Source organism: Microcoleus sp. F4-D5, from assembly GCF_036704885.1.
GTDB lineage: Bacteria > Cyanobacteriota > Cyanobacteriia > Cyanobacteriales > Microcoleaceae > Microcoleus.
In genome coordinates, this window is the sequence record NZ_JAUBSX010000046.1 from 1 (window position 1) to 55,709 (window position 55,709).

At 46.0% G+C, this 55,709-nt stretch carries 45 protein-coding genes and 1 pseudogene; 23 read left to right on the forward strand and 23 right to left on the reverse strand.

Annotated elements, in window-relative coordinates; all coding sequences use genetic code 11:
• Positions 1-201: 201 nt before the first annotated feature.
• From QUA80_RS20395 to QUA80_RS20415, 5 genes are all read left to right on the forward strand, one after another.
• Positions 202-1,197, forward strand: a complete 996-nt coding sequence (locus tag QUA80_RS20395) for an AEC family transporter (RefSeq protein ID WP_333426916.1) — start codon at positions 202-204, stop codon at positions 1,195-1,197.
• 368 nt (positions 1,198-1,565) lie between these two features.
• Entirely contained in the window at positions 1,566-1,940 is a 375-nt protein-coding gene (locus QUA80_RS20400) for a DUF433 domain-containing protein (protein ID WP_333426917.1), read from the forward strand.
• On the forward strand, positions 1,937-2,332 hold the full coding sequence (locus QUA80_RS20405; protein WP_333426918.1) for an ACP S-malonyltransferase: 396 nt from the start codon (positions 1,937-1,939) through the stop codon (positions 2,330-2,332). The genes QUA80_RS20400 and QUA80_RS20405 overlap by 4 nt, the downstream gene beginning before the upstream one ends.
• Before the next feature lie 75 nt (positions 2,333-2,407).
• Positions 2,408-3,301 (forward strand): hypothetical protein, encoded by an 894-nt coding sequence (locus QUA80_RS20410; protein WP_333426919.1) that lies wholly within the window; start codon positions 2,408-2,410, stop codon positions 3,299-3,301.
• 71 nt (positions 3,302-3,372) lie between these two features.
• Positions 3,373-4,530: a pentapeptide repeat-containing protein gene (locus tag QUA80_RS20415; RefSeq protein WP_333426920.1), complete on the forward strand. Its 1,158-nt coding sequence runs from the start codon at positions 3,373-3,375 to the stop codon at positions 4,528-4,530.
• A 179-nt stretch (positions 4,531-4,709) separates the two neighbouring features.
• Here the strand turns inward: QUA80_RS20415 and QUA80_RS20420 are convergent, their stop codons facing one another.
• On the reverse strand, positions 4,710-5,288 hold the full coding sequence (locus QUA80_RS20420; protein ID WP_333426921.1) for a Uma2 family endonuclease: 579 nt from the start codon (positions 5,286-5,288) through the stop codon (positions 4,710-4,712).
• Between the two features lie 120 nt (positions 5,289-5,408).
• On the opposite strand from QUA80_RS20420, the gene QUA80_RS20425 reads away from it, so the two are divergent.
• Both QUA80_RS20425 and QUA80_RS20430 read left to right on the forward strand, forming a co-directional pair.
• Positions 5,409-6,248 (forward strand): Uma2 family endonuclease, encoded by an 840-nt coding sequence (locus QUA80_RS20425; protein ID WP_333426922.1) that lies wholly within the window; start codon positions 5,409-5,411, stop codon positions 6,246-6,248.
• A gap of 76 nt (positions 6,249-6,324) precedes the next feature.
• On the forward strand, positions 6,325-6,738 hold the full coding sequence (locus tag QUA80_RS20430) for a nuclear transport factor 2 family protein (RefSeq protein WP_190657739.1): 414 nt from the start codon (positions 6,325-6,327) through the stop codon (positions 6,736-6,738).
• Between the two features lie 352 nt (positions 6,739-7,090).
• Here QUA80_RS20430 and QUA80_RS20435 read toward each other — a convergent pair whose 3' ends face one another.
• The 3 genes from QUA80_RS20435 to QUA80_RS20445 all read right to left on the reverse strand — a co-directional run bounded on the left by QUA80_RS20435 (position 7,091) and on the right by QUA80_RS20445 (position 9,290).
• A complete protein-coding gene (locus tag QUA80_RS20435; protein WP_333156802.1) occupies positions 7,091-7,759 on the reverse strand; it encodes a 2OG-Fe dioxygenase family protein in 669 nt (222 codons plus the stop codon).
• Positions 7,760-7,947: 188 nt separating this feature from the next.
• A complete protein-coding gene (locus tag QUA80_RS20440) occupies positions 7,948-8,712 on the reverse strand; it encodes an aldolase/citrate lyase family protein (protein WP_333426923.1) in 765 nt (254 codons plus the stop codon).
• An 89-nt stretch (positions 8,713-8,801) separates the two neighbouring features.
• Complete coding sequence (locus QUA80_RS20445) at positions 8,802-9,290, reverse strand: hypothetical protein (RefSeq protein ID WP_333426924.1); 489 nt, start codon at positions 9,288-9,290, stop codon at positions 8,802-8,804.
• Between the two features lie 185 nt (positions 9,291-9,475).
• Between QUA80_RS20445 and QUA80_RS20450 the strand changes: the two genes are divergently transcribed.
• Complete coding sequence (locus QUA80_RS20450; RefSeq protein ID WP_333426925.1) at positions 9,476-11,653, forward strand: FAD-dependent oxidoreductase; 2,178 nt, start codon at positions 9,476-9,478, stop codon at positions 11,651-11,653.
• Between the two features lie 403 nt (positions 11,654-12,056).
• On the opposite strand, the gene QUA80_RS20455 is transcribed toward QUA80_RS20450, so the two are convergent.
• On the reverse strand, positions 12,057-14,954 hold the full coding sequence (locus tag QUA80_RS20455; RefSeq protein ID WP_333426926.1) for a CBS domain-containing protein: 2,898 nt from the start codon (positions 14,952-14,954) through the stop codon (positions 12,057-12,059).
• 316 nt (positions 14,955-15,270) lie between these two features.
• Between QUA80_RS20455 and psbZ the strand changes: the two genes are divergently transcribed.
• The 8 genes from psbZ (at position 15,271) to QUA80_RS20495 (ending at position 25,856) form a co-directional block, all read left to right on the forward strand.
• A complete protein-coding gene (gene psbZ / locus QUA80_RS20460; protein ID WP_333426927.1) occupies positions 15,271-15,462 on the forward strand; it encodes a photosystem II reaction center protein PsbZ in 192 nt (63 codons plus the stop codon).
• 220 nt (positions 15,463-15,682) lie between these two features.
• Entirely contained in the window at positions 15,683-16,270 is a 588-nt protein-coding gene (ribH, locus tag QUA80_RS20465) for a 6,7-dimethyl-8-ribityllumazine synthase (protein WP_333426928.1), read from the forward strand.
• 832 nt (positions 16,271-17,102) lie between these two features.
• Complete coding sequence (locus QUA80_RS20470) at positions 17,103-18,341, forward strand: sedoheptulose 7-phosphate cyclase (RefSeq protein ID WP_333426929.1); 1,239 nt, start codon at positions 17,103-17,105, stop codon at positions 18,339-18,341.
• A complete protein-coding gene (locus QUA80_RS20475) occupies positions 18,338-19,147 on the forward strand; it encodes a class I SAM-dependent methyltransferase (RefSeq protein ID WP_333426930.1) in 810 nt (269 codons plus the stop codon). Before QUA80_RS20470 ends, QUA80_RS20475 begins: the two co-directional genes overlap by 4 nt.
• Before the next feature lie 293 nt (positions 19,148-19,440).
• Positions 19,441-20,835, forward strand: coding sequence for an ATP-grasp domain-containing protein (locus tag QUA80_RS20480; RefSeq protein WP_333426931.1), 1,395 nt, complete (start codon positions 19,441-19,443; stop codon positions 20,833-20,835).
• A 2-nt stretch (positions 20,836-20,837) separates the two neighbouring features.
• On the forward strand, positions 20,838-21,923 hold the full coding sequence (locus tag QUA80_RS20485; protein WP_333426932.1) for a D-alanine--D-alanine ligase: 1,086 nt from the start codon (positions 20,838-20,840) through the stop codon (positions 21,921-21,923).
• A gap of 116 nt (positions 21,924-22,039) precedes the next feature.
• Positions 22,040-23,362: a 30S ribosomal protein S12 methylthiotransferase RimO gene (gene rimO / locus QUA80_RS20490; protein WP_333426933.1), complete on the forward strand. Its 1,323-nt coding sequence runs from the start codon at positions 22,040-22,042 to the stop codon at positions 23,360-23,362.
• 1,021 nt (positions 23,363-24,383) lie between these two features.
• Positions 24,384-25,856 carry a DEAD/DEAH box helicase gene (locus tag QUA80_RS20495; RefSeq protein WP_333426934.1) on the forward strand — a complete coding sequence of 491 codons (1,473 nt, stop codon included), beginning with the start codon at positions 24,384-24,386 and terminating at the stop codon, positions 25,854-25,856.
• A 968-nt stretch (positions 25,857-26,824) separates the two neighbouring features.
• On the opposite strand, the gene QUA80_RS20500 is transcribed toward QUA80_RS20495, so the two are convergent.
• Positions 26,825-27,385: a hypothetical protein gene (locus QUA80_RS20500; protein ID WP_333426935.1), complete on the reverse strand. Its 561-nt coding sequence runs from the start codon at positions 27,383-27,385 to the stop codon at positions 26,825-26,827.
• A 393-nt stretch (positions 27,386-27,778) separates the two neighbouring features.
• On the opposite strand from QUA80_RS20500, the gene QUA80_RS20505 reads away from it, so the two are divergent.
• The 3 genes from QUA80_RS20505 (at position 27,779) to QUA80_RS20515 (ending at position 31,263) form a co-directional block, all read left to right on the forward strand.
• Positions 27,779-28,978 (forward strand): Coenzyme F420 hydrogenase/dehydrogenase, beta subunit C-terminal domain, encoded by a 1,200-nt coding sequence (locus tag QUA80_RS20505; RefSeq protein ID WP_333426936.1) that lies wholly within the window; start codon positions 27,779-27,781, stop codon positions 28,976-28,978.
• Positions 28,979-29,266: 288 nt separating this feature from the next.
• Entirely contained in the window at positions 29,267-30,409 is a 1,143-nt protein-coding gene (locus QUA80_RS20510) for a leucine-rich repeat protein (RefSeq protein ID WP_333426937.1), read from the forward strand.
• A gap of 35 nt (positions 30,410-30,444) precedes the next feature.
• Positions 30,445-31,263: a leucine-rich repeat domain-containing protein gene (locus QUA80_RS20515; RefSeq protein WP_333426938.1), complete on the forward strand. Its 819-nt coding sequence runs from the start codon at positions 30,445-30,447 to the stop codon at positions 31,261-31,263.
• A 119-nt stretch (positions 31,264-31,382) separates the two neighbouring features.
• On the opposite strand, the gene QUA80_RS20520 is transcribed toward QUA80_RS20515, so the two are convergent.
• The 3 genes from QUA80_RS20520 to QUA80_RS20530 form a co-directional block, all read right to left on the reverse strand.
• Positions 31,383-31,754 (reverse strand): DUF2237 domain-containing protein, encoded by a 372-nt coding sequence (locus tag QUA80_RS20520; RefSeq protein WP_333266034.1) that lies wholly within the window; start codon positions 31,752-31,754, stop codon positions 31,383-31,385.
• Between the two features lie 61 nt (positions 31,755-31,815).
• Positions 31,816-32,214, reverse strand: coding sequence for a GNAT family N-acetyltransferase (locus tag QUA80_RS20525; RefSeq protein ID WP_333426939.1), 399 nt, complete (start codon positions 32,212-32,214; stop codon positions 31,816-31,818).
• Between the two features lie 183 nt (positions 32,215-32,397).
• Positions 32,398-33,480, reverse strand: coding sequence for an ATP-dependent 6-phosphofructokinase (locus QUA80_RS20530; RefSeq protein WP_333426940.1), 1,083 nt, complete (start codon positions 33,478-33,480; stop codon positions 32,398-32,400).
• A 378-nt stretch (positions 33,481-33,858) separates the two neighbouring features.
• Between QUA80_RS20530 and QUA80_RS20535 the strand changes: the two genes are divergently transcribed.
• Positions 33,859-34,482, forward strand: a complete 624-nt coding sequence (locus QUA80_RS20535; RefSeq protein WP_445302272.1) for a Vat family streptogramin A O-acetyltransferase — start codon at positions 33,859-33,861, stop codon at positions 34,480-34,482.
• Positions 34,483-34,716: 234 nt separating this feature from the next.
• Here the strand turns inward: QUA80_RS20535 and QUA80_RS20540 are convergent, their stop codons facing one another.
• Entirely contained in the window at positions 34,717-35,949 is a 1,233-nt protein-coding gene (locus QUA80_RS20540; RefSeq protein WP_333426942.1) for a methionine gamma-lyase family protein, read from the reverse strand.
• Positions 35,950-36,029: 80 nt separating this feature from the next.
• Here QUA80_RS20540 and QUA80_RS20545 point away from each other — a divergent pair, with 80 nt between their 5' ends.
• Both QUA80_RS20545 and QUA80_RS20550 read left to right on the forward strand, forming a co-directional pair.
• On the forward strand, positions 36,030-36,842 hold the full coding sequence (locus QUA80_RS20545) for an acyl-CoA desaturase (RefSeq protein ID WP_015177398.1): 813 nt from the start codon (positions 36,030-36,032) through the stop codon (positions 36,840-36,842).
• Between the two features lie 491 nt (positions 36,843-37,333).
• Complete coding sequence (locus QUA80_RS20550; protein WP_333426943.1) at positions 37,334-38,149, forward strand: fatty acid desaturase; 816 nt, start codon at positions 37,334-37,336, stop codon at positions 38,147-38,149.
• 121 nt (positions 38,150-38,270) lie between these two features.
• Here the strand turns inward: QUA80_RS20550 and QUA80_RS20555 are convergent, their stop codons facing one another.
• From QUA80_RS20555 to QUA80_RS20605, 11 genes and pseudogenes are all read right to left on the reverse strand, one after another.
• Positions 38,271-39,116 carry an ABC transporter permease gene (locus QUA80_RS20555; protein ID WP_333426944.1) on the reverse strand — a complete coding sequence of 282 codons (846 nt, stop codon included), beginning with the start codon at positions 39,114-39,116 and terminating at the stop codon, positions 38,271-38,273.
• Positions 39,117-39,229: 113 nt separating this feature from the next.
• The gene (locus QUA80_RS20560) at positions 39,230-40,141 is read right to left on the reverse strand and encodes an ABC transporter permease (RefSeq protein ID WP_333426945.1); all 912 of its coding nucleotides are present in this window, start codon (positions 40,139-40,141) and stop codon (positions 39,230-39,232) included.
• A 154-nt stretch (positions 40,142-40,295) separates the two neighbouring features.
• On the reverse strand, positions 40,296-41,426 hold the full coding sequence (locus QUA80_RS20565; protein ID WP_333426946.1) for a spermidine/putrescine ABC transporter substrate-binding protein: 1,131 nt from the start codon (positions 41,424-41,426) through the stop codon (positions 40,296-40,298).
• A gap of 91 nt (positions 41,427-41,517) precedes the next feature.
• Complete coding sequence (locus QUA80_RS20570) at positions 41,518-42,651, reverse strand: spermidine/putrescine ABC transporter substrate-binding protein (protein ID WP_333426947.1); 1,134 nt, start codon at positions 42,649-42,651, stop codon at positions 41,518-41,520.
• A gap of 186 nt (positions 42,652-42,837) precedes the next feature.
• Positions 42,838-43,968: an ABC transporter ATP-binding protein gene (locus QUA80_RS20575; RefSeq protein WP_333426948.1), complete on the reverse strand. Its 1,131-nt coding sequence runs from the start codon at positions 43,966-43,968 to the stop codon at positions 42,838-42,840.
• Between the two features lie 257 nt (positions 43,969-44,225).
• The gene (locus tag QUA80_RS20580) at positions 44,226-44,864 is read right to left on the reverse strand and encodes a DUF4340 domain-containing protein (RefSeq protein WP_333426949.1); all 639 of its coding nucleotides are present in this window, start codon (positions 44,862-44,864) and stop codon (positions 44,226-44,228) included.
• A 150-nt stretch (positions 44,865-45,014) separates the two neighbouring features.
• Complete coding sequence (locus QUA80_RS20585; protein ID WP_333426950.1) at positions 45,015-47,087, reverse strand: Gldg family protein; 2,073 nt, start codon at positions 47,085-47,087, stop codon at positions 45,015-45,017.
• A gap of 44 nt (positions 47,088-47,131) precedes the next feature.
• The gene (locus tag QUA80_RS20590) at positions 47,132-48,034 is read right to left on the reverse strand and encodes an Rpn family recombination-promoting nuclease/putative transposase (RefSeq protein ID WP_333426951.1); all 903 of its coding nucleotides are present in this window, start codon (positions 48,032-48,034) and stop codon (positions 47,132-47,134) included.
• A 165-nt stretch (positions 48,035-48,199) separates the two neighbouring features.
• Positions 48,200-48,991, reverse strand: coding sequence for an ABC transporter permease (locus QUA80_RS20595; protein ID WP_333426952.1), 792 nt, complete (start codon positions 48,989-48,991; stop codon positions 48,200-48,202).
• Positions 48,992-51,185: 2,194 nt separating this feature from the next.
• Positions 51,186-52,262: pseudogene (locus QUA80_RS20600) on the reverse strand (ABC transporter ATP-binding protein); the annotation flags it as partial.
• Between the two features lie 373 nt (positions 52,263-52,635).
• On the reverse strand, positions 52,636-52,845 hold the full coding sequence (locus QUA80_RS20605; protein WP_333426953.1) for a hypothetical protein: 210 nt from the start codon (positions 52,843-52,845) through the stop codon (positions 52,636-52,638).
• A gap of 173 nt (positions 52,846-53,018) precedes the next feature.
• On the opposite strand from QUA80_RS20605, the gene QUA80_RS20610 reads away from it, so the two are divergent.
• Positions 53,019-53,216: a helix-turn-helix transcriptional regulator gene (locus QUA80_RS20610; RefSeq protein ID WP_332970604.1), complete on the forward strand. Its 198-nt coding sequence runs from the start codon at positions 53,019-53,021 to the stop codon at positions 53,214-53,216.
• 167 nt (positions 53,217-53,383) lie between these two features.
• On the opposite strand, the gene QUA80_RS20615 is transcribed toward QUA80_RS20610, so the two are convergent.
• Entirely contained in the window at positions 53,384-55,027 is a 1,644-nt protein-coding gene (locus tag QUA80_RS20615) for a trypsin-like peptidase domain-containing protein (protein ID WP_333426954.1), read from the reverse strand.
• 155 nt (positions 55,028-55,182) lie between these two features.
• Positions 55,183-55,389 carry a hypothetical protein gene (locus QUA80_RS20620; protein WP_333426955.1) on the reverse strand — a complete coding sequence of 69 codons (207 nt, stop codon included), beginning with the start codon at positions 55,387-55,389 and terminating at the stop codon, positions 55,183-55,185.
• Positions 55,390-55,709: the final 320 nt, after the last annotated feature.

The following is a 55,709-nucleotide window of genomic DNA, read 5'->3' on the forward strand; positions in this document are numbered from 1 at the left end:
CCTTCAAATGGACTTATTCGGGCAAAGCATTGAAGAAATAATCAATGGTAGGTTAACTCCCGCCTACGTCTACTAGGACGAAAAAGCGTGCAAGTGCGATCCTCTTCGAGAGCTCCGCTAACGACAATTCGCATTTCTTAAACTGATTTTAGTATTACTATTAATAGATAGAGGCATTTCAAATTGTCTAGTTAAATTTTTATGATTGAAACCTTATTTCACGCTTATACGCCTCTAGTTATCTGGACGGGCTTGGGACTGCTGCTGTTTCGGTACATCCCAGTTGATTTTCCCAAGCTGCTGAGCCACTTTCTTTTCTGGATTGGGATACCGCTGCAAATTCTAGTTTTAGCCCGTCAGAGCGATTTTTCTGGTGCTGTGGGATTCACGCCGGCGATCGCCATATTCGTGTTATTTCTGAGTATGAGTTGTGCTTGGCTGACTTGGTTATTATTGCGTAGGCTGAGTGCGGCCCACATCAAAAAGCCCTATTTTCAGGGCAAAAATTCTCTAGTGAATTTATTTCTATTAAATTTTAATTCCCTGAAGCGATCGAGCGAAGGGAGTTTTATCCTAGCTGCGATGTTAGGGAATACGGGCTTTGTTGGATTAGCAATCACCCTGTCTATCATCAGCACCGATAACAATAACTGGGCTGTCTTGTACAGCGTCACTAACAATGTTATTGGAACTTATTTTTTCGGTGTATTTATTGCTAGCTATTTCGGGAACTCCGAGCAAAAAAATCACAGGTGGACTCTGATCCGGGACGTGCTGACAGTTCCCGCCCTGTGGGCATTTTTAATTGGTTTTTCTACTAGAAACATCCCCCTACCCGAGACAGTGGAATCGGGATTGCAGACTGGTGTTTGGGTGGTAATTGTCAGTGCTTTGCTGCTGGTTGGCATCCGGCTGAGGTCTATTAAGAAATGGGAAAGTTTTGAACTGGCTTTAATCCCGTCGCTGTTAAAAGTGGTAATTGTGCCGGTGCTCATCGGATTGGGTGCTAGTTATTTCGGATTGAGCGGCGATCCGAGGTTCGTGTTGGTCTTGATGTCGGGAACGCCCACAGCTCTTTTCGTGCTGATTTTAGCAGAAGTCTACGAGCTCGATCGCGATTTGTTAGCTAGCAGCATCGCCATCAGTTCTGTCGGGTTGCTGTTGATGCTTCCGCTGTGGTTAGCTGGGTTTAGTTGAAGTTGGACGATAGCGTGGGCCGCGTGGGAGTTAGAAACCGGGTTTCTTCTCAAAATCTCGGTAAGGATGCGTAAATTATCGCAGAAACCCGGTTTCTTGGATTTTGGGGCGCGTGGGAGTCAGAAACCGGGTTTCTTTTCAAAATCTCGGTAAAGATGCGTAAATTATCGCAGAAACCTGGTTTCTTGGAGTCTGTGGGGAGTCAGAAACCGGGTGAGTCGCCGCCCTTAAATCCTCAATGAAAATCGACAACCGATGAGCGACGCACCTTACTCTCAGGGTGAGCGTAAACAACCAAAAACCAATGATTGTTGCAAGAGTTTTGATAATTATTCTAATATAGAAATCATTTCTAGGAGGTTATAGGCATGACAAGCATATCCGACGAACAAACAGCTATCATCCGTACAGAAAGAGGACTGTCGATCGCAGGTACGCGCATCACTATCTACGACATCATGGACTATGTGACTGCTCAATATCCGCCTAAGTTTATCAGGGGATTGTTTGACCTTACAGAAGCACAAATTAATGCAGCTTTAGCTTATATTGAGGCAAATCGCGCTGATGTTGAAGCCGAGTATCAAATGGTGCTTAAGGAAGCTGAAGAATTGCGGCTTTACTACGAAGAAAAAAATCGCGATCTGATTGCCAGAATTGCCGCCCAACCACCAAAACCTGGTGAAGAAGCTATTCGAGCAAAACTTCAAGCAGCCAAAGCCAAGTTTAAGTCTCAGCCATGAATTTTTTAGTCGATCATAATTTAAAAGGACACGCCATACTTCTTTCAGGTAGTATTTTAAATAGCGGCTGGCTAGATTGGGTGCCCATTCGATTTATCACCTTTGACGAAATGAGCCTGCAGATCGATAGTGACGATCGAGTAGTTTGGCGCTTGGCTCAATCAAACCAGATGATTTTATTGACCGCCAATCGGAGTATGAAGGGCGATAACTCTCTAGAACAAGTGATGCGCGAGGAAATTACTTCTACATCACTCCCCGTGATTACTATTGGCGATGCCGATCGCTTGTTGAATGACTCTGAATATCGGCAGCGTTGTGCGGTTCGTCTGGTTGAAATTGTGCTTGATATTAATACTTATATGGGTGTAAGTCGGCTTTTCATCCCATGATGTGCTGTCGAGATTGTGGAAGAAGTGCGATCGCAATTTGATTGTCAATAAATATAACGTTTAAAAAGTGATACCATGTTAAAAGAATTAAAAACCATTACTCTTGCAACTCTGCTGGTATTAGGAACAGCTAAACTGGGTTCTACTGCACCTCTACCAAGTCCTAATAATCAAGGGGATTATATAGGAAGAACTTATCATACTTATTGGGAAGTAGTAGACCCAGACCCAAAGGGGTTAAATTGTCGTATGAGTTCTTCTTTTGAAGAATTTATGCGTATTGACAACAGCACTCCATTTGATGTTTTTAATTGGTCTGTAGTTGGTGTTTTAAAACAGGGACAGAGTTTTGAAAGCTTTCCTGGAAATGCTGGTGTTACTTTCCGGGATACCAGGGGTTTACCTTGGCTTTTTGTAGGAAAAAACTACACTGCTGGTGCGGCGCAAGGTTGTTTTATTCGCGCTAATAGTCAATTTGTCAAACCAATACAGATGTCACCGACTCGCGTACAACCTCAAGCGAGTCAACCGCTCACAAGTTCCACGGCACTACCGATGAAGCTTGGTTTTGACGAAGGATTTGGATCGATTGTAGTACCAGAAAGCGATACCACAGCATCGGCGTATGGAGGACGCTTAAGGCGATATGACGTTCACATTGCCAAAATGTTTGAAGTCACGCACTTTATGTGTCAGCAGGGAAATTTAACACCCGGTATTACTTGGAATTACGAGGCTGGGGGTGGCACGATTAATATGGGAAGTTTTGTAATAACCTGCCGACTTGCTAATCAAATAGCTAGTGCCTATGGTTTAGGTAAATCAGAACCTACGAATATTACTTTTTCGGCTGGTGAAATCGGTCGCCCCGATGTCAGCAGTTTCAACATTCCTATCCTAAATATTACAGGTGATAAAGTACCACGCTGGGTGAGTTTTGTGCAGGGATTTCAGCCAGTGAGGAGGTAGGGCGATCGCAGATAATAGGCTTTACTGTCACTTAGAGCAATGTACCTTAATAAAATAGTTGAGAGGAGTTTATGAATATAGATGAAAACGAACTGAAACAACTTTATGCAGAAGGCAGAAGAGATTTTCATGGTTGTGACTTAAGCGATGCTGATTTGACAGATATCGATCTGAGCTTTGCTAATCTAAGTGGTGCAAATTTGAGCAATGCAAACTTAAACTATAGCAATCTAAGCTATACTAATTTAATCAGCGCTCAATTAAGAGGGGCATCTCTTATAGAGGCTAATCTGAAATGGTCAGATATTATTTATGCAGACTTGAGAGATACAAATCTTGAAGGAGCAGACCTAGATTGGGCTAATCTTAGAGGCGCTAACCTTACCAATGCTGACCTAAAAAAAGTAAAAAATATCGAAAGGGCTGATAAAACCAATGCTATAGGATTAGAAAAGCCCGAAAAAACTATTTGTGAAATAGAACCAAAGAATATAAATCAGCTAAATCTTTTCTTTCCCGAAGACATAGTTATATCCGATTACAGAAAACCAAAAATTGAACCAAAGTATCAAAAGAGTTTTAATAAAAAAAATCCACCAGCTTTATTGCCAGAGATTTCAATACATACTAGAACACAGGGAATTCTAGCAGAGATAGGACACAAATTAGGCCATAAAGTATGGATTGCTGCAAACGATCACTCAAAGGACTATATATTCGGAGAGCATAAATTGCGGGACAATACTTGCGAGAACTTTAGGCTCGTCAAACTTAAAGAGTTAACAATGCAAGAATTCCCTGTTGGTGGATTAGACAAAAAGGTTGAAAAAATTAGTAAATTAATTGATCAAATATGGCTAGATACTCAGTTTAAAATAGTAGCATTATTTGAAATTGAATGCACTACTGCTATCCACTCTGGGCTATTGCGTATGGGTGATTTTGTGGCTAATGTAAAATTAAATCCCCTAACATTTATCGATCCCAATTTTCCCATTTATATCGTAATTCCTAAAAAACGAAAGATGCATTTACAAACCCAATTATCTCGACCCATATTTCAATATCTTGAATTGCACAAAAGTTGTGAAGGTATTAATATAGAAGATATAGAGAGGTGTTGGGAAAATATTATCAAGCATAAAATAAAGATCCAGCAAGAAAGAAAGCCGAATATTATTGAGCTTATAGCTTTGAGCAATTTGATCGAGTCTAAAAAAAGTTTTTAAATTTTATGTGATTGGTCAATCAAACAAAGCGTGGAGTGGTTGATATTGCGGTAATCCCTCTAATATTTAAGCATCTGTGCAAATTAAATCTTCTATAACCTATGGGTAATTTCACCCGATCGCAAAGCAATTAAACCACAGAATTACTCTTTTCTATCACAGAATTACTCTTTTCTATTCTACATCGATCGCATAAAAGCATTCACCGCATCATATTGATCCGCCATCCGCGAATAAAACTCGATCGATCGCAAATCCAACTCCGGCAAAAGTTCGCTCTTACTCACCAACTCATATCCCGTTGGACGCAAGCAATAAACCGAAATTACCCCATCCTCCCAAAACCAAACCTCCTGCACTCCCACACGACGATAGATTTCCAGCGTATCAATTCCACCACTCGTCACTGTTACCTCGATCGCCAAATCTGGAACCGACTTGCGCGTACCCAAACAATAAGACTCATCTGGTTCTTTCCGTGCACCCAACTCCTTCATCCCGATAGTTGTACTACCACGGGCGTAGAAACGAATGTCTTTCGTCCGCATATAAATCTCTAAAAGCTGATCTAAAGTGTTTCTAGATTCTTCATGTTCCTCAGAAAAAGGAGCCATAATTTCTAAACACCCATCCAAATAAGTTAAATGCGCCCCAGTTTCCGCCAAATCTGCATCCAACTTTTCTAGAGTCTCCCATGTCACGTTTGACAGGAAAGCCGCAGCTTTACCCAATCCTGCTTTAGAAATTGCGACAACCATCTGACTTACCTTTTACGATCGCTTTTCCATATTAGCGAATATTAGCTAAAGTTTTAAATCAGCTCGATATAATAAAATTTCGCACATTGTACAATGAACAATAACTGCACGGAAAAGACGATGACTGAGATAATAACTGCTACTGGTCTGCCTCCTGCATTCCCCGACCACACGCAATTGCCAGACGAAGACGGTACATTTGTGAAAAATTTCCAGGAGCATCCTCAGAGCATCATTCTGACAGATTCGATCGGGCCGGTTGTAGAGCGGCTGCATCCAGACGGACAATATGCGATCGGGCAAGATTGCGGCATTTACTGGCGAGAAACTGACCCGCCAGAGAAAGGTGCCGAAGCACCGGATTGGTTTTACGTGCCGAACGTACCGGCAACACTTGACGGTTTTCGCCGTTCTTATGTACTTTGGCGGGAACACATGGCTCCGTTCATTGCTTTAGAATTTGCTAGCGGTAATGGAGAGGAAGAGCGCGATCGTACTCCGCTTTCTGTGGCGCCTGACGGTACAACAACTAAACCCGGTAAGTTTTGGGTGTACGAGAGAATTATCCGCATTCCTTACTACGGCATTTATGAAATGAGAACTGGCAATTTAGAAGTTTATCACCTAATAGATTTTGTGTATCGAAGGATGGAGCCAAACGAACGCGGTCACTATCCCATTCCTGTACTAGATGTAGAATTGGGACTGTGGCAGGGAAGCTATCAAAATCAAGAACTTCTTTGGCTGCGGTGGTGGGATTCGCAGGGGAATTTGCTGTTAACTGGCTCCGAACAAGTTGAAATTGAGCGAGCCCTGGTCGAACAAGAACGAGAAAGAGCCGAACAAGAACGGGAAAGAGCCGAACAAGAACGGGAAAGAGCCGAACAAGCAGAGCGAAAAGTCACCCAGTTAGCGGAGCGACTGCGAGCAATGGGAATCGATCCCGATCCTGAGGATTGATATCAAAGTCCCAAAACTCTCTCTGTAGCGCGAGCATCCCGCACCTGATCTTTTATAATCACAAAAAACAAAGCTGATGGAAACTAAACCACCTCTACCGCCCTTTACGTTAGAAACGGCTAAAGCAAAAGTTCAAGCTGCTGAAGATGCCTGGAATACCCGCGATCCAGAACGAGTAGCCTTAGCTTATACGGAAGATTCTCAGTGGCGAAACCGTGCCGAATTCTTCAGCGGACGGGAAGAAATCAAGGCTTTTTTAAGACGAAAATGGGCAAAGGAATTAGATTACCGTTTAAAGAAAGAACTGTGGAGTTTTACAGACAATCGGATTTCTGTTCGCTTCGAGTATGAGTGGCACGATGATTCTGGCTACTGGTATCGCGCCTATGGTAACGAACAGTGGGAATTTGCAGAAAATGGGTTAATGCGAAGACGTGAAGCCAGCATTAATGATGTTCCCATTCAAGAATCTGAACGGAAGTTTCGATAGGATTTATCTGTGAGTTGCTAGAGGCATAAACCGGGTTTTTTAGGAAAATATGCAGGTTTGTAGTCAGGAATTTAGTCATGATTGATATCATGTCCGGTCGATTACCCCTAATACGGTAGGGGGCGGGTTCGCGAAAAAAAAATATCTGCCAACAATCTCCAATCTCAAAAACCCGCCCTTTTTATCGCGGTCACTCAATCGGATATGATATGACTAAACGCCAGAAAGACGAATAAAGTCCTGACTACGAACGAAAGGTTTGTAGTCAGGACTTTAGTCATGATTGAATAAACGCCAGAGAGAGGACTAAAATCCTGACTGCGAACGAAAGACGCCCAATGCCCAACTCTACTCAATCGCAAAGCAAACTCGGAGAAGTCAGCACAAAGACATCCCTGGTTCCCACCCCTTCAGATTCCGGTTTAATCGGCGTAGTAAAGTGGAAAAACTCGTGGTCGTTAACTAACAGCAATTCTCCCGGATGCAGAATTTTATTAAAAACAGGCTTCTCTTTTTTAGCCAAGTACAAATGCGTTTCCCCGCCGACAATATTAGTTCTGTCAACTGAGAAAATCCCGATAAAGTCTGTACCGTCTTGGTGAATTCCTTCCGGTGCGGGGTTGCCGAAATTGTTTGGCGAACAAGTTGTCCTGATTTGATGGATGCCGATTTCAGCTTCCGGGTGAATTTTGCAGGAATCGAAAAAAGCAAAAATCATCTGTTTGAAATTATCGAGGGCGATTAGCCGATCGTCCAATTCGGCAAATTCCCGCCTGATATCGCCCACTAGCGGATTGTATGTTTTGCTTTGATACAAATAGCCGTGAGGTAACTTAACTAACTCATTTCCGTTGACTGCAAACCGCGATAATCTTCTCGAACGATACTTACCTTTCACATACGGATCGACAGGCATATCGTCAAAAAATTCCTTGAAACCTTCTAGCTTAATCGAGTTTACTTTTTTGAAAGTAAACATGAACGCATAATCCAAATGAATGGATTCTAATACGGTTTTCATAGATTTTACTCCCTGAAGCCTTGCTCCCCTCCTTAATTTTGCCTTAAGGAGGTTTATGCTTCTACTCTAGCGCAGGTTTTTTGTATGTGTCGTAAAAGACATTACAAAAATTGCAAAGATATCGTAAAGACGACAAGATGAAGTGGGGGGCTTGTTCTTCTTTTAATCCAAAATCCAAAATCTAAAATCTAAAATCGATTGACTGCTTTCACCAACGACTGACAGGCCCGCAGGAAAACGGCAACATCGACCCCAAGCGCGACGTACTGAACGCCAGCATCAATCCACTGCTGGGCGATTTCGGGGTTTTCGGCAAAAGTACCCGCTGCTTTGCCTGCTTTGCGGATGGTTTGCACTGCCTCCTGCATCATGTCGATGACTCGGGGATCGCGGACTTGGCCGGGAATGCCGATCGACTGTGACAGATCGTAAGGCCCCAGAAAAATCACGTCCACCTCTGGCACAGTCACAATTTCTGCCAGGTTGTCGATACCGCCTTTGCCTTCGACATGAATCACAACTAAGGATTCTTCGTTGAGTTTGTCGGTGATATTTGTACCTGCGGCGGTGTAAAGTCCGGCCCGCGTAGCAAAGGAAAGGCCCCGCGTGCCCAGAGGACTGTATTTAGCACTTTTGACAGCGGTTTCAGCATCAATTTTGCTTTCAATTTGAGGTACTTGAACGCCTGCACTGCCGATGTCGAGAGCTCGTTGAATTTGCGGCCCGTCGTTTTTGCGGACGCGAACAATCGGTGCAATTCCAGTACAGTCGGCGGCGCGACACAAATCTTCAGCAGCAAGCGGGTGCAGGGGGCCGTGTTCCATGTCGATGACGGCAAAATCAAATCCAGCGTGACCGCAGATTTCCATGAATGCGGGATAAGCGCAGTTCATAAATAAACCGAGGACTGTTTCGCCTTGTTTAATTTTTTGTTTGAGTTGGTTTTGACGCATGGGTAATCCCGGAAACTTGATTTTTTTACCGCCGATGAAGCCAGATTTTTTTTAACAATACAGCTAAAATATTGTCGTGATGAATTACTTTATGTTAACAAAATAGACAAAAACTTTATAGCTGCTTTTGCTTCTATCTTAAATGGAATCAAGCACAAAAGCCAGCCAAAAATAAACATTCCTAAAATTGGCAAAAATATGGCTCCCACGGATGGTTCGACTAACCAAGCAAATAAAGCAAACATTCCAATACTGCCCGTTGTCCACAGCCAAAGAATCATAAATCCTAGAACTATTTTATGTAAACTCATCCGAATTTTTATATAACAACCGAACTTTTGAGGGTGTATATCTCCTTCTATAATGGGAATAAATGAATTGCGACCGATGATGATGCGATTGATTTTGAATTTTTTGCCAGAAATTGTTCCTTCATAGGGTTTGACAGGTGGTGGGCTAAAGGGTAGAATTACTCTAAAAAGTTTTGGAGTAGTGACAACTTCGTCCAACCTGCGTAAAACTTCCGAAAAAGTTAAACTGGTGGTAATTGTTAAACTCTCAAAAGGAATCAATGACATAAAAAAATTGACAATTTTGAGCATAAGGTAGATCCGGCTGTTCAATAGTTGTTACTGGTATTAATGCCTCTTATCTAAAAAAGTTTTCCCTGACAACACCGCGAAATACCAGTATACTGCAAAATAAACATTTAGATGAGATGAGTGTTTTTCGCGCTATGTCAAAATTAATTCCACAATCTCCGATGAAACTTCGACAGTATCTATTTTTGCTCAAAGGTCGATCGATCCTTAGTCTCACTTTGGGCATAATTTCCGCGATAGGGAGCATTTCGCCAGTATTTGCCGAACCTCCCCGCAATCCAGACACAGCAGAAACTTGCGACATTCTAGTAGCAGGCGGCGGGCTCGCAGGCGCTGCTACCGCTTACGAAGGTTTGCTGGCGGGGCGCACAGTTTGCCTGACTGAAATTACTGACTGGGTAGGCGGTCAAATTTCCTCCCAGGGAACTTCCGCACTCGATGAAAGAGAGACTCAGCGATCGCTCTTATTTTACCCCCGCGGCTACCTAGAATTGCGGCGGCGGATCGAGCAACATTACGGCCGGCTAAATCCCGGAGGCTGTTGGGTTAGCTATTCGTGTTTCATGCCCTACGACGGTCACAAAATTCTATTTAACATCTTGCAGGATGCCGCTAGAAAAGGCAAAGGCACGCTGAAATGGTTTCCCAATACAGTTATTAAAGAACTAGCAATTACTCCTGCTGAGGTGGGGAATGCAGTTGGAGGTCAACAAATTAAAAGTGCGATCGCCATTCAACACAAACCGGCCGCCAACACGCCACCACTCAACACCGAAACTCTTTCTCAAACTATCGAAGATGCCTATCGCTACGAAAATTCTCCGCGTTTTAATAAAACTATTATTCGGTTTATTCCTAAATCTCAGACCCCCCCTAACCCCCCCTTGGCAAGGGGGGGGAATTCCACCAGTTCCCCTTTACAAGGGGGGAATTCTACCAGTTCCCCTTTACAAGGGGGGAATTCTACCAGTTCCCCCCCTTCTGGCAGTAGGGGGGGTGCTGATTGGTACGTTGTAGATGCCACTGAAACAGGAGAATTGATCGGACTTGCGGATGTTCCCTACCGCCTCGGAATTGACCCGCGTTCCCCTCTGGAACCTTCCTCCCCCAGCCCCACCGGCGACGCTTACTGCACTCAAGGTTTTACCTACACCTTTGCGATGCAGGCAACGAAGGAACCACAGCAGCATCAACTACCTTCTTTTTATCAACAATACGCTCCTTACTACAGCTACGAATTGCCGAGATTGGCCAGCTTTCCTTTAGTTTTCAGCTACCGCCAAATCAGGAGTATGAGACCCGATCGAAAGCGACCTTCAGACCCGAAGCAATTCCCCATTTATCCCGGGGATATTTCGATGCAAAACTGGACGTGGGGCAATGACTATCGTCCCGGTTCTGCCCGGGATAATTTAATTTATTCTCGCGCGCAGTTGGAAGCAGCCGGTCAACTGCAACCGGGGGGATGGATGGGCGGTTTGCGAACCGAAACTTTGCGAAAGGGAGAGGAAAATGCCAAAGGATTTTTCTACTGGCTGGTAACAGGAACTACTGACTCGCAGCTAGGAGAGGGAGTCAAAAAGCCTAATCCCAACAATCGTTTTTTGAGCGGGTTAGATTCGCCGATGGGGACGGTACACGGACTATCTAAATATCCTTATATGCGGGAGGGCAGGCGCATTATTGGGCGGCCGAGTTTCAATCAGCCTCAAGGTTTTACGGTGTGGGAAGTTGATATGTCTCGCACTGACTTTGCGGCGGATTTTTACCGCCAGAATTTGTCGGAGGAAGAGTATCGCAATTTGTGGTTGGCTGTGGGTGGTTTGAACGCGCCGGCTTTGGCCGTGGGAAGTCAATCTGTTGAGGATACAAAATCGCGATCGCGCGCTACGATTTATCCTGATTCTGTGGGTATCGGTCATTATGCGATCGACTTTCACCCCTGCATGACTAACAGTCCGCCGGAAGCACCGGGAAATACCGAACGCGAAGGTACTCGCAAAGCTCAAGGGCAAGCTTATCCGTTCCAAATTCCGCTGCGGGCAATGATTCCTCAGAAAATTGACAATATGTTAGTGGCAGGTAAAAGTATTGCTGTTAGCCACACAGCGGCCGCTGCTTATAGAGTGCATTCTTTTGAATGGTCTGCCGGTGCTGCGGCGGGAGTTACGGCTGCTTTTTCCCTAGAAAAGGGGATTATACCTTATGAATTAGTGGACGAATTGCCATCTCGCGAGCCAAACTTGGAAGTGTTGCAGTTGCGGTTGCAGCAAAATAAGAATCCGATCGCATTTCCGGGTACTTCTATTTTCAATAGTTCCTGGCAAAATTGGAAATAATCGCAGTTCGTAATCTCAATAGCCACAAGACCAAAAATCAGATCAATTCCGGTTACACCGGAATGATTTTTGGTTGTTGACTCGGGGTCTAGAAACTGAATAGTTGAGTATTAACTGTTGACTCGATTTTATGATTCCGATGCACCCGGAAACGATATCGTGGGGCGATGGAGGTAAAAAAGCCCAAATCCATATCGCACAGGCCTTACGCTTACAGCAACAGACCCCAAATTGGTTCTATCTGAGATGTTGCACCATTGTCAATAAGCCTTTTATGAACCGGCATCCTGCCCGTGAAGCGAGAAAATCTACTCTTCGCGGAACGGGAATGAAAGCCTGTGAAGCGAGAATGGTGCAAGATGCTACTTCTATAGAAAAAATAACGCGCTGATAACGCACATTACTAAGTTTGAGGATAACGTTCTGCCAAGAAAGAGATAGCAGCAGCCCGATCGCCCAAATCGCCATCCAATTTCGCCGCCAACAAATCATCCAACATTCGTTTAAACCCAGGCCCGGGCTTATAGCCCAAAACCTTCAAATCGTTGCCATTTAAAGGAGGCTCAACATTCGCCCACCTGGTGAGATATTCCCAAATTTGGCGGCGTGCACTTCGCGGACTTTGCAGGGCGATCGCAATTAACACCGGCAATTCATAATTCTTCAACAGCAGCACCAATTGACTCGGCAACTTGCACTTAGGCAAATTCTCTACTAACTGGTTCTTTCCGGCTTCCAAAGCTTCCAGCCGCTTAATGCTGTCAGCAGGTAACTGAAGATTTGCAGCCACCTTGCCGCGATATTCCGGTGCTAAATAAGCGATCAAAACTTCCAGCCGCATCTGCCAATCGGGAATATTGATCATGGGGAATGGGGAATGGGGAATGGGGAATGGGGAATTGTCTCTTCCCTCTTCCTTCTTCCCTCTTCCTTCTTCCCTCTTCCTTCTTCCTTCTTCCTTCTTCCCTCTTCCCTCTTCCTTCTTCCCTCTTCCTTCTTCCTTCTTCCTTCTTACTCCATTCAAACACCGATCGAGCAAACGCAGTTGCCGCCACAACTGGCGATCCAACTCCAAACTAGGATGAATGCAGCGCAAAGCCTGCAAATCTCCCAGCATTTGCAAAGCAACTTTCCAGTAAGGAGCTTGCAAAATGTATTTTAATTCGCTTTTGAGCCGAGTTTCCAAAGCCGGAGCTCGGCCGTTTTCCCCCTGAATTCGGTAATAAATCCCGCTGGCCAAAGCGTGGCGGATGTATCCTTCCGTCTGCGGCTCAATTTCAAACCCCAACCGCACCGCAAACCGCACAGCGCGATAAATTCGCGTCGGATCTTCGATAAAACTATTGGCGTGCAAAACTCGAATTTGCTTCGATTCCAAGTCCAGCAAACCGCAAAAAAAATCTAACAATTCGCCACTGCGAGGAACACCCAACCGCACAGCCAGCGCATTAATTGTAAAATCCCTGCGGTACAAATCTTGGCGAATCGAACTCGCTTCAACTTCAGGATTTGCAGCCGGATAAGGATAAAATTCAGTACGAGCCGTAGCGATATCCACCCACAGCGAGCCGAAAGCAGAGTCTTTGTGCCACAAAAGCGCTGCGGTTTGAAATTGACCGTGAACGTCCAAACGCGATTCTGGGTAAAGTTTTTGCAGCGAGGAAGCTAACTCGACACCTGCACCGGAATCGTCGGAACCGGACTTTCCATCCACAACCAAATCGATATCTGTTAGCGCCACTGTATCATCGGTCGCTAAGAGTAAATCCCGGACTGCTCCACCCACAAGATAAAGTTGCCAGCCGCGCTGTTGGGCAATATTGGCCGCGATCGACAATAATTGCCACAATTCGGCACTGATGCGCGATCGCAACAAATGCTCAACCGATTCGGGCATGACACAATAAGACAATTCTGCATTGCTTCCCCTGTCTCGCGCTTTTTGCTGGTGCAATTCCCGCAACACGTCAGTGCGGGTAACAATTCCCACCAGTTGACCGTTTTCCAATACTGGCAAGCGCCCGATATCGTATGTCACCATTAAAGATTCAATTTCCGGCAGCAAGGTATCTGGGGCGATCGTTTTTAGCTGCCAAGTCATGTAACCCTTCACCGGGGCGTGACTGAAACCGTGGTGCAGGGCAATGTCAATGTCCCGGCGCGAGATAATGCCGGCGAGCCGATCGCCCGCATCGACCACACAAAGCCCCGAATGTCCGTAACGTAGGAGGATACGGTGAGCTTCCCCCACCGATGTTTCCGGGCGAATACTCCGCACTGGAGACGACATTAATTCGCGCGCTGTCGGAGGGTGGGGAATTTGAGCTTTGAGTTCGTCAGCTAACTGATTTAAAGTCAGCAGGGGGTCAACATCGCGGGTGGCGATGGAAGCGGCGCGGGCGTGACCTCCGCCGCCGAAGGGTTTGAACAATTCGCTGAGGTTTGTTCCTTCGATGCGCGATCGACCGATAATAGTTAATCGATTGGAAACTGGCGATTCGGGAGCGATGTTGCGGTTGTTTTCGTTTTCGCCAAATTTATAAACATTACCTAACAGCAGAGCATCGGTTTCAGTTAAATCGAGCAAGCGAGAAGCCAGCGAAGACAGTCCGGGAACGTAGGATTCCGTAGATAGCAGCACCCAAGCTACGCTGTAACCGTGCAAAGTTTCCGATCGCAAATTATTCAGCGCTTCTGGGAGCAAATCTTGCAATTGAGGAGACAAACCGGGTTCTACATATTCAGCGATGACCCCCAAACTCGCTCCCTGTTCCATCAACCAGGCCAAAGCTATTGCATCTCGCGCAGTTGCGCCCTCAAAGGTGAGGGAACCTGTATCGACGTGGATGCCGAGGGCCATGACTGTTGCTTCCGAAGGCAGAAGGCGAGATGGTGTGTCGCTGTTTTCTGCTTGATTTTTGAGTTTTTCGACAATTAATGTAGTGGTGGCTCCGACTGCTTCGATTTGGGTAACAGTAGCGGGGATGTCTGAATGCGCCTCTAGGTGGTGGTCGAAAACAGCAATTTCGCTCAGGTGCGGCAAATCCAGCCACTCGGCGGCTTTTCCCAACCGATCGCGCCCGGAGGCATCAACTATAGTAATCGATCGAATTTGTTGCGGATTGACCGATCGGCGTTCAATCAGCGGGTACTCGTCGCGGTGTAGCGCCAAAAAATCCCGCACCGTCGGGTGACACCCGCCAGTAAGTACGATCCTGCTACCGGGGCGCAGCACGCAAAGTCCCACCGCCGCCCCCAAGGCGTCAAAATCTGCTGTTGTGTGGCACAAAACTAAGTCCATAGTCGAACATCCCGCATCTCTAACTCAAACAGTAGCAATTTCTCGCCCTCTGAAACCGGATGTGTCGATCGGGCTTTAACTTAACCTTTCCAGTTTTCTGTGCTGTAACGAACAATGATAAAATTGATAAAAATCTTAAGAGCCGCTGACGCCTGTTCGCGCAACGCCCGAATTTGCCTGGGTTCTTTCGTATCAATCAACCGACAATTTCTCGATCGACGATCGGGAAACTGTCAAAAACTAGAATTTGGAAGATTTTTTTCGGTTCTGGGAAACTATTTCCGATCAACGCACGGTTATATCGAAAGGAGAAAAGATGTTATCAATTCTGTTTCAACTGGTTTTACTGGGTCTGGTACTGCTGTCTTTTGTGATGGTCGTTGGCGTGCCAGTAGCTTATGCCTCTCCCCAAAACTGGAATCAGTCTAAATCCCTAATTTATGCCGGGTCTGGTCTCTGGTTTTTGCTGGTTATTGCAGTGGGTGTATTGAACTTTTTAGTCGTTTAATTTCACCCAACCATATCGAATAAAGAAGGTAAAAGATAGAAGGATGAAGGCATTCACCAGCGATTGAAAGGCATTCGGCAGAAGCTAGGAATTTTCCAGACCGCGCGACCCTGTATGTTTTTGCACTTGAGATTCAGATGAGATGCTGCTACTTTCTGGCTTTTGCCTTCTCAAAAACAAAAATCAAAAATCTAAAACCTAAAATCTAAACTAAAACACTATGACTGTTTACGAGGGAACTTTTACTCAAACAGAATCTTTACGATTTGCTATTGTCATCGGTCGTTTTAACGATTTGATTGTAAACAAACTTTTGGAGGGATGTCAAGATTGTTTGAAACGCCACGGCGTTGATATTAATCCTCATGGTTCTCAGGTGGACTTTTTTTGGGTTCCCGGAAGTTTTGAGATTCCTTTGGTGGCCAGGCAAGCTGCTCTTTCTCGTCGCTACGATGCGGTAATTTGTCTGGGTGCGGTAATTCGGGGCCAAACTCCTCATTTCGATTTTGTGGCTGGTGAGGTTGCTAAGGGAATTGCTGCTGCTGCTTTTCAGACAGGGGTGCCGGTGATTTTTGGGGTGGTGACGACTGACACGATGCAGCAAGCTTTGGAAAGGGCTGGAATTAAAAGCAATTTGGGCTGGAATTATGCTATGAGTGCTTTGGAAATGGGCACTTTGATGCGCCAAGTTAAGGGTTTGGGCGTAAACTCTTACGGTCAATTAGTTAGTGGGTCTCCTGGTCAAGTGCTGTCGGGCGAAGCAAATCTGGCTATAGCCCCGGATCTATCGTCAGATCAAATACTGTAATTTCTACAAAGCATATTTTGCCAACAATGGCCCATTGGTAACAAGTTAAGCTAAGAAAGCATTTGTCATATCTATTCCGGTTACACTCCTGATGATGGTCCGTTGGGAGTGGGGGAAGGTGGAATTTGCGCGACGTTGACTCGATCGTGCTCATGCAACCGGAAACGATATCAATCAGCAATTATGCTCAACATTTATTCGGATTTTGGGCCCAAAACTGAGATTTGGGCGATCGTGCGATCGTGCCGAGGGTCATATTTATACTTACTCCCTCTCAAGTCGTGAATTTTCCACTCCTAAAAAAGCTGTTTTTTTGAGTAATATTACTGATTGACAAATGCCATTAAGTTTTAACTTGTCACCAATGACAATCGCGACAATTCCAAATTCAGATTTTGACAAGTGGCAGCATTTGATTCACTTGCTGTTCTGGAACACGCATATCTCCTCAAAGACAGATTTCCTCCAAAAATTTTGAATAATAATGTGGAAGTGCTAGATTATCTTCTATTCCCCAAGAGGTATTATGGAGCTTTGGTGTTGAATAAGGTTGAATAAATATCAGAAATCCGTTATGTTAACTTAAGTGTAAGTATTGAGCTTCTCTAAACTCGCTCCTTGCAAGGATTTCAGTATAAATGCTGTACGATAAGTACTTAACCGCTTCTTAATAAACAGCTCTGAAAACAGCTTTCTAGATTGATTGTTGAGATTATATCGAATGACAATTTTGTCAAACAAATGCCTAGAAAGCTTTTCTGGAAAAGGATTCAGCGTTTTTGCTGTGGCATGAATACTTACATTTACTTATCAACGAAAGTGCAAAAATTTTATGGGTGACATTCAAGCAACATTTACAGCTACCGATCGAGCTTTTCAGATTGAGGGGTACGAAAAAATAGATTTCAGCCTGCTATACGTCGATGGTGCTTTCAAGCGGGAGAATCCTGAGATTGCGGATAGTTACCGCCAATTCGGTCGCTGTTTAATGGTTGTAGATGAAACAGTCTACGGTCTGTACGGTACACAGATGCAAGATTATTTCAATCATCACGAGATAGATTTAACAGTCTTTCCAGTTAATATCAAGGAACCTGATAAGACGTTAAAAACGTTTGAAAGCATCATAGATGCCTTCGTTGATTTCGGACTCGTGCGGAAGGAGCCTGTTTTGGTAGTCGGTGGTGGATTGACGACAGACGTAGCTGGTTTTGCCTGTTCATCCTATCGCCGTCGGACTAACTACATTCGCGTACCGACAACCTTAATTGGGCTGATTGATGCCAGTGTGGCGATCAAAGTAGCTGTGAACCACGGTAAGCTGAAAAACCGCCTCGGCGCCTACCACGCTTCGCAGAAAGTAATTTTAGATTTCTCGTTTCTGAAAACTCTGCCGATCGACCAAATACGAAACGGCATGGCAGAGTTAATTAAAATCGCCGTGGTAGGCAACAAAGAAATCTTCGAGTTGTTAGAAAACTACGGCGAAGCATTGCTGCACAGCCATTTTGGCTATTTAAACGGCACATCTGAACTGCGCGAAGTGGCCCATCGGTTAACCTACAACGCGATTCAGTCAATGCTGGCCCTAGAAGTACCAAACCTCCACGAGCTAGATTTGAATCGGGTGATTGCCTACGGTCACACCTGGAGTCCGACGCTGGAACTAACGCCGGAAATTCCGATGTTCCACGGCCACAGTGTCGCCATCGATATGGCTTTTTCGGCGACTATTGCCCAACTGCGGGGCTACATTTCGATCGCCGACCGCGATCGGATCTTAGGATTAATGAGCCGCCTCGGACTAGCAATTGATAGCCCTTATCTGACATCAGAACTGCTCTGGAAAGCCACCACATCGATCAGTCGTACCCGCGACGGCCTTCAGCGTGCTGCGGCTCCATGCCCCATTGGCGACTGCTTTTTCATGAACGATTTGACTCGAACTGAGTTGGATGAAGCCCTAGCGGTGCATCGAGAAATCTGTCAGGGCTATCCGCGTCACGGTGATGGCGAGGATATGTATGTGGTATTGCAGAAAGTTGCAACTCTTTCCAAATCGGGGGTATGACCGTGAGACCCGTTACCCCAGTCGGGATTTTAGCGGCTAAACTCGAAAGTCTCGTCTCGCAAGTAGAAAAAATCGACAATCTCGATCGAGCTTTCAAGGCCCAATTACAACAAGCCTACGAACTAGCCAACGGTCTCGATCCCTACCTGAATCTTTGTACCACACCCGAATCTCCCGCCTTAGCCGCGTTAGTGAAGCGCACTCAATCAGAAGATTGGAGTAAGCGATTCTCTGACGGCGAGACAGTGCGCCAATTGGAACAGGAGATGCTTTCGGGCCATGTGGAAGGCCAAATGCTGAAATTTCTCGTCCATCTCACCAAAGCACAGCGCGTACTGGAAATCGGGATGTTTACCGGGTACTCAGCACTAGCAATGGCGGAAGCACTGCCGGTGGATGGAGTGGTGGTAGCCTGCGAAGTAGACGCTTACGTCGCTGAATTTGCCCAGAAGTGTTTTGACGAATCGACTGCCGGTCACAAAATCTCAGTGAAGGTGGCACCGGCTCTAGAAACCATGAAACAATTGGCCCAACACGGGGAAGTCTTCGATTTGGTGTTTATCGATGCCGATAAAGCTGGATACACAGATTATCTCGATTTACTCCTAACTACGGGGTTGTTGGCTCCCAATGGCTTGATCTGCGCCGACAATACTTTGATGCAGGGACAGCCATATGTGTCGGGTACTGCTACTGAGAACGGAGTGGCGATCGCCAAATTCAACCAGGCTCTAGTTGACGATCCGCGCGTAGAGCAAGTGTTAGTGCCGCTCAGAGATGGATTGACCTTAATTCGGCGCGTTTAGAGCGTGTTCTCTTGCCCCGGAGATTCCCTTAATCAGGCGGGCTAGGAACGGTCAAAGTCCTAATGCGGATTTAGCCGGATCGGAATCTGTGCAACCGGAATCTATCTAATTCATCTGCGTTCATCTGTGTTTATCTGCCTGTATCTGCGGTTTAAAAAAGATAATTTCAGCAAGCGCAGATGACAGTGGATGGACGCGGATTTACGCAGATGAATATCGGAGAAATGTGAATATTTCTGATGCTCACAGATTTGATATTACCTTTAATTATAGTGTTTACTTACTAAAAAATTATGCTCGAAACAGTTTCTGTGGCAGCGATGCCATCTGAACAGGAAAAAAACACTGGGAACAGGCGCTTCCCGACTGCATTCAAAACCATAGCAACCTTAATTTTGCTGCTGTTAGTAATGCCCCTGAATCTCGCATTAACTGCGATCGCCCTACTGAGATCCATCATCATCAAACCGTTTCAGTCTCGATCAACTGCAGCGACTCCCCAAACGATTTTGATTAGCGGCGGCAAGATGACCAAAGCATTGCAGCTAGCCCGATCGTTCCATAAAGCCGGTCATCGGGTAATTTTGGTTGAAACCGAGAAATACTGGCTGACAGGTCATCGTTACTCTTGGGCAGTCGATCGCTTTTACACAGTACCAAACCCGCAGACAGAGGAATACCCCCAAGCACTCTTAAAAATTGTCCGACAAGAGGGAGTTAATGTTTACGTTCCCGTCTGCAGTCCAGTCGCGAGTTACTACGATGCCGAAGTCAAAAGGGTACTTTCTCCCCACTGTACGGTAATGCACGTAGATGTCGAAACTCTGCAACGTTTGGATGATAAATATGAGTTTGCAACAGCCGCCCAAGCATTGGGGCTGCCAGTTCCGAAGTCTTACCGCATTACTAATCCCCAGCAAGTAATCGATTTTGATTTTAGTGATGCACAGCGCAAATACATTATCAAAAGTATTCCCTACGATTCTGTCCGCAGGTTAGATCTCACTAAGTTACCCTGCAAAACCCCAGCCGAAACAGCCGCCTTTGTCAACTCATTACCAATTTCTGAGAGTAAACCTTGGATTATGCAAGAGTATATTCCGGGGCAAGAATACTGCACTCACAGTACCGTCCGTAACGGTCATCTTCAGTTGCACTGTTGCTGCAAATCGTCGGCGTTTCAGGTTAATTACGAGAATGTCGATCGCCCGGATATCGAAAATTGGATTCGTCAGTTTGCCAAGAGTCTCAATCTGACTGGACAAGTTTCCTTTGATTTCATTCAGGCGGCGGATGATGGAGAGATTTACGCGATCGAATGCAACCCCCGCACCCATTCAGCCATCACGATGTTTTACAACCATCCAGATGTGGCAAAAGCTTATTTGGAACCCGACCCTTTACCGCAGACTGTGCAGCCTTTGGCATCCAGTCGCCCGACTTACTGGATTTACCATGAAATTTGGCGGTTGGTGACTCATTTGTCGTCGCCAAAGCTCGTTTCTGAGCGGTTAAAAATTATCGCCCAAGGCAAAGATGCTATTTTCGATTGGGACGATCCGCTGCCGTTTTTGATGGTGCATCATTGGCAAATTCCCTTGTTGTTATGGGGTAATTTGCAGAAGCCGAAAGAGTGGATTCGGATTGATTTTAATATTGGCAAGCTTGTGGAAATAGGGGGAGATTGAGTATGTCAGTATTGCGGGTTTTGCATTTAGTCGGCTCGGCAGTTAGCGATTTTTTCTGTAATTTATCGCGCCTTTATGCAGAAGATTGTCTGAAAAATACGGCTAATTCAGCACTCTATGAATTTCATATTGCCTATATTTCTCCCGATCGCCAATGGCGTTTTCCTACATCTCTAGATCCGAGTGCGATCGCGGCGGCTAATCCCATGTCTCTAGCGGGCGCTGTGCAGGTGCTGACACAGCTAAAGATTGACGTAATGGTACCGCAGATGTTTTGCATCCCCGGCATGACTCAATACCGCAGCTTGTTCGATATGCTGAGTATTCCTTATGTGGGTAATCCGGCAGAGTTGATGGCGCTGGTGGCTGATAAGGCGAAGACTAAGGCAGTAGTAGCGGCCGCTGGGGTAAGTGTACCGTTGGGAGAAGTTGTCCGCGCGGGCGATCGACTTTCGATTGATTTGCCGGTGGTGCTCAAGCCACTAAATGGTGATAATTCCATTGGAGTGACTTTGGTTAAAAATGCTGCTGACTATGATGCGGCTTTGCAGACAGCATTGACTCATTCAGAGGAAGTGCTGGTAGAAAAATTCATTGAATTGGGTAGAGAAGTTCGCTGTGGGATTATTGTCCAAGCTGGCGAGCTCGTCTGCTTGCCGCTGGAAGAGTATGCTGTGCATCCTGATACGAAGCCGATTCGGAGTTATGCCGATAAGCTGAAACAAAATGACGGTGGCAACTTGAGTTTGACTTCTAAGGATAGTACCAAGTCGTGGATAGTTGACACCAGCGATCCGATTACTCAGAGAGTTTGGGCCCAGGCCAGAAAATGCCACATCGCTTTGGGCTGTCGCCACTACAGTTTATTTGATTTTCGCATCGACCCGGACGGACAACCTTGGTTCTTAGAAGCGGGGCTGTACTGTTCTTTTGCCGAAAAAAGCGTGCTTTCTACTATGGTCAAAGCATCGGGAATTTCTCTGGATACTTTTTTTGAGAGTATGCTGCAAAATTCCTTACAAGGTCGATCGGGTACAGCGACAAGCAATATAAATTCGGGTGGCACGGCAATGATGGTTGAGCGTTGACAGTCTAAAGTGATGAATTTGGAATTGGTGCAACTAAGAAGGATTATTTGCAATTTTTAAAATTGTGTGATATCATAAAACGTTCTTAGAAATAGCGCAACACTAACTATTACTGCATGGCAACGAAGCCAACGATCGCATTTACTCACCTCGGCTGCGAAAAAAATCGCATCGATACCGAACACATGATCGGCTTGCTGGCTCAAGCGGGCTATCAAGTCGATTCTAATGAAGAATTAGCCGATTATGTTGTAGTCAATACTTGCAGTTTTATCCAAGCTGCGCGAGAAGAGTCGGTCCGCACCTTGGTAGAATTGGCAGAAGCTAATAAAAAAGTAGTAATCACCGGCTGCATGGCACAGCATTTTCAGCAGGAATTGCTGGACGAATTGCCCGAAGCTGTCGCAATTGTCGGCACAGGCGACTATCACAAAATAGTCGATGTTATGCAGCAGGTGGAAAAGGGCGATCGAGTTTCCCTCGTCTCTTCAGAACCTACTTACATCGCTGACGAAACTACTCCCCGCTACCGCACGACATCGGAAGGTGTGGCTTATCTGCGAATAGCAGAAGGCTGCGACTACCGCTGTGCATTTTGCATTATCCCGCACTTGCGCGGAAATCAACGATCGCGGACGATCGAATCTATTGTCGCCGAAGCTAAGCAATTAGCCTCCGAAGGGGTCAAGGAAATTATCTTAATTTCTCAAATTACCACCAACTACGGCAAAGATATTTATGGCGAACCGAAACTAGCCGAACTGCTTCGGGCTTTGGGTGAAGTAGATGTACCTTGGATTCGGATGCACTACGCCTATCCTACAGGTTTGACTCCGCAAGTTGTCGCAGCCATCCGCGAAACGCCCAACGTTTTGCCGTATTTGGATTTACCCCTGCAACACTCGCACCCGGAAATTTTGCGGGCGATGAATCGACCTTTTCAAGCCGGGATCAATGATGCTATAGTCGATCGGCTCAAAGCAGCAATTCCCGGTGCCGTAATGCGGACAACTTTTATTGTCGGCTTCCCCGGCGAAACCGACGAACACGCAGCACACTTGCTGGAATTTGTCAAGCGCCACGAATTCGATCACGTAGGAGTTTTCGTGTTTTCGCCAGAAGAAGGAACCCCAGCCTTCAGCTTGCCCCAGCAAATACCTGCAGAAATAATGGAAATGCGGCGCAATTCGGTAATGGCAGCACAACAACCTATATCATTGAAGAAGAATCAAGAGTCTGTCGGTCAGGTAGTTGATGTCCTGATAGAACAAGAACAACCAGAGACAGGCGAGTTGATTGGTAGATCCGCTCGGTTTTCCCCAGAAGTAGATGGACTCGTCTATGTCACAGGAGAAGCGCGACTGGGATCGATCGTATCTGTGAAAATTACTGGTGCAGATGTCTACGACCTCTACGGTCAAGTCGATTTGAGATTTTAGATTGACTGCACAGACTCATCTGGGAACTCGATCTTTTGTCTAAAATTGTGGGATCGACCCTCATGAGTTGACGTGGCACTGTATCCGGTGCTGGGCGGGGTCAAGTGTAAGTGTTACTGGAACTGTCGCGATCGGCGGTGTGGCGAACCAAAACCGGACACCAGCCAAAAATGATTAGCGGATTGTGCAGCGAAAGTAACGGTTTGTACAATATTGTGCAAAGATATGTACAAAAGGGGTTTTAAACTTTTTTAGCCCTTCTCTGGCAATCGACGCTCCCCCTCGGGGTGCGGTTATCTCTACAGAACGATCGGAAAATTTTAACGAATTTAATGTTTTGTTTCTGAATGTAAAGAGTTATGATGATAACAAGCCAGAAATAAGCGGGGATAATTTGAGATTGCTTCGCCGTCCGACCTACACCACAACGGTATCCCGAAAGAGTGTTGAGATGGATAGGCGGTAACGGTAGCCCAAAAAGGAATACAAGCCTCCGGCTTAAGTCGTGGAGAGATAAGAATTTTAGAGGAAAGTTAAAGCTCTCTGATTCATCAGTGGAGTCAATCTAAAATCTAAAATCTAAAATCTAAAATCGACTGACGGTCGCCCCATCCCCTGCTCAATCCCGCAGGCGACGGATTGCGGGATAGCGCCTGAACCAAACAACCTGTTACTACTATCAGTAGTGAAGTGGGGCTGGTCATGATCCTCACTATAAAATGCCTGAGAGGGAAAGCTTGCAAGTACCTCAAAGGAAGTCCAATGTCCTGTTTTAAGAATGTTGGAAGCCTATAACCCGACCCCTGGCGGTTGGTATCGGCGATGTCACAAAATCAAAGACGGCTGTCGAATTGGTAAATTTAGTCACCATCGACGGAGCTGCCCTATACTCGATTGCTATTTAAGAAGGTGCGCGCAGGCGCAGCACCATAAAGAACTCTTATGAGTTCCTGCCGCCGAGCAGAAATCCGCATCCGAGTTGGGCAACTTAGAAGGCTAAGACTCGTTATTAGGAGCATTAATGAATTTATTGTTTGAAGGCTTAGGTCTTTCGGAAGAACTCGTTCTCCATCTGGAAACACTAGGCTTTACAGAACCTACTCCCATCCAAGTACAAGCAATTCCGCACCTGTTAGCAGGTCGCGACGTTGTGGGTCAAGCCCAAACAGGGACAGGCAAAACGGCAGCATTCTCGTTGCCCATCTTGGAGCGGATTGAATTAGATGTAACTGCGGTGCAAGCACTGGTGCTGACGCCGACTCGCGAATTGGCGATGCAAGTAACAGAAGCCATCCGCGATTTGAGCGGCATTAGCAACGACGGCCCGGTAAAAGTGGGTCGCTCTCTGCAAGTTCTGACCGTGTACGGGGGTCAATCGATCGATCGTCAAATGCAGCGTTTGAAGCGCGGCGTTCACGTCGTTGTCGGTACACCCGGACGCATATTGGATATGCTCAGCCGCGGCAGCCTGAAACTAGACAAGGTAAAGTGGCTGGTTTTGGATGAAGCTGACGAAATGCTGAGCATGGGCTTTATCCAAGATGTGGAAAAAATCTTGGATGCTGCACCAAAAGAACGTCAAACGGCATTTTTCTCGGCGACGATGGAACCTTCCATTAGGAAATTGGTGGCGCGGCATTTGCGCAACCCAGTCAACGTCACCGTAGAACAGCCAAAAGCAACGCCGAAGCGCATCAGCCAAGGCGTGTACATGGTTCCCCGCGGCTGGTCGAAGGCAAGAGCTCTACAGCCAATTTTAGAAATGGAAGACCCGGAATCTGCACTGATTTTTGTGCGGACTCGGCAGTCGGCTGCAGAACTCACCAGCCAACTGCAAGCAGCAGGTCACAGCGTTGACGAGTATCACGGTAATTTGAATCAGGCACAGCGGGAACGCTTGCTGTCGCGGTTCCGCCAATGTCAGGTGCGCTGGGTAGTGGCGACTGATATTGCCGCGCGGGGTTTGGACGTGGATCACTTGACTCACGTTATTAACTACGATTTGCCCGACAGTGTGGAAAGCTACGTTCACCGGATTGGACGCACGGGCCGGGCTGGTCGGGAAGGAACGGCGATTACGCTGATTCAACCAGTTGATCGCCGCAAACTGCGCTTGATTGAACGCCACGTGCGATCGAGTTTGACGGTGCGAAACATTCCGACACGGGCGCAAATTGAAGCACGTCAGTTGGAAAAGATGCAAGGTAAAGTTCGCGAAGCTTTAGCTGGCGAACGGATGGCATCTTTCTTGCCTCTAGTATCTCAGTTATCCGAGGAGTACGACTCCCACGCGATCGCCGCTGCTGCTTTGCAAATGGCTTTCGACCAAAGCCGTCCTGCTTGGATGGGCGCGGATTACGCTCAACAAGAAGATCCCCCGATTGGTGGAGAAAACATCGTCAAGCCAATCTTGATCAAGAAACGGGCTAAGACTCCTGCGCCGACTACTTCTGTGGCATCTAGCGTTTCTTCTCCCGTTCCTCAGAACAGCTAATTGCTAGGGTGCGCAGTGCGCACCTTATTTTGTAACTTGTAGGGTGCGCACTGCGCACCTTGTTTTTTAATTTGTTTCGTATTAGCATTTACCTGATGCTGAATACTGATAAAGTGGCACTGAACGTGCAGGTTTTATTTTTGTTTTGAGTAACTTATCAATTTTTCTAACTGTCTTTAGTTTGAAAAGCATATCGCCACAGAATGTACAAACCTATGCGGGAACTTTATCAATTACAACGATTTTACCTCGGTATCTAACAGTATGAATGATTTCCCGAGCCTCAGAACTACCTGGATATCCTTGAATACTGCATTTCATTCTAATTGCTCCTTAATTGTGAGAGTTATCCATTGGGGCTGTTTTGGCACATAAACAGCGATCGTAATAATCAGTAGGGTTGGACAGCAGTACAGACAATATGCAAGGGACGAATATCTTGAGAAAACCCCCGAAGCAACAGCAAGCTACCCGCTGATGCTGAGAATAGTTTTCTAACAGTTGACTTCTAAATAATGCTTGAATTACTTAATATAATACTTTAATGTTTTCCTCAAGCACCTCTTGCTGTGCGTAGAAAGTTAAGCGAAGGTTATCCGCAGTGGATTGAGAGCGTATTCGCTCCTTTACTGCCTCTAAATTAGTCGGATAGAACTTGAGATATGGCATGATTCTGAGTCAGGCTTTTATGGGCGGGCTAGAAGAGTTCACCGCACAATAAAATTCATCTGTTGTGGAACAGGCCAGAAATCGTGTTAAGCGAGAATGGTGCAATATCTCAAATTAAACTCACTTACGAAATACACAGATTGCAAGCACTATAATTCTACTATTTTATAATTGGCGATCGCACATTATGAAAAAGCCCTCCAGTAAACTCACCGAAGAGCTAAAAAAACTCATAAATAAGGACTAAAATATTTAGTACAAACTTGTGAACGGGAACTTTTGTACTATTGTCTAATATTTCAGTTTAGCTGCGTGCCGACAATAATCTTTTGCACGCGATCGCCCTTAATTTCCAAAATCAAATTAGAAGCCTTTTGGTCATTGCTGTAAGTCAACCGAGTCACTCCACCCTGAACAGATTGCGACCCATAACCGTAAGTTTTAACAACTTTTTGGCTGTTATCTCCTACCTTCACACCATCAATTGTCACGAACTTGGGCTTGGTAGCAGAAATCAAATAAACTTTTCCCTCCCATGCAGCTACCGTCAATCCTGAGTATGTTAGCGTGCGAATCTTGCCGCCGATGGCTTCCCCAGCAGGTTTAGTTTCGTCGCGCTGCGGTTTTCCCAACTTGCGTTTTGCCTCTTCTACAGGCATCCCCAACCGAACCCCGCCAATCCCTAGGCGGGAATAGTCGATCGCCGCCGGCTTTTGTGTCGCGTTGAACATTCTTTCTAGAACCGCAACAGTTTGATTCATACCCACAACGGGGCGAACTAAAGCAGCAAATCCTAAGCTAGAAATTGCGAGATTGATCGCGATCCCAGCGAGGGCTGTTGTCACAAATATTTTTACCATTTTTTTATAGCTTTATTTGGCAATGTATTCGCGCGATCGCCCGCCAGATCCGGATTGATACTGATAGGACTTACACAAACACTCCTGAACGCACGGCGATCCTCTGAAACCGGATTTTTTTACCAAAACTACACAAAGAAACCCGGTTTATAGCATAAATCTTAGGTTTAACAGTGAGGTATTCAGCAAAAAACGGGGTTAATAGCGCAACCTAGGTAAGTCCTGACTAATATTTTTTAAGCTTTGAAAACCGCCACTTTCGCGCGAACCGAATTTGCTCCCGACAAGCTTGCGTCCGGCTGCAAGGGCTGAGAGAAAGAATAAAGGAGGTAACAACGGAAATTGCTGTGATATCCTAACAAAAGCCATATCTGCATAAAATAAGTAATTTAGATGACCGCAACAGATTCTGCTAAGCACCAAAAATCCAAAGCCCTCAAACCGGGTAGCCGCCGCCCTGCTAAAGAACTTTGCAGCGAGTGCGGTTTGTGCGATACATATTACATCCATTATGTCAAGGAATCTTGTGCTTTCTTAACACAGCATATCGCAGAATTAGAAGCAGAGATTCACGGGCGATCGCGCAATCTCGACAATCCCGACGATTGGTATTTCGGAGTCAGTCAAAACATGATGGCCGCTCGGAAAAAAGAGCCGATCGAGGGCGCTCAGTGGACGGGAATCGTCAGCACAATTGCCATTGAAATGCTCGAAAAAGGAATTGTAGAAGGCGTTGTCTGCGTCCAAAATACCAAAGAAGACCGCTTTCAACCGATGCCGATTATTGCTAGAAATCGCGCCGAAATTCTCGCTGCAAAAGTTAACAAACCAACTCTCTCTCCCAACCTTTCAGTATTAGAGCAAATCGAAAAATCGGGGATGAAGCGGCTGTTAGTAATTGGCGTCGGCTGTCAAATTCAAGCCTTGCGAACAGTCGAGAAAAAGCTCGGTTTAGAAAAGCTCTACGTTTTGGGAACTCCCTGTGTGGATAATGTCAGCCGCGCGGGCTTGCAAAAATTCCTAGATACGACTAGCCGCTCTCCTGAAACAGTCGTGCATTACGAATTTATGCAAGATTTTAACATTCACTTCAAACACGAAGACGGTTCGATCGAAAAAGTGCCGTTTTTTGGATTGAATACTAAGGAATTGAAAGATGTTTTTGCTCCTTCTTGTTTGAGCTGTTTTGATTATGTCAACTCTTTAGCAGATTTAGTTGTCGGCTACATGGGTGCTCCTTTTGGCTGGCAGTGGATTGTAGTGCGAAATGACACCGGGCAAGAGATGTTAGATTTGGTAACGGATCAGTTAAATACTCAGCCCGTAATGTCTAAGGGAAACCGAAAAGAAGCGGTTCAGCAAAGCATTCCGGCTTATGAAAAAGGAGTGACATTGCCGATGTGGGCGGCGAAGTTAATGGGAGTTTTTATTGAGAGGATTGGGCCGAAGGGTTTGGAATATGCTCGGTTTTCGATTGATTCTCATTTCACTCGCAATTATCTGTACGTGAAGCGGAATTATCCGGAGAAATTAGAGGCTCATGTGCCGGAATATGCTAAGCGGATTGTGGGGCAGTATAAGTTGCCTGAGTGAGGTAATTCAGAGAGTTTTTAATAGATGTTTTGCAGGTATCCGCTCAATAATCCGGGGTAAATCGCTCAACGATGCACCTCAAATGACGCAAAATCGTTCCTGAGTGGGTAGTCCGCCCCGAATTATTGAGCGGATACTTTTGCAGGAACATGGTATTGCCCTCTTTCCTTCAGTCCGGCAGGGGTTTAAACCCCTGCCTCAAAGCTTAAGTTATTTGAAAAGGACTGAATCAATTATTAGCTTTGTTTGTGCAAGATGGCTTTAACTCTCAATTAGATATATAAGATTATGACACTTATAGTGGCACAGAAGTATATCAATTTACCAAAGTCTATCGCACTTACTTGTTGTGTACTTCTAGGATTATCTGGAAATGGAGGGTCGGCGAAAGCAGCAGAAGTGCGATCGGGAAACAAAACATTTGCTGAATGGTGTCGCGAAAAAGATTCTTTGAGTCCAGAAGCTAAACATACTGTTGATATGCTGTTAAAAATAGCAGGAACTACTGAGTGCGATGAGGGCGATCGCCAACTTTCTAGTATCACAGGAATTAGCTTTACGAAGCAAGGAATCAGCGACCTCAAACCGCTAGCATCCTTAACTAACCTGAAGGTTCTCCGGCTCATCAACTGTTCTATCAGCGACATCAAACCGCTAGCATCCTTGACTAACCTGACCGATCTCAACCTCAGCAGCAATCAGATCGTTGACATCAAACCGCTAGCATCCTTGGTTAACCTGAAAGTGCTCAACATCGGGAACAATCAGATCCGCGACATCAAACCACTAGCATCCTTGACTAACCTGACTGAAATCGTCCTCATCGAAAATCAGATCGATGACATCAAACCGCTAGCATCCTTGACTAACCTGAAAGGGCTTTTCCTCCGCAGCAATCAGATTGACGACATCAAGCCACTAGCATTTTTGACTAACCTGGCTGGGATCGATCTCGCTGGCAATCAAATTAGTGACATCAAACCGCTAGCATCTTTGATGAAACTGACTTTTCTCGACCTCAGCAGCAATCAGATTAGTGACATCAAATCACTAGCATCCTTGAGTAACCTGGAAGGGATTAACCTCAGCAGCAATCAAATCGGTGATATCAAACCGCTAGCATCCTTGACTAACCTGGAAGGGCTATCACTTAACAAGAATGAGATCGCTGACCTTAAACCGCTAGTATTCTTGACTAAACTGGAGATTCTCTGGCTCAACAACAATCAAATCGTTGATATCAAACCGCTAGCATCCTTGACTAAGCTGACTTTGCTCTCACTCGAAAACAATCAAATCGGCGACATCAAACCGCTAGCATCTTTCACTAAACTGACTGAACTCTACCTCAGCGGCAATCCGATCGATCCCAAAACTTGCCCTCTCAAACCAGAGTCTATCTGTAAGTGGGAACCACTAGCTAAACCATAAAACTTTACCGTTTAGGAAATTAGAGGTACAAGATTATGACACTCATAGTTGCACACAAACACATGAAGTTACCAAAGTCGATCGCACTTACTTGTTGTGTGCTTCTAGCATTATCTGAAAATGGACTGTCTGCGAAGGCTGCAGAAACGCGATCGGGAAACACTAGACGAACATTTGCGGATTGGTGTCGCCAAAAAGCTGATTTGAGTCCTGAAGCTAAACATACTGTTGAGGTACTTTTGGAGAAAGCTGAAACTACTGAGTGCGATGCGGCCGATCGGAAACTTTCGAGTTTCACCGCACTCTTCCTCATTGACGCTCAAATCAGCGAGATTAAACCATTACAATCCTTGACTAACCTGATTACACTCCACATTAGTAACAATCAAATCAGTGACCTCAAACCGCTAGCATCTTTGCCTAACCTGATTAAACTCTCCGTCGGCAACAATCTTGTGGGCGACATCAAACCCCTAGCATCCTTGACTAACCTGACTACTCTCCAACTCAACAACAATCTTGTGGGCGACATCAAACCGCTGGCATCTTTGACTAACCTGACTTGGTTAGACCTCAGCAACAATCAAATTAGTGACATCAAACTGCTAGCATCCTTGACTAAACTGACTTGGTTAGACCTCAACAATAATAAAATCAGCGACATCCAACCATTGCTATCTTTGACTAAACTGGCTGCAATCGATCTGGAAAACAATCAAATCAATGACATCAAACCATTGCAATCCTTAACTAACCTGACTTGGTTACAACTCAGCGGAAATCCGATCGCCCCTAAAACTTGCCCTCTCAAACCAGAGTCTATCTGTAAGTGGGAAGCACCAACTAAACCATAAAACTTTACAGTGACGCCCGATCTCACTTAAATATTTGAGTTACGAAGGATAAATTTACTATTTATAAGAAAAACACGATCGCCCTTATTGACTAAAAGCGATCGCACACCAACATCCTCCTACAAATCAGCAGCGTGCTGCTTCAGTTCATCCAAAGAAACGTATTCCAAAGTCAAGGCGTGAGTTGCCGCCAAAACCACAGGTGGCGCACATCCAGCATCCATTGCTTCCTTCCAGCGAGAAGCGCACAAACACCAGCAATCCCCAGGTTTCAAACCGGGAAAGTTAAATTCGGGAACGGGAGTGCTCAGATCGTTTCCATTCGATTTAGTGAATTGCAAAAACTCTTCTGTCAGTTGAGCGCAAACAGTGTGAACCCCAAAGTCGCCACCACCTGTATTGCATTTGCCGTCCCGATAATACCCCGTCATGGGCGACGTGCAGCAAGTCTCTAATTTTCCGCCCAGAACATTTGTAGCCTCTGTCACGATCGCAACTCCTCTGCAAAAATCTTTGATTTAATTTTACATCTTAGTTTTACCAAAAAAGTTTTTATATCAATTTTTCCATTGCAAAATTAATAAATCTTTGTCCTCTTCGTTCTACTTCTTGTTTTTTAACCACAATAAATCCTTTACTTTCAAAGAATGGTTTAGCTGTAATACTGGCTTCTGTAAATAGTTTTTTAATGCCTAAGTTTCTGGCTTTTGAAGTAATCTGTGCTAAAATTTGCGTGCCAACTCCTTGTCTTTGAAAATCTTGATGACAGTAAAAGCGATCGATATGACCGTTGGCTTCCAGTTCCCCAAAACCTGCTATTTTCTCGCCCTCTTCTGCTACGAAGGTAAATTTACTGCTTAAACTTTTAGTCCAACTTTCGATATCCATATCTGCTGGTGCCCAAGCATCTACTTGTGCTTTTGTGTAATCCCGAATATTTACTTCGTGCACCGTGTCGTAAAACAATTTTATGATTTTTTGGGTATCGCAAATTTGGTAGGTTCGTACTATCATAAATTCTTCCTATTTATAGGATAAATTATTGAAGACAATCACCCTCTCTAGTAGTAAGGTGCGGAGTGTGCACCCTACAGATAGAGAAAAAATTGCTGCCTTGCGCAAGTCCTAAATTTTCTAGTCTCCCAGACAAATTCCCAAACCGCGAGCTGTTTTTACTAGAGTAGAATAGGGTTCTACAGCTCTGTATTTGGAGATAGCATCTTCTAAAGGAACGCTCATAACTTCCCGCTGCTGCCAAGTTACCATGCGATCGTATTTCTCCTCAGCAATTAAATCAACCGCGGCTATGCCAAAAGCCGAAGCAATCAATCTTTCTAGCGGCGAAGGTGTACCCCCACGCTGAATGTGTCCCAAAACAGTAACCCGCGTTTCTGCGCCGCTACAGTCAGAAATTGTATCAGCTAAATACTGACCGATTCCCCCCAACCGACTTTGACCTAATCGATTTGTGTGCATCAATAATTCGCCTTCTTCAGTGCGAACTGCCTCCGCTACTACAATTAAACAGTAGTTTTTGCCCTGTTCTTGACGTTCTCGGATTTTTTCGCAGATTTGGGAAATTTTGTAAGGAATTTCCGGAATCAGAATTATATCAGCTCCCCCAGCAATTCCGGCACTGATCGCAATATGTCCGGCATCGCGTCCCATGACTTCAAGAATCATGACGCGGCTGTGACTTGCTGCGGTAAAATGCAAGCGGTCGAGTGCTTCTGTGGCAATATTGACAGCAGTGTCAAAACCGATGGAACGCTCGGTAATTCCAACATCATTATCAATAGTTTTAGGAATAGCAACTAAGTTTAAATTGCCTTGTTTAGCAAGCTTTCGGAGAATCGCAAGACTGCCGTCGCCACCAATGCCAATTAAGGCATCAATACCTAATAGATGATAGCCTTCGATAATTTCATCCGAACGATCGAGCAATGTCCCATCCGACATCGGAAAAGCAAAAGGATTTCCCTCGTTTGTCGTGCCTAACATGGTGCCGCCAATAGTCAGCCAAGGGTCTACTTTTTCAATATCTAAGGGGATGCCTTGAGGAGGGCGACTCATCAATCCTTTGGTGGCTTGACGAATTCCCAAAACCTTCCAATTGTAAGTTCCGACTGCGCGGTGCACGACGGCTCGAATCACTGCATTTAAACCCGCACAGTCACCCCCGCTGGTGAGGATGCCGATGCACTTGTGTTTTCCCATAATTGTTGTCAGACTTTTTTTGGAACTCTGATTGTAAAATCTCTGGTATTAGTTATTAAAAGATTTCAGAATTTCGATAGAATTGGAAATTATTGGAGAGCGATCGCACTCTCAATGCCTCACGGTGCGATCGCTCTCCAATAATTTCTCGCTCTCCACTTGACAAACTCTACTCCTCTATGTTAATGAAGCAGCAGCCAACCTAACTCGAACAGTCCTGGACGCAAAAACCCGGTTGATTCATGTAATTTGGTCGTATACCCTCGATCGCGACAACGAGAAACCGGGTTTTTTGGGGAAGCGTGCGTCCAGGACTGTCGAATTAACAGTACATAAATCCAGCAGCTTAACGAATAAGGATTGAAACTTATGACAGAAATGGGGCCAGATCCCAACCGACCTTATCCGATCGCAGACCAACCGCGCGTATGCTTCATCAAAAATTTGATTAAATCCCCCAACATTATCGTCGGCGATTACTCATATTACGACGATCCAATAGATCCAGAAAACTTTGAAAAAAATGTACTTTATAATTACGGAAACGAGCGATTAATTATTGGCAAATTTTGTGCGATCGCCACCAACGTCAAATTCATCATGAACGGTGCCAATCACAAACTCGACGGCATTTCAACTTACCCTTTTCCGGTTTTTGGGAATGGTTGGGAAACAGCGATGAATTTATTAATCGAACTGCCAAGTAAAGGCGATACCGTCATTGGCAATGATGTTTGGATCGGCTATGAATCCCTGATTATGCCGGGAGTCAAAATCGGCGACGGTGCAATCATTGCTGCCAAATCCGTGGTAGTAAAAGACATTCCTGCTTACACCGTTGTCGGTGGAAACCCCGCACATCCAATCAAACAGCGTTTTAGCGATGTTGAAGTGGCACAGCTATTAGAAATTCGGTGGTGGGATTGGGAAATTGATAAGATTTCGCGCAATATCAGAATAATTATGGAAAGCGATATTCAAGCACTCAGCATTGCTGAGTGAATTTGGCTGATGAGGTCAATTTTTTAACTTTAGCATAATTTGCCTAAATTGAAAAAGCTTATTGGGGAAATGCTACGCTGCTCGGCTTTATTTTCGGCTTCGGAACAATCATCGGATTTATTTTAGGTTTGATGATTATTGAGCCAAATTGTTTGTAGTAAGGACTTTAGTCCTGATTGACTATCAGCCACAGAGAAGACAGAAGTCCTCACTACAAGCTTACTCACTACAAGCTTACTTAGCAGGGCCCACAGCCTCGATCGCAGCCTCAAGGGCGATCGATACATGAGTCCAATGAGTCCCCCCCTGACAAAAAGCCACGTAAGGCTTCCGGAGAGGCCCGTCAGCCGAAAACTCCGACGTACTCCCATCAATAAAAGTACCCCCAGCCATCACCAACTGACTCTCGTACCCCGGCATCGGAGCCGGCACCGGATCTAAATACGAACCCACGGGGGAATTTTGCTGAACCGCCCTACAAAAAGCAATTAATTTATCAGGAGAACCGAATTCGATCGCCTGAATCACATCCCGTCTTTTAGCCAAAGGAATTGGATTCACCCGATAACCCAACTTATAAAAAACATAAGCAGTCAAATGATTTCCCTTCATCGCCTCCCCCACACAACCGGGAGCCATAAACAAACCCTGAAACAGCAACCGATTCAAATCAAAAGTTGCGCCGCCGCTGCTGCCGATTCCCGGCGCCGTCAAGCGACAAGTTGCCGCCTCCACCAAATCAGCCCTCCCAGCGACGTAGCCTCCAGCAGGGACGATCGTACCCCCCGGATTTTTGATTAAAGAACCAGCCATCAGATCCGCACCCACAGCAGTAGGTTCGCAATCATCGACAAACTCCCCGTAACAATTATCGACAAAGCAAATTGTGCTAGGATTCTGATGTTTGACTATGGCGACGATTTTTTCAATCTCACAAATAGACAAACTCGACCGCCAAGAATAGCCGCAAGAGCGCTGGATAAAAACCAGGCGAGTCTTTGCTGTAATAGTACAGCTCAACCCCTGCCAGTCCACACTTCCTTCGCGAGTTAGAGGCAACTCACGGTAACTAATACCAAACTCAACAAGTGAACCTTGACCTTGCCCGCGCAAGCCGATCACTTCTTCTAAAGTATCGTAGGGAGAACCAGCCACTGCCAACATTTCGTCACCAGGACGCAGGATGCCAAAAAGAGCACAGGCGATCGCGTGAGTACCCGAAACAAACTGTACCCGGACAGCAGCCGCCTCTGCCCCTACCACTTCGGCAAACACCCCGTCTAAAGTCTCCCGACCCAAATCGTCGTGGCCGTAACCCGTAACCCCTGCAAAATGGTGGACTCCAACCCGGTGGCTGCGAAAAGCTTTTAAGACTCGTTGAAGATTTTGCTTGACTGTCGCGTCAATACCAGAAAAAATCTGAAAGAGTGCCTGTTCTGCTTCCTGTAGCCGTGAAACGCTATTCATCTATACCTCGCTCACCATTTGCGTGCGCGCTGTTCATTATGGCGTAGATGCGGCCCCTAGTTTGTAAACATAATATATTCATGACGATTGCAACTTCCAAAAAAACTTCCCCTGATTGGCCTGTCATAGGCTTTATGGCCTTTCTGCACATCGGTGCTTTATTTGCTTTGCTGCCGGGTAATTTTAGCTGGTCTGCGGTCGGGCTAGCAGTATTCCTGCATTGGGTAACAGGTGGTTTAGGAATTACTCTCGGATTTCACCGCCTAGTCACCCACCGCAGTTTTCAAACACCGAAATGGCTAGAGTATTTTCTAGTTATTTGCGGTACCCTTTCCTGTGAAGGCGGCCCGATCGACTGGGTAGGAATGCACCGGTTACACCACATACATTCCGACACCGAAACCGATCCCCACGATTCCAATCAAGGCTTCTGGTGGAGCCACATGGGCTGGATGCTCTCGGATCTCCCCATCAGAGTTGAAATCCCCCGCTTTACTAAAGACATCGGCGACGACCCAGTATACAAGTTTCTCCAAGCATATTTTATCCCCATCCAAGTTGTCTTCGGTGTGTTGCTTTATTTATTAGGCGGCTGGTCTTTCGTGGTTTGGGGCGTGTTTATGCGGATCGTGGTGGTATTCCACTGCACTTGGTTGGTTAACAGTGCTACCCACAAATTTGGCTACCGCACCTACGAGTCGGGCGACCGTTCGACGAACTGCTGGTGGGTTGCCCTGCTCACCTACGGCGAAGGCTGGCACAACAACCACCACGCCTTTCAATACTCGGCTCGCCACGGTCTCCAATGGTGGGAAATCGACTTCACCTGGATGACCATTCAACTGCTGCAATCCCTGGGTTTGGCAACCAAAGTGAAATTAGCAGAAAAATAGCGATCGGCAATTAGTCATAGGTTGTCAGTCATCAGTTCTGGACTAATGGCTCGTGACCAATGGCTAATCCTGTTTTTTTCGATCGGGTACAGGTTGGGTTGAAGTAAGCTCGGATCCTCTGGTGCGATCGACCCAACCACAACCAGAATCAGTTATAATAGAGTTGGGAACAAAAAATTTTGTTTGGCAGCCAAATTTTTTATTTTCAAAATACAACGGTAAATCTTTTTCAATCCTAATCCAAAATCTATCAATACTTCGGACAGTTTTTGATTGCCAACCGTAGAATAAGGGTTTCAAGGCTCCAAGGCAAGTTCGCTACCAAGGTAAAATCGAGGGTTTCAGCCTAAGAACTAAAAACAGTCCGGACTATTGATCTATCATTCATTATTTATTAGTTTGGGCAAGTGTTCAACAAGACAGTTCACTAACTCAATCCAAACTTTTATGGGTGAATTCAGCTCCGCATCTCATCAGAAATCAAAAATAGAATGACAATTGCAACGCAAAACAAACTCCAATACAATTGGGTCCACATTATTAGTTTAGCAGGACTTCACGTCGGCGCTTTGTTCGCCCTGCTTCCGAGTAACTTCAATTGGACAGCAGTTGGTTTAACTGTATTCATGCACTGGGTAACAGGCGGTTTGGGAATAACTCTCGGATGGCATCGACTGCTCACCCACCGCAGTTTTCAGACACCAAAATTCGTAGAATATTTCCTAGCTTTTTGCGGAGCACTTGCCTGTCAAGGAGGAATAATTCATTGGGTCGGCCTGCACCGCTTGCACCACACCCACTCCGACCACAGCCCGCTCGATCCTCACAATGCCGATCGGGGTTTTTGGTGGAGTCACATCGGCTGGATGTTTTACAAAGGCCCCGCTCACGATGAAATTTCTCGCTGCACAAAAGACATTTCTAGCGACCCCTTTTACCAGTTTTTGCAAAACTACTTTCTCCCCCTTCAAATTGCATTTGGCGTTTTGCTCTACTTAGCAGCAGGCTGGCCTTTTGTAGTTTGGGTAATTTTTGTCCGCTTAGTTGCGGTATATCACTGCACTTGGTTTGTTAACAGCGCCACTCACAAATTTGGCTACCGCACTTACGCAACCGAAGATAGTTCTACTAACTGTTGGTGGGTTGCAGTTTTGACTTACGGCGAAGGCTGGCACAACAACCACCACGCTTTTCAATACTCTGCCCGTCACGGCATGAAATGGTGGGAAATTGACTTCACTTGGATGACAATTCAAATTTTGGAAGCACTAGGTTTGGCTACTAAGGTAAAATTACCAGCAAAATAGCCGCAGTTCAGTCCTAGACTCAAAACCTCTGTAGGATCGATCGCGACCTTACCGCTTCAGAAACCCGGTTTCTTATCAAAGAAACCGGGTTTTTTGATTGCAAATAACCAATGACCAATGACTAATGAGCCCGTTTTTGCTCGCCCCGACCGCGCAAATATTCCGCTAAAAATGCCAATCCTCCCGAACCTACTATTAACAGCACGCTCAGAGCATTAATATCAGGTTTTACCCCAGTCCGAATCCGGCTAAAAATTTCCATTGGCAGAGTTGTAGTCCCGCTACCTGCGGTAAAACTCGCAATCAAAAAATCGTCCATGCTGAGGACAAAAGACAACAGACAACCCGAAACAATTCCGGGTATTAATTGAGGGAGCAAAACCTGAATAAAAGCTTCAATAGGCGTTGCCCCCAAATCCAAGGCAGCCTCTTCTAAATAGGGGTTTAAATCTGCCAATCTAGTAGAAACAGCTAGGGCGATGTAAGCCAGACAAAACACAATGTGAGCGGCGACAATTGTCCACAAACTCAGAGGAATAGCCAGCGCCGCTAAAAATACGAGAGTAGCAACTGCGGTCGCAATATCTGGAATAATAATCGGCAAGTAGGAAACTCCCTGATATAAACTCTTGCCAGGAAAGCGGTAGCGGGCTAAACCAACTGCCATCAAAGTGCCGAGTACGGCCGAGATTGCAACTGCACAAACTGCCACTGTTAAACTGTTTCTCAGGGCAACTAAAATCCGCGTATCGCTAAATAATTTAACGTACCAATCTAAAGTAAATCCTTCCCAGCCGGCGCTAAAACGCGATTTGTTAAAGCTGTAAAATGTGAGTACCAGGATGGGCAGGTACATATAAAAAAACATCAAAACGGCAAATATCACCTGCCAAGAAACCTTAAATTTAGGTTTTAAGTACATATCGGCTTGTATTTCCTCCTGTGGATTGTCGGCAGTATTTTCCATGTCTCGCTAATGGGAAATTGGTAATTGGTAGTTGGTAATTTATGGGGAATTAGGAATTGGTAATCGGAAAAACTAAAATTGTTTTCTTTCTTATTCCATCTTCCTTCAACATCCTAAATTGCATTACGATCGCCATATTTAAGCAAAAGGGCAATTCCGATACTCACTGCAAAAATCAATACCATACTCAGAGCCGAACCCAGCCCCCAATTTTGAGTCGCCCCCAAAAACTGATTGTAAATCAAACGAGCAGCCGTCATGCTCGAAGCTCCACCGAGTAACTCCGGATCGACAAAATCGCCCAAACAGCTAATAAATACTAGCAAAGAACCCGCAGCAATTCCCGGCATCGTCTGAGGTACTGTCACTTTCCAGAAAGTTTCCACTGGATTCGCGCCCAAATCCTGAGATGCTTCTAGCAACCTGCGGTCTAACTTTTCCAAAGAAGCGTAGAGAATGGTCACGATATAAGGCAAATAACTGTAAGCCATGCCGATTAAAACTGCGGAACTTTGATTGAGCAATTCCAGAGGAGGAATGCCTACAAGTGCCAGCAGCGAGTTGAGAACCCCCGTAGGACGCAGAATTGTAATCCAAGCATACGATCGCAACAGCGAAGAAGTCCACAGCGGCAACACAAAACCTAACAAAGTTAAATTACGCCACTTTTTCGAGACATTGAGGGCGATCCAGTAAGCGACGGGAAATCCCAGCAGCAAACACAGAATAGTAGTCCCCGTTGCGAAAAAGAGCGATCGACCCATTACCTGCAAATTCAGCGGCTCAAACACTCGCAGGTAATTGCCGATTCCCGAAGGATTCACCAAATCTCCTGGCTTAATATTGGGCACCAAACTCAGCTCAAAAATTACCAGAGTTGGTATTACTAATAATAGAGCCAGCAACAAGCCAGAAGGGCCGAGCAATGCCAGGGGTCCAGCCCACGACGACCACGGGGGAACAGTTTCAGGCTTCAGGGAAGGATTGGGAGGAATAGGAGGGGGAGTTTTGGTAGAAACAGCCATAAATCAATTTTTTTGAGTTTTTAACCGCTGATGAATGCGGATTAACGCGGATCTAATACGGATAGAGTGGGGGAGCGGCTGTGGGGTGGCGAGTTGGTGGAAATATTGGATTATAATGAGATATTGCGTGTAAAACCCGCCCTACGTTTGATGATTAGCCGCTGGTTAATTGAGTCCAATAGCGATCGTACACTTCCATAAATTTCCCTACCGGAGCCACACCTTCGCAATTTTTCAAAACAGCTTCTGAAGGGAAAAGAATCTCGTTGGCGCGGATTTCCGGCGTCAGCAAATTAAAAGCATCTTCCGAAGGAGTTGAAAAACTGAGCCGTTCTACCAAAGAAGCTGCGACATCCGCTTGCAGCATAAAGTTAATCCATTTATAAGCTGCCTCGGGATTGGGAGCGCCTTTAGGAATTACTAAAGTGTCCGTCCACAGAGAAGAACCGCTTTTGGGGACGACATACTTCAATTTATCGTTATCTGAAATTACTTCATTAGCATCAGAAGAATAACACATAGCTACTTTCAAATCCCCCGTCAGCATTTGCGGCCGCCAAGCATCAGTAGTAAAAGATGCGATCGCCGGTTTGAGTTCCACCAACTTTTCGTAAGCTTGTTTCACTTGCTCTTGGTTCGTCGAATTGAGAGAATAGCCCAGCATCCGCAGCGCAGCGCCCATGACTTCTCGGACATCACTGGCTAGGGTCATTCGCCTTGCTAACTCCTGTTTGTGTTCCCACAAATAACTCCAATCTTCGGGAGCTTTTTTGAGCTGTTCGCTGTTGTAAATCAATCCTGTTGTCCCCCAACTCAAAGGCACGCTGTAGCGATTTCCTGGGTCATATACAGGGTTTTGGAACTGTTTTTTGAGCCGATCGAGTCCGCCCAAAATCGAGTGGTCTAATTCGGTCAACAGTTCCAGTTCCTTCATCTGAACCACCATGTAGTCAGACGGGTAAATGATGCTGTAGGCGCGGCCCCCACCGGCTTGAACTCTCGCCAGCATCTCTTCGTTGGAACTAAACACGTCTGCCACTACGCGAATGCCTGTTTTTTCGGCAAAGCGATCGAGCAAAGCTTTATCGGTATAGCCTGCCCAAGTATAGATGAAAAGTTGGTCGGCAGCACCTTTAGCAGCAGGAGCAGATTGTACGTCTGCAAGCCGCCAGCCGCAACTCGAAACAGCTAACCCAGAAATTGTCGCCGCCGATTTTTTTAGGAACTGACGGCGTGTAGAATTAGCCGGGAAAATCCTGGAAATTGGTAAGTTAGTCGGAGGCACAGTTCTATTTTGGATTTTAGATTTGGGATTTGGGAATTAGCTGATTTTAGATTTTCAAGCAAACGCAGATCGACGCAGATTAATACTGATGCTATGAGATGCTGGTTAGTTTTGTCCAGTAGCGATCGTAAACATCTGCAAATTTGCCTAGGGGGGCCACGCCTTCGCATTTTTTTAAAGTAGCCTCAGAAGGAAAAATAATTTTGTTTTTGCGAACTTCTGGAGTCAGCAAATAAAAAGCATCTTCTGAAGGAGTTGCAAAACCGAGTCGTTGGACTAGGGAAGCGGCAACATCGGCTTGCAGTAGGAAATTAATCCATTTGTAAGCTGCCTCTGGATTGGGAGCACCTTTAGGAATTACTAAAGTGTCCGTCCACAGAGAAGAACCGCTTTTGGGGACGACATATCGCAATTTGTGGTTGTTTGCAATTACTTCATTGGCATCAGAAGAATAGCACATTGCTACTTTCAAATCCCCCGTCAGCATTTGCGACCGCCAAGCATCAGTAGTAAAAGAAGCGATCGCCGATTTGAGTTCTTCTAATTTTTCATAGGCTTTTTTTACTTGTTGTTTGTTTGTAGAATTGAGAGAATAACCCAGCATCCGCAGCGCAGCGCCCATGACTTCTCTAACGTCGTTTAACAGGGTCATTCGCCTTGCTAACTCTTGTTTGTGTTCCCACAAATAACTCCAATCTTCGGGAGCTTTTTTGAGCTGTTCGCTGTTGTAAATCAATCCTGTTGTCCCCCAACTCAAAGGCACGCTGTAGCGGTTTCCTGGGTCATATACAGGGTTTTGGAACTGTTTTTTGAGCCGATCGAGTCCCCCTAAAATCGAGCGATCTAATTGAGCCAGCAGCCCGAGTTTTTTCATCTGCACCACCATGTAATCGGAGAGGTACATGATGCTGGCCCGGAAACCACCTGCTTGAACTCTCGCCACAAACTCTTCGAGGGAGGTACTAAACACGTCTGCCACTACGCGAATGCCTGTTTTTTCGGCAAAGCGATCGAGCAAAGCTTTATCGGTATAGCCTGCCCAAGTATAGATGAAAAGTTGGTCGGCAGCACCTTTAGCAGCAGGAGCAGATTGTACGTCTGCAAGCCGCCAGCCGCAACTCGAAACAGCTAACCCAGAAATTGTCGCCGCCGATTTTTTTAGGAACTGACGGCGTGTAGAATTAGCCGGGAAAATCCTGGAAATTGGTAAGTTAGTCGGAGGCACAGTTCGATTTTAGATTTTAGATTTTAGATTTTAGATTTTAGATTTGGAGATTGAAGATTGTCGAATTGGTAATCGAGAATTGGGAATTGTCCTATGTTATTTGTTAGGAGAACCAACGACCAACAAATAACCCATGACTAATGACTAATGACTAATGACTGATACCAACTACCAACTGCCAACTGACTAATTCCGATCGGTCAAAGCGAGACAATCATTAGTTCCCCAATAAGCATAAATCGGCGTGTGCGGATCTGGGAAAGAGCCTCCGGTATTTGGCTGGCGCACGGTAATTTTATCGCCCGACGCCAACTCAACCACGTAATGAACGTGCGTGCCCATGTACATAGTATTTTTGAGCCGCCCTTCAAAACAGTTGACCGAAACTTCCGGCTGGTAGAGATTCAAATATACTTTTTCCGGCCGGACGCTGACCACAACAGAGTCGCCTGTGACACCACTCCACATATCCGACTGCTGAACGATTATTTTCAGATTGGCTGAGGTGCGAACTGTGAGAGTCGATCGGTCGATCGATTCTACCGTACCCGCAAACAAATTCGTATCGCCAATAAAATCCGCCACAAAAGCCGTGTGCGGGCACTCATAAATTTCTTCAGGAGAGCCAATTTGATCGATCCTCCCCTCGTGCATCACAGCAATCCGGTCAGACAGACTCATCGCCTCTTCTTGGTCGTGAGTCACCATCACAAAAGTCAAACCGAGTTCTTGATGCAAATTCGACAGTTCCAACTGCATCTGCTTCCGCAACTTCAAATCCAGAGCACCCAGAGGTTCGTCCAGCAGCAGAACCGCCGGTCGATTTACCAGAGCTCTCGCCAAAGCCACCCGCTGCTGCTGGCCGCCCGACATTTGACCGGGAAACCTGTTGGCGAAAGATTCCATTTTCACCAATTGCAAAACTTCCCGTACCCGTTCTTCAATTTCCGCTTTCCCCAGCTTTTTTATTCGCAATCCAAAAGCGATATTGTCCCAGACATTCATGTGTCCGAACAAAGCGTAGCTTTGAAACACAGTATTTACCGGACGGCGGTAAGCTGGAGTGTTGGTCATTGACTGGCCGCGAATCATCAATTCGCCCGCCGAGGGAGTCTCGAACCCAGCGATTAAGCGCAGCGTCGTAGTCTTGCCGCAGCCGCTAGGTCCGAGGATGCTAAAAAATTCTCCTTTGCGGATGTTGAGGTCTACTCCGCGGACTGCGGTTTCGCCGTTAAATACCTTAAATACCTTGCGGAGTTCAACGTCAAACGCTGTATCCGTTGCTGTCGTACCTTGGTTGAGTGCTGTCTGAAACATATTCGCCCTTTCCTGGGGGTAATGCACGCCACTTAAATACAGTTTAAGTTTAGACTTTTTTGTATTTTAGGTGAGGAATGTTGGATGTAACAGGTTTTGGGATTTGTTCTTTAAATTCTATCCCAGAGCGCACCGTTGTCAGCAAGAGGCTTTCGGGTCTGTGAAGCGAGAAAATTCACTTTTGGCTTCACGGGCCCGAAAGCCTGTTTATAAAAGGCTGATTGAGAATGGTGCAACATCTCATATCGAACGGCAATCTATTGATTCTCAGGACTTGGCGTGGGAGATGGTTTTTGCGGTTTGTCTGTTTTGGGTGCTTCTGCTTTTTTCCACTCTGACAAAGGTCGCTGGACGGCATTTTTAAAGTCAAAAGGCACTAGCAGCACGGGTAAATTTTCGGCTGAATTTTGAGGGGGCGCTTCCGGGGGATTGGCTTGAGCGTACAAGAAGCGGCCGCTAAAGTCTGTTTTGCCTAAAACTAGGCGGTGAGTTTCCTGGTTGTCCAGTTTTACTGTGACTGTAGCTTGGGGTTGGTCGAGACCGAATTCTGGCAGTTGAGCAGCAGTAATATTAATCGTGCGATCGCTCTTTCCTGTTGCCAACCTGTCTAGCAAAAAATCCACCGATGCCTGACTTGCGTGTGCTTGCACTGGCAATTTCATTTCCCAGCTAGACTTGCCTCCTTTTCTAGCATAAACTCGCTCAAAAGTCAAGATTTTTTCGGGTGTTTTGACTGTAAAGAATTGTACGCGATCGGAGTTAAAAGCAAAAATTTTCTGTTTTTCTTCCTTAGCGGCTTCCTGTTTCGGAGATACTTGCATCTCGAACAAAGCAACCAACCCAGTCATGCTCAACGCGACGGCTATTAATATTAATGTATTTTTCTGCAATTTCATAATAACTGGGAATTGGCCAAACAGGGAATTGGGCATAGGCCCGCGCAGGGCATTGTTAATTGCTAATTGCTAGTAAATAACTAATGACCAATGACTAATGACTAATGACTAATGACTAATGACTAATGACTAATGACTAATGACTCTTCATCATCTTCTCTTCCACCAGATAGCGCCGCCTATTCCGAGTCCGAGTAAAGGCCACATTAGCCAAGCTAACACCAGCAATCCTACTTGGAGGGCCGTCATGTTAATGCGGCGGTTGGTAGCTTTTTTCGGACTGATAGAAAAGCTTTGCTGGTCTGGTTTACTCAACCAACTGACTGAATTAAGAAACACGTCGCTATTGAGTTGTTGGTCAAACCAACCGTTAGTCACAAATTGAGATGTGCCAATTACTACCATTCGCGATGTTTTTCTAGGAGTTGAAGGTACAGAAGGAGTTGCGGTTGGACTGGGAGATGCTGTGGGAGATGCTGTGGGAGATGGCGAAGTCGTCGGTAATGCTGGAGGCGTTGCTTCTTGCGAGACAATCACCGAATAGCTGATTGGGGAAGCTGTTGGCGAAGTTGTCGGCGATGGGGAAGTTGTTGGCGATGGTGAATCTGTTGGCGATGGGGAAGTTGTCGGCGATGGTGAATCTGTTGGCGAAGTTGTCGGCGACGGTGAATCTGTCGGTGACGGTGAATCTGTCGGCGACGGGGAAGTTGTCGGCGACGGTGAATCTGTCGGCGATGGAGAAGTTGTCGGCGACGGTGAAGTTGTCGGCGACGCTGAAGTTGTCGGCGACGCTGAATCTGTCGGCGAAGTTGTCGGGGACGGTGAATCTGTCGGCGACGGGGAAGTTGTCGGCGAAGTTGTCGGCGACGGTGAATCTGTCGGCGATGCTTGGGGTGAAGGCGAGGGGGAAGTTGGTGTTGGTGAAGGTGAGGGCTTTAAGGGAGTGCTGTCAGTGGACGATCGAACTAAAGCTACACCTAATAATAGCGGGCCTTGTCGATCGGTCTTTTGATCGAACTCCAATTTCTTAGTGGTCAAATCGCTTTCGGCCCAACTTTCTTGACTCGTCCAAATCAGAGGTTTTTCCTCTATTCCTTCTACGGGCGAGGTTTCCAAAGCACGCGCAAACGGATAAAATGAAATGCCGGTGCCAAAACTTTGAGTAATCGGATGTTCGCCGTAGCGCCTGACTGTGGGAACCGTGGGGCCCAGACCAAATCTTTGACCAGTACCCGAAGCATCGATGGCCAAACGGGCGTCTAGTTTTACGCCCCATTCTTGCAGCAATTTGTCCAATCCCGTATCAATTGCCGGGTCTACCATTAACAATAAACTGCCGCCGCGATCGAGATAAGCTTTTAGTGCTTTAATTTCTGTATCGGAAAACGGTTTGTCCTGCCCGGGAACGATTAAAGCATCTGCATCTTCTGGCACTTCTTTGCGTTCCGTCAAATTCAGCGTTTGAGCGTTGTAGTATTTATCTTTCAAAGCTTTTTCAGCTTGCTGAATTCCACCTTGACCTTCCTTTAGCGGGCGGGCTCCTTTGCCTTGCAAAAAGTAAACTGTAGCAACGCGAGTGCTCAGAATTTCTTCTAAGCCATTGGTCAGTTTGATTTCTGAAAGACCTTGATTGGGGTCGCTACCAAAAGCAGTGCCACCTTTTTGCAGTACCTGTTTTTTGTCCCCTGATTGCAGGTAAACTTCTCCGATGCTGGTAATGCTAAATTCTCGCGCTTTTCCCGGTTGGGCTAGCGGGTCAACAAATTCAAATTGGAACTTTTCGCCTCCCTCGCGTTTGTAGCTTTGCAGCAGTTCTTTAATTTGGGGATTTTGGGTGGGGTCAAATACCCAAACTTTGACTGTTTGTTGCAAATTTCGCAGTATTTGTTGAGTCTGGGGGGCGAGGGTAAATTGTTGGCTTTCGGTTAAGTCGATGCGGACGGGATAGCGAACGGCTATGAAGTTAATTACTCCGAGAATCACAAAGACGGCGAGGGTAGCAATCAGGGCGTTGGTGCCCGCTTGAGTGGAACGCTTCCCCCAAAAGCTTTGTTCGTAACTCAAATATAGCAGCCAAAGTGCGATCGTCACTGCTCCGGCAATAACTAAACCGACTGTCAGGGGGTCCCATACTCCAGATACAAGTGCTGCTGTTACCCCCGCTGCGATGAGGAGGGGGCCCAGCAAAAAAACGTATTTCCAATTTGTTTTTCTAATTTTCATAAGGTAAATATTGAGGTAAAAATTTCCGGTTCTAGGATGTTATTCTAGATCGCATTAGCCTGCAACCATTCTGTTAAATCTGACGGATGGTTAAAATCAATTGCGACCTCTCCTAGTGCTTCTAATTCCTCTATGCCTAATTGACGGATGCAGTTTTCTGTTTCCGGTTGTATTGTGCCTAAGCGCCGCACTAGCTGACGCAATATTAACGAAACTTGAGCGCTTTTTGTCACCTGTTCTCTTGCTACATCTATGGCAATCTGCTGGTCTTGAATCCACAGTTCTTGCTTCTGCAATTCATTTAATTCTTGCTGAGTTAAGTTGTCCTCGTTGGCAATATTCAAAGCTTTCTGAATTTCGGGCACCGCACTCAGTGTTTCTGGTACAGTCTCCAGATTGCTCGTGTTATTGAGAAAGTAAATCCATTTGTCGGCGGTTGTTTCTAATGCTGCTAATTCCTTGCTAAATTTTGGCAGTTCGATAAATACTAATTCTATTTCAGTATCTGGACACTCAAACTGTTGCTCTTTTTCTTTGAAAACAAACCGCGACATAAATTCGGGCTGATTATCAAACATTTCAAAGTCGGCAATTTTCAAGGAAATTACTGTTTTTAGTCTTTCGTAGCGTTCTTTTCCTGTTAATTGCTGGCTGTAGCTTTTTGCCGCGTTGTACAACACTCTGTTCCCGAAGTAAGGCACGTTGATCAGTTGAATTTCAACTAGGGCGATTCTGCCGCCGTTAATTGTGGCTTTGACATCTAGGTGTGTGTCTTGGGTTGCGAGAGTTTGAGGTTCTGGTTGGGAGTCGATTATTTCTAGGTCTTCGATGACTGGTTGTCCTTCATAAAGAATGGCGTTTAAAAAATTAATCAGGATGTCTTTGCTGTCGCTGGAACCGAATATTTTTTTGAACGCCAAGTCGATTTTTGGATTGATAAATCTCATTATTTCAACAAATTAGTGGAATAACTAACATTAATTGGGAATTGGGAATGGGAAATTGGGAATTGGGAATTGGGAATTGTTGCCCTATCCTTTAATCTCCGACTCTCCTATTCTCCTACTTTCCCACTCTCCCCTCTTGATTACCCGAACTCTTCCCTGATGTTTTTAAGAACGCTGATATCGCAAAGCATCAATGGATTGGGCGGTCAGAAATACTCCTAAAATGATGTAACTGGCAAACATAATTAAGCTGCTGGTATCAAAAACTCCCTTGACAAGATTGGTGTAATGTGTTAATAGCGACAAATGTCCTAATGCTGTTCCGAAGGGGCCACCGATAGCGACGGCGGCTGCATCGATCACCCACAGAAATAATACTAGAGCGAAGGTGAGGATGGCTGATAAAATTGTGCTGTCTGTGAGGGAGGAAATAAACATTCCGAGGGACAATACTCCTGCTGCTAGTAAGATTAAGCCGCCGTGTCCTAGCAGAAGAACTCCGGGGGGTACGGGTGGGGTTGAGGAACTGAGGACGATCGCCTCGCAGAACAGCAGCGGTACCAACATGGTGGTATAAAATGTTAAAACGCCGAGGAGTTTGCCAGTAGCAACTGCCCAGTTTGTTAAGGGCGATGTGGCTAATAGTTCTAAGGTTCCACGTTTGCGTTCTTCTGCGTAAAGTCCCATTGAGAGTGCGGGCAGTACGAACAGTGAAAGGGAGCCCATTATTCGCAGAAATAGTTGCAGGAATTCGTAGGCTACGTCGATGGGAGGTTCGGTAATTCCCATTTGGTCTCGCTGGCCGATTTGGGGGATTAACCCGTCGGGGGCGAGGAGGATGGCTATTAAAAAGTAGCCGGTGATTAGCCAAAAGACTGCTGCGATGGCATAGGCTAGTGGCGAGGCAAAATAGCTTTGTAGTTCTTTGCGGTAAATTGCGACAATATTACTAATCATTACTAACCTTTAGGAATTGGGAATGGGTAATTGGCTATTGGTAATTGGTTCATTTTGAGTCGCCTGCGGGTGGTGTTTCGCTGTCGTCGCTATCGTTTTGCTTTCTTTCTATTTGTCGCTTTCTGGTAACAGGTGGCTGTTCTGGTGGAGAATCGCTACTCGGTTGTGGCTTTTTTTTAAGTTGCCTATTTTTTACCTCTGGTTGGGATTCTGGTTGAGAAGGTTGGCTCAACTCTGGTGTTTGTGAAACTTCGAGATTTTCGACAACCGGTTCTGGTTGAGAAGGTTCTTTCGACTCGACGGTTTCAACAATCAGCAGATTTTCGACAATTGGTTCTGGTTGAGAAGGTTCTTTCGACTCGACGGTTTCAACAATCAGCAGATTTTCGACAATTGGTTCTGGTTGAGAAGGTTCTTTCGACTCGAGGGTTTCTAAAATCGGTTCAGGTTCTGGTTGAGAAGGTTGTTTCGACTCGACGGTTTCTGGAATGAGGAAATTTTCGACAACCGGTTCTGGTTGAGGATGTTCTTTCGACTCTTGCCTTTCAACAATCAGCAGATTTTCGACAACTTGTTCTGATTGAGGATGTTCGATCGACTCGACGGTTTCTAAAATCGGTTCTGATTGAGGATGTTTGATCGACTCGACGGTTTCTGGAATCGGTTCAGGCTCTGGTTGAGAAGGTTCGCTCGACTCTTGCCTTTCAACAATCAGCAGATTTTCGACAACTTGTTCTGATTGAGGATGTTCGATCAACTCGACGGTTTCTGGAATCGGTTCAGGCTCTGGTTGAGAAGGTTCGCTCGACTCTTGCCTTTCAACAATCAGCAGATTTTCGACAACTTGTTCTGATTGAGGATGTTCGATCGACTCGACGGTTTCTAAAATCGGTTCTGATTGAGGATGTTCGATCGACTCGACGGTTTCTGGAATCGGTTCTGGTTCTGGCTGAGAAGGCTCGCTCGACTCTTGCCTTTCAACAATCAGCAGATTTTCGACAACTTGTTCTGATTGAGGATGCTCGATCGACTCGACGGTTTCTGGAATCGGTTCAGGTTCTGGTTGAGAAGGTTTGATCGACTCTTGCCTGTCAACAATCAGCAGATTTTCGACAACTTGTTCTGATTGAGGATGCTCGATCGATTCTTGTCTTTCTACAGTTTCCAGAAAATCTGCCACTGGTTGCATTTCTGGTTCTAAATCGCTTATTTCCTCTGGTGTTTCTGCAACTGGTTGGGATTCTGGTTCACGATGCTCGATCGACTCGGCGGTTTCTGAAACTTCTAGATTTTCGACAATCGGTTCTGGTTGAGGATGCTCGATCGACTCGGCGGTTTCTGAAACTTCTAGATTTTCGACAATCGGTTCTGGTTCACGATGCTCGATCGACTCGGCGGTTTCTACAACTGGTTCCGATGCTGGTTCACGAGGCTCGATCGACTCTACTGTATCTGAAACTTCTAGATGTTCGACAATCGGTTCTGGTTGAGAATGCTCGATCGACTCGGCGGTTTCTGAAACTTCTAGATTTTCGACAATCGGTTCTGGTTGAGGATGCTCGATCGACTCTACGGTTTCTGAAACTTCTAGATGTTCGACAATCGGTTCTGGTTGAGGATGCTCGATCGACTCTACGGTTTCTGAAACTTCTAGATGTTCGACAATCGGTTCTGGTTGAGGATGCTCGATCGACTCTACGGTTTGTGAAACTTCTAGATTTTCGACTATCGGTTCTGATTCATGATGCTCGATCGAGTCTACTGTTTCGGAAACTTCTAGATTTTCGACTATCGGTTCTGATTCATGATGCTCGATCGAGTCTACTGTTTGTGAAACTTCTAGATTTTCGACTATCGGTTCTGATTCATGATGCTCGATCGAGTCTACTGTTTGTGAAACTTCTAGATTTTCGACTATCGGTTCTGATTCATGATGCTCGATCGAGTCTACTGTTTGTGAAACTTCTAGATGTTCGACAATCGGTTCTGGTTCACGATGCTCGATCGACTCGGCGGTTTCTACAATTGGTTCCGATTCTGGTTGAGGATGCTCGATCGAGTCTACTGTTTGTGAAACTTCTAGATGTTCGACAATCGGTTCTGGTTCACGATGCTCGATCGACTCGGCGGTTTCTACCACTGGTTCCGATGCTGGTTGATGCTCGATCGACTCTTGCCTATCTGAAACTAGCAGATTTTCGACAATCGGTTGCGATTCCGATTGATGAGAATCCGCGATCGAGTCTTGAGTTTCTGCCGCTTCTTGCAGATTTCGATCGACCTCCGGTTCGCTGTGAACCAGATTTTCTTCCGGTTTCTTTTCAGCCGCTGTCAGCCTTAAAAACACATCTTCCAAACTAGCCCGATTGCGGCGCATTTCGCAAAGTCCGAATCCAGAGGTGATAATAGCTGCGGCAATTTCTCGTCCCGGTTCTATGTCCGCTTCGCACAAAGCGCGCAGGCGGTAGCGACTCACTAAAAATTGCTGGCTGGGAATCAATTCGACAGATCGAACTCCCGGCACATTTTCCAAAGAAGGCAACAGCAGACTGTTTACCAAATCCGCCTCGCCTTCTACTTCGAGTTCGTAACCCTCTCCCACCGCCAACTCTCCCATCAAATTTTCGGGAGTACCCGCAGCGGCGATTTTTCCGCGATTGATGATGGTGACGCGGTTGCAAGTCATGCTGACTTCCGGGAGAATGTGCGTGGAAAGGATGATTGTGTGCTGGCCGCCAAGGCTTTTGATTAAATTGCGGACTTCGATGATTTGTCGGGGGTCGAGACCGACGGTTGGTTCGTCTAAGATAATGACCGGCGGGTCGTGGACGATCGCCTGGGCGATACCGACGCGCTGCCGAAATCCTTTAGAAAGTTTGCGGATTAAAACTTTGCGTTTATCAACCAGGCCGCAGCGTTCGATCGCGGAGGTAACTCGTCGCGCGCGATCGCCCGCAGGTACTTGCTTGATCCTGGCCACAAAAAACAGAAACCCTTCCACAGTCATTTCTGGATAAAGCGGCGGGTTTTCCGGCAGATAGCCGATGCGCTGTCTGACTGCCATCGAGTTTTCGTGAACGTCGAGGCCGGCGATGCGGGCCGTACCGCTGGATGCCGGCAAATATCCCGACAAAATCCGCATCGTTGTGGTTTTGCCAGCGCCGTTTGGCCCCAAAAACCCGAGAATTTCTCCTGATTCGACCGAAAAAGACACGTCCGCGATCGCTGCGGTCGAACCGTAAGTTTTGCTTAAGTGTTCTACTTCAATCATTTGTCAGAAGTCACGCGATTTTAGGTTTTAGATTTTAGATTTACTTTGCCAACCACAGGCGGGACGCCTGTTCCACGAATTTGAGAGTCCCGCCCGATCGGCCTGTCGATCGAATTTATGGCGCAAATGCTAATTTGATTTTGTTTTCTAGTTTAGTCTGGCAAGAACCAAATCTATCATAAGTGTCGATCGGACTTGGAAGCGAGACGCTAGCAGTCGGGTGCGGGAGGATGGGAGGGCGTCTGTTTTTGCGAGTTTGATAATTCTCATATCTTGCACCCTTTTGAAGAACAGGCAGGATGCCTGTTCCACAAAAAGTGTATTTTCTTGTGGGGTGTCGGGCCTGCCCAAAAATACAATTTAGATGAACAGCTTAGCTGCCTTCGTTACTACTAGGGGCTGTTTCGAGATTGATCTCTGCATTAAAAACAATCACAAATTCAGCCTTGGGGATTAACTGCCGGATTATCCGCAGATAGCCGTCAGCATCGGAATGTTTGAAAAAATGGGCTACAGTGATTCGCTGCATATTCGGAAGCAGGCGAACAACCAACCACCTGTTAAGGCGCTGTTTGTAAGGCATAATTAAATTTGTCTCCATTTGAATGTTGGAGCCAAAGCCAGTTCAATGCTTGTCGAGGGCGCGGACTGGCTTTTGACCTTTGTTAGACTTTGTGTCTGTCTCTAGATTATGACACGAACTACATATAGTCAACTGAATAAATAGAATAAACTGAACTAAGTACGGGACAGATAATGACGCTGGGGCAAAAGCTAAGAGAAAGACGTGAAAGTCTAGGTTTGACTCGAATACAAGTGGCAAGAGCGTGTAATGTGGTGGAATCCACAGTCATCAACTGGGAAACCGACAGACACGTCCCCAAGCTTTACCCAGCACAGATGAAAGCCCTGTGCGACTTATTGAAATTCTCGATCGAAGATTTAGTAGTGTAGCTTCGGGAATTAATTTTTTTATAAGCCCAGGCGCATCTAAATTTTACAGTCAAGTTTGATGACATTCTTGTGAGGTGTCCCGCCCGCCCAACAATACAATTTAGATGCCCAACAGCCTTCTCTTCCTCTGCGCCCTCTGCGCCCTCTGCGGTTAAATCAAAAAAATCTCAACTCCTTTTCCAAATCTTAATTTCCCCCAACCAACCCGCACTAACAATAGTCTTCCCATCTGCACTAATCGCCACAGCACTAACGTAGCCAGCATGACCGCTCAAATTACCTCTCAAATCGCCCGATCGCACATCCCAAAGTCTCACACTCTTATCCCAACTCCCAGTAACCAGCGTAGTGCCATCCCGACTGAATGCCACCGACCAAACCCCGTCAGTATGCCCGCTTAAACGCCGGATTAATTGCCCGTTTCCGGCATTCCACAACCCAACAGTGCCATTGCTGTTTCCCGCCGCTAAACTTTTGCCGTCGGGAGTAAAAGCTAGCGACAAAACAGCCAAGTTTTTGCCGCTAATCGTGCGAATTGCTTGACCTGCAGCTAAATTCCACAACCTAATTGAACCGTCTTTGCTGCCGCTAGCTAAAGTTTTGTTGTCAGGACTGATAACAACAGCATTCACCAACCCAGAATGCCCGGTCAAAGTCCGCAGCAACTCCCCCGTTTTAGCGTTCCAAATCTTAATCGTTTTGTCCCAACTGCCGCTGGCTACAAATTGACCATCGGGACTGACGGCAACGCTCGAAACTGCATTGGAATGCCCGCTCAAAGTGCGTACAACCGCGCCAGTTTCTAAATTCCAAATTTTCACAGTTTTGTCGTCGCTGCCGCTAGCTAACACCTTGCCATCCGCACTCGCGCCCAGTGCGTTTACGGCCTCCGTGTGTCCTTGCAGGGTAGTTTTTAATTGCCCGCTGGGAAAATTCCAAACAGAGATTGTGCCGTTGCTATTTCCTGTAGTAAAATAAGCGGAAGCTAGGGCAAGGGAACTGACAACTTCCGAAGGCCCTTTGAGGGTATTTGTGGCAGCAAAGGCGATCGCACTTGCGGGCCGGCGGGGCGCATTATTCGCCGGAGTTTTCGGGTTTCCGGCAGTAGGAGATTGGGGAACTACTGGCAGCGAAACAGTCGATCGCCATTTCATGAAAGTATTGATTTCTATTCCCGCAGCCACGATTTTATCGGAATTGTCCTCTAACCTGACAATGCCGTTAATTGCGACAACTCGCCCTGCATCGTCGAGCACTGGGCCGCCGCTCATGCCCGCTCTCACTAAGTTGTTGTATACCAATGTATAGCCGTTCCAGGGAGTTTGGCGGCCGGTAAGCTGACCTTCCGTGGCGAGGAAAATCGGCTGTCTCAGAGAACCGCCGGATATCGGCCAGCCGGCCACATAAGCCTTGTTTCCCTTAGTTGCTGCGGAATTGGCTAATTGAGCCAGGGGGTAGCTTTGAGGGCTGCTGAAGGGCACGATCGCCAAATCCGCACCGGGCATTCGCCGCACGAGGCTATAGTATACAGAGTGAGCTTTGCCGTCAGGAGTTACAACCTCGTAATCGCCGGCTTTATCGACAACGTGCCAGTTTGTGAGAATATAGTATGTGCTGCCCTGTTTTTCTAAAATTACTCCCGAACCGCCTTTTGGCCCCTGGATGCGAACAGTAATTTGTTGGGCAACGGTTTTAACTTTGTCGGCGGTTAATGCGAGGGCGATTTGAGGTGAGGTCAGTGGAATGAGGGCGATCGAACTCAGGGCGATCGTAGCACTCAAAATAGCCGGAATTGTTCTGCTGTAATTCATTGTTGTGTAAATTTAACATACCCACATATCAACTGACGGATAACTTTTCCGGTTTGTGGCATATTGACAACGCACTCAAGGCCTGCGCGATCGAACTTTCGACATTCGCACAAGCCTCACAATATGTGACACAGCCCTCTGGCTAGCAGAAAAATTTAGAATCGGGAACCGCACCTAGCCTCAACAATCGCAACTGGCTGATCTCTATTTTTTTCTCGGCAAATCAGAATTTGAGCCAAACGCTGCTCGGAATAATACCCATTAGCCATCCAGCCGATGGGTGCGCCCGCGATCGCGCCAACTGCTAAACCAGTGATCAGGCTCCCAATAAGATGCTTTCTGGCGATCGGCTGGTGTTCCATAAAAATTTATCCTAAACACTTACCCTTACCAGAAATACCAAAAATAAAAGTTAGTTTCTTCCTCCTATTTACTTATTTCCTAAGTAGTAACCCATTATTAAGTATCATGTTATTCACAGTCCGCTTAACACAATCCCATGCCGCAATAATCAAGTATCCAAAATTAACAAAACCGATGGCAAGAAATATATGGTATTTAGAAACTGGGGCAAAGAATTAACTGAGGAAAATCTCCGAGAGCAATTGACACTCCCTGTGCTGAAGCAGCAGGGATTCTAAAGAAACTACCAAAAGGTAATTCTTGAAGGCGCTGTCAAAAC

Coding starts and splice junctions, on each gene's coding strand:
- QUA80_RS20425 (WP_333426922.1), top strand. CDS start 5,409: ATGACTGAGATAATAACTGCTACTGGTCTGCCTCCTGCATTCCCCGAC.
- psbZ (WP_333426927.1), top strand. CDS start 15,271: ATGTTATCAATTCTGTTTCAACTGGTTTTACTGGGTCTGGTACTGCTG.
- rimO (WP_333426933.1), top strand. CDS start 22,040: ATGGCAACGAAGCCAACGATCGCATTTACTCACCTCGGCTGCGAAAAA.
- QUA80_RS20580 (WP_333426949.1), bottom strand. CDS start 44,864: ATGAAATTGCAGAAAAATACATTAATATTAATAGCCGTCGCGTTGAGC.
- QUA80_RS20585 (WP_333426950.1), bottom strand. CDS start 47,087: ATGAAAATTAGAAAAACAAATTGGAAATACGTTTTTTTGCTGGGCCCC.
- QUA80_RS20555 (WP_333426944.1), bottom strand. CDS start 39,116: ATGGAAAATACTGCCGACAATCCACAGGAGGAAATACAAGCCGATATG.
- QUA80_RS20485 (WP_333426932.1), top strand. CDS start 20,838: ATGTCAGTATTGCGGGTTTTGCATTTAGTCGGCTCGGCAGTTAGCGAT.
- QUA80_RS20505 (WP_333426936.1), top strand. CDS start 27,779: ATGACCGCAACAGATTCTGCTAAGCACCAAAAATCCAAAGCCCTCAAA.
- QUA80_RS20480 (WP_333426931.1), top strand. CDS start 19,441: ATGCTCGAAACAGTTTCTGTGGCAGCGATGCCATCTGAACAGGAAAAA.
- QUA80_RS20530 (WP_333426940.1), bottom strand. CDS start 33,480: ATGGGAAAACACAAGTGCATCGGCATCCTCACCAGCGGGGGTGACTGT.
- QUA80_RS20395 (WP_333426916.1), top strand. CDS start 202: ATGATTGAAACCTTATTTCACGCTTATACGCCTCTAGTTATCTGGACG.
- QUA80_RS20595 (WP_333426952.1), bottom strand. CDS start 48,991: ATGATTAGTAATATTGTCGCAATTTACCGCAAAGAACTACAAAGCTAT.
- QUA80_RS20535 (WP_445302272.1), top strand. CDS start 33,859: ATGGGGCCAGATCCCAACCGACCTTATCCGATCGCAGACCAACCGCGC.
- QUA80_RS20415 (WP_333426920.1), top strand. CDS start 3,373: ATGAATATAGATGAAAACGAACTGAAACAACTTTATGCAGAAGGCAGA.
- QUA80_RS20615 (WP_333426954.1), bottom strand. CDS start 55,027: ATGAATTACAGCAGAACAATTCCGGCTATTTTGAGTGCTACGATCGCC.
- QUA80_RS20455 (WP_333426926.1), bottom strand. CDS start 14,954: ATGGACTTAGTTTTGTGCCACACAACAGCAGATTTTGACGCCTTGGGG.
- QUA80_RS20435 (WP_333156802.1), bottom strand. CDS start 7,759: ATGAAAACCGTATTAGAATCCATTCATTTGGATTATGCGTTCATGTTT.
- QUA80_RS20440 (WP_333426923.1), bottom strand. CDS start 8,712: ATGCGTCAAAACCAACTCAAACAAAAAATTAAACAAGGCGAAACAGTC.
- QUA80_RS20500 (WP_333426935.1), bottom strand. CDS start 27,385: ATGGTAAAAATATTTGTGACAACAGCCCTCGCTGGGATCGCGATCAAT.
- QUA80_RS20420 (WP_333426921.1), bottom strand. CDS start 5,288: ATGGTTGTCGCAATTTCTAAAGCAGGATTGGGTAAAGCTGCGGCTTTC.
- QUA80_RS20605 (WP_333426953.1), bottom strand. CDS start 52,845: ATGCCTTACAAACAGCGCCTTAACAGGTGGTTGGTTGTTCGCCTGCTT.
- QUA80_RS20410 (WP_333426919.1), top strand. CDS start 2,408: ATGTTAAAAGAATTAAAAACCATTACTCTTGCAACTCTGCTGGTATTA.
- QUA80_RS20510 (WP_333426937.1), top strand. CDS start 29,267: ATGACACTTATAGTGGCACAGAAGTATATCAATTTACCAAAGTCTATC.
- QUA80_RS20575 (WP_333426948.1), bottom strand. CDS start 43,968: ATGTTTCAGACAGCACTCAACCAAGGTACGACAGCAACGGATACAGCG.
- QUA80_RS20610 (WP_332970604.1), top strand. CDS start 53,019: ATGACGCTGGGGCAAAAGCTAAGAGAAAGACGTGAAAGTCTAGGTTTG.
- QUA80_RS20445 (WP_333426924.1), bottom strand. CDS start 9,290: ATGTCATTGATTCCTTTTGAGAGTTTAACAATTACCACCAGTTTAACT.
- ribH (WP_333426928.1), top strand. CDS start 15,683: ATGACTGTTTACGAGGGAACTTTTACTCAAACAGAATCTTTACGATTT.
- QUA80_RS20475 (WP_333426930.1), top strand. CDS start 18,338: ATGACCGTGAGACCCGTTACCCCAGTCGGGATTTTAGCGGCTAAACTC.
- QUA80_RS20545 (WP_015177398.1), top strand. CDS start 36,030: ATGACGATTGCAACTTCCAAAAAAACTTCCCCTGATTGGCCTGTCATA.
- QUA80_RS20550 (WP_333426943.1), top strand. CDS start 37,334: ATGACAATTGCAACGCAAAACAAACTCCAATACAATTGGGTCCACATT.
- QUA80_RS20405 (WP_333426918.1), top strand. CDS start 1,937: ATGAATTTTTTAGTCGATCATAATTTAAAAGGACACGCCATACTTCTT.
- QUA80_RS20540 (WP_333426942.1), bottom strand. CDS start 35,949: ATGAATAGCGTTTCACGGCTACAGGAAGCAGAACAGGCACTCTTTCAG.
- QUA80_RS20620 (WP_333426955.1), bottom strand. CDS start 55,389: ATGGAACACCAGCCGATCGCCAGAAAGCATCTTATTGGGAGCCTGATC.
- QUA80_RS20495 (WP_333426934.1), top strand. CDS start 24,384: ATGAATTTATTGTTTGAAGGCTTAGGTCTTTCGGAAGAACTCGTTCTC.
- QUA80_RS20515 (WP_333426938.1), top strand. CDS start 30,445: ATGACACTCATAGTTGCACACAAACACATGAAGTTACCAAAGTCGATC.
- QUA80_RS20470 (WP_333426929.1), top strand. CDS start 17,103: ATGGGTGACATTCAAGCAACATTTACAGCTACCGATCGAGCTTTTCAG.
- QUA80_RS20430 (WP_190657739.1), top strand. CDS start 6,325: ATGGAAACTAAACCACCTCTACCGCCCTTTACGTTAGAAACGGCTAAA.
- QUA80_RS20560 (WP_333426945.1), bottom strand. CDS start 40,141: ATGGCTGTTTCTACCAAAACTCCCCCTCCTATTCCTCCCAATCCTTCC.
- QUA80_RS20590 (WP_333426951.1), bottom strand. CDS start 48,034: ATGAGATTTATCAATCCAAAAATCGACTTGGCGTTCAAAAAAATATTC.
- QUA80_RS20400 (WP_333426917.1), top strand. CDS start 1,566: ATGACAAGCATATCCGACGAACAAACAGCTATCATCCGTACAGAAAGA.
- QUA80_RS20450 (WP_333426925.1), top strand. CDS start 9,476: ATGAAACTTCGACAGTATCTATTTTTGCTCAAAGGTCGATCGATCCTT.